The following is a 57,671-nucleotide window of genomic DNA, read 5'->3' as shown; positions in this document are numbered from 1 at the left end:
CTATGAAAATTCTTAAAGAAAATCGTTATGATTTTGTCATAGTATGGGGAAGTTATACAGGACACTTATTTAAAAGTTTTTTAGAAAAACACTATAAAAATAAATTCATTTTAAATATAAGGGACTACTTTTTTGAAAATAATAAACTTATTAAGTATAGAATGAAAAAAATCGTTGATGCTAGCAGGGTGACAACATTATCTTCAGAAGGTTTTCTTAAATTTTTACCTAAATCTGAAAAATATAGAATTATTTATAGTTATAACATGAGTATTATTAGAGAAAGTAATGTAACCGATGGGTTTAAAAAAAGATGGCCAATTAATATAGGTTTTATTGGTAATGTTAGATTTAATGAGATAAATCAAAAATTGATAAAGGAACTGGCAAATGATTCAAGGTTCCATATGCAATATTTTGGAACAGGGTCGGAAAAATTAGAAGTCTTTGCTCGAGAAAATTTTATTAATAATATTACATTTTCTGGCGGCTTTGACTTGAAAGAAACACCGAAATATTTAAATGAAATTGATATACTTAATAATTTGTTTGGTAATCAAAATATTGCTTTAGATACTGCTTTATCCATAAGAATGTATTATGCGTTGTTTTTAAACAAACCTATTATTACAACAGACGATACATTCACCGCTACAGAAGCTAATAAATTCGGACTGGGTTTTAGTATTAATCCAGAAAATTTAAAAGGTATTGGTGATGAATTGATGGATTGGTATAACAATTTGGATGTAATGGACATTAATCATAAAAGAGAAGCTTATAGAAACGATGTAATTGAAAATAATAAACAGTTCTATCAAGAGATAGGCAGGATATTTAATGAATAAGATATATAATGTCACTTCATATGTTATTGCCATTTTAATGTTTCCTTGCCTTATGTTAGGTGATAAACCTTTATTATTTTTAGCACCTATAAGTTATGGAGTAGGAAAGCTCTTTATAAGCTTCTCGAATAATCCGAATTTTAAATTTTCGAAAATTGTATACGATGTTTTAGGTTTTCTTAGATTAGTATTTATACCTGCTATGATAGTGTTTTTCCAGGATTCAACTATAGATAATTTACCATTAGGACAAGCTTATTTTAATCAAGCGGTTATTTATATGAGTGTGGAGTTTATCATAGGCTCGCTATTTATATTGATACTATCTAAATTATTCAAACATGAAGTGGTATCAAGAAATAGCTTTACACTTTCTGGATCATCAATTTATTACATTGTGTTTGGTCTTGTTATTTGTGGGATTTTTGTAGCTTTTCCCGAAGTGCGCAAAAACATATCATTTTTAATTATTAAAACAGATGCAATGGGAAGAGGAACCGAAGCAACAAGTGGTTTAAATGTTCTTTTTGTAATGCTATTTCAACTTACCTTAGCGTTATTATTCTTAATAATCGCATATGCTTCATATAAAAAGTATAAAGAGAATCCTAAAATTATTTATGTGGTATTGCCGCTAGCTATAGGAATTTTAAATATTAGTTTAATTGTTGGTGAAAGAAGAAGTTATCAACTTTATACAATGGTTGCTGTTTTAACAGTGGTGTCAATCTTGTTTTCTAAGCATAAAAGACGTATCAATATCATTATTATATTTGTAGGTATTTTCGTATTAGCATTGATGACACTATATAAAGAATTGTATGTGTTTAATTATAGTTCATATAGCGAGGCGTTAAATAGTACAAGTGTAAGTAATCTTAAAATAGTTGACACGTTGCAGTCATATTTTTATGGACCTAGCAATATTGCAGCTTCTATAGACTATTTGAATTACTATAATGGTTCGTTCAAACAATATTTATTTGATAATACCAGAGCTGTTTTTGGGTTTAATTTCTTTTTAGATAAAAAGCAGTTGATTACTAGCCAACTTTTTAACCAATTGATATATGGTAGTAAACAATTGACTGGTCATCTAATTTCGAGTGCTGGATATGGAATTATTTATTTTGGACCCTTATTCTTCTATTTGAATTTAATTGCAAATATCTTTTTTGCATTTCTGAGTGAGTATATTATTCGGAAGAGTCATTCGTTAGAAGTGATATTTATTGGTACATATATTTATATGAGACTTATTACGAGTATTTTTAGTCACCCGACACCATTAATCACATTGATTTCTATGATTTTAGTTGTATATGTTATAGCTATTATCCCGGGCATTATAATAAAAAAATTTACTAAAAAAGTAGGGATAGAATGATTGTAAAAACATTTATGAAATCGAAAATATTTAGATTAATGAATACACCACTATTATTATTTTATAAGAAAGAATATTTAACTGGATATTATTTTGAAAATAAAGTGGCTGGATGGTTATGGGCGTGGAAAGCTGTTCCGTTCAAGTTGTTAGGAATAAATACAAGTTTGCCATTTCCTGCAGATATAACTGTTAGAATGCATAACCCTAATAACATTGTTTTTGATAAAAATGATATTCATATTTTTCAATCGCCCGGGACGTATTTTAATAATTTTTCAGCAGTTATATATATAGGTAGAGGTGTTTATATAGCGCCTAACGTAGGTATTATTACAGCTAATCATAATATTAAAAATTTGAAGTCACATGCACCAGGTGAAGATGTCAAAATAGGGAATTATAGTTGGATTGGAATGAACTCAGTTATATTACCAGGAGTAGAATTGGGGGAACATACAATTGTAGGGGCTGGGTCGGTTGTAACAAAAAGTTTTCCAGAAGGTAACGTTGTTATAGGTGGCAATCCAGCGAAAATCATCAAGAAAATCTGAGGTTAATTATGAGATTAAATAAATTTATTGGCGATTCGTTTTTAATGATTTTAAGCAGTGGCATCGCTCAAGTCATATTAATCATCACTACCCCAATTATTACAAGACTATATTCACCTACAGAGTTTGGTGAGTTTACAATTTTTTCAAATATCGCAATGATTTTAATACCAATAATAAATGCAAGATACGATTTGTTGATTGTGAATACCAAAAATGACCGTAGTGCTAATATACTTTCACAAATCAGTTTTTTGATATCATTGCTTATTTTATTAATACTGATACCAATATTTGCGATTAGTGCATGTTTATACCCAAACTTTATATTAGATTTTATTTTCATTATTATTATGTTGTTTTTGGTAAGTTTAACAAACATTTTTACAAATTATCTAAATAAGGAAAGAAAGTATAAAGTGTTAAGTTTGATTAATGTGTTTAGAGCTGGATCAATGGCTTTACTTCAAATCATTTTCGGACTTTTAGCATTAGGAAGTTTAGGATTAATTATTGGTTTTTCATTATCCTATATCGCAGGCATTACACTAGGGTATAAAACGTTTAAAAAGCACTTTAATATTGTGAGAGATAAAGAAGAAACTAAAGCATTATTTTTAGAAAATAAAAATCAGTTAGTTTATTCAACACCATCAATATTATTAAATAGTTTGTCTTTCTCGGTTGTTGTGTTCTTTATAGGTATTTTGTATACCAATACAGAAGTGGGTATTTATGGTATGGCCATAAGAGTACTAGGCATACCAGTGACAATTATTTCATTAGGGTTATCAAAAATATTTATGCAACAAGCCAATGACTATTATATTGAACATGGTAACTTCCGAAATTTATTACTTAAATTTAGTTCCATACTGGTTATAGTTTCTATAATTCTTTATGTGCCACTTTATTTGTTCAGTGAAGAATTAGTCAATATATTATTAGGACATAGCTGGGTTGACGCAATTACAGTTATAAAAATTGTTATCCCATTATTTGTTATAAGGCTGATTGTATCAACGGTATCACTTTCTGTGATTGTATTACAAAAACAACAGTTAGAATTAATACTACAAGCGTTATTTTTAATAGGTACTACTGCAACATTTGTTATATCAAAAATGCTTAATTTAACTTTTTTAAACTTTGTATCTATTAATACAATTGTTTTAATCGTATCGTACATGATATTTTTCATAGCACTCTATTATTTTGCTAAAAATAAACAGTTCAAAAATTCTTAGTCTAAATTCATTAATAAAAAGGACGTCGATTAGATGAGTGAAAAAAAGATTTTGATTTTATGTCAGTATTTTTATCCGGAATATGTATCTTCTGCGACGTTACCAACTCAATTGGCGGAAGATTTAATTGCGAATCACATTAATGTCGATGTCATGTGTGGATGGCCATATGAATATAGTAATCATAAACAGGTTTCTAAAACCGAGATGCATCGTGGTATTCGCATTCGACGTCTCAAGTATTCGAGGTTTAATAACAAAAGTAAGGTTGGAAGGATCATCAATTTCTTTAGTTTATTTTCAAAATTCGTGATTAATATACCTAAAATGTTGAAATATGATCAGATTCTTGTTTACTCTAATCCACCAATCTTGCCATTAATACCAGACGTTTTACACAGACTGCTTAAGAAAAAATATTCTTTTGTGGTGTATGATATAGCACCTGATAATGCGATTAAGACAGGTGCAACTCGTCCAGGTAGCATGATTGATAAGCTGATGCGTTACATTAATAGACATGTCTACAAGAATGCTGAAAATGTCATTGTCCTTGGTACGGAAATGAAAAACTACTTACTAAATCATCAAATTTCTAAAAATGCTGACAATATCCATGTGATTCCTAACTGGTATGACATGCGTCAATTACAAGACAATCGTATCTATAATGACACATTTAAAGCTTACCGTGAGCAATACGACAAAATTTTATTGTATAGCGGTAATATGGGGCAGTTACAGGATATGGAGACACTTATCTCATTTTTAAAATTAAATAAGGATCAGCCTCAAACGTTAACAATACTTTGTGGTCATGGTAAGAAATTTGCAGATGTCAAAACGGCAATAGAAGACCATCGTATTGAAAATGTTAAAATGTTTGAGTTTTTAACAGGTACAGACTATGCTGACGTATTAAAAATTGCGGATGTATGTATTGCATCGCTGATTAAAGAAGGCGTCGGTTTAGGCGTGCCGAGCAAGAATTATGGCTATCTTGCAGCTAAGAAAGCGTTGGTACTCATCATGGATAAGCAATCTGATATCGTTCAACATGTTGAACAATATGATGCGGGTATCCAAATTGATAATGGCGATGCACATGCCATTTATAACTTCATCAACACTCACTCGAGTAAGGAATTGCACGAGATGGGTGAGCGCGCACATCAACTGTTTAAAGATAAATATACGAGAGAAATTAATACTATGAAGTATTACAGTCTGTTGAAGTGAGGAGATAATTATGAAGCGATTATTCGATGTAGTGAGTTCAATATATGGTTTAGTAGTTTTAAGTCCGATTCTGTTAATTACAGCATTACTAATTAAAATGGAATCACCTGGACCAGCCATTTTCAAACAAAAAAGACCGACGATTAATAATGAATTGTTTAATATTTATAAGTTTAGATCAATGAAAATAGACACACCTAATGTTGCAACTGATTTAATGGATTCAACATCGTATATAACAAAGACAGGGAAGGTCATTCGTAAGACCTCTATTGATGAATTGCCACAATTATTGAATGTTTTAAAAGGAGAAATGTCAATTGTAGGTCCTAGACCAGCGCTTTATAATCAATACGAATTAATCGAAAAACGTACAAAAGCGAACGTGCATACGATTAGACCAGGTGTGACAGGACTAGCTCAAGTGATGGGGAGAGATGATATTACTGATGATCAAAAAGTAGCGTATGATCATTATTACTTAACACATCAATCTATGATGCTTGATATGTATATCATATATAAAACAATTAAAAATATCGTTACTTCAGAAGGTGTGCATCACTAATGAGAAAAAATATTTTAATTACAGGCGTACATGGATATATCGGTAATGCTTTAAAAGATAAGCTTATTGAACAAGGACATCAAGTAGATCAAATTAATGTTAGGAATCAATTATGGAAGTCGACCTCGTTCAAAGATTATGATGTTTTAATTCATACAGCAGCTTTGGTTCACAACAATTCACCTCAAGCAAGGCTATCTGATTATATGCAAGTGAATATGTTGCTGACGAAACAATTGGCACAAAAGGCTAAAGCTGAAGACGTTAAACAATTTATTTTTATGAGTACTATGGCAGTTTATGGAAAAGAAGGTCAGGTTGGTAAATCAGATCAAATTGATACACAAACACCAATGAACCCTACGACCAACTATGGTATTTCCAAAAAGTTCGCTGAACAAGCCTTACAAGAGTTGATTAGTGATTCGTTTAAAGTAGCAATTGTGAGACCACCAATGATTTATGGTGCACATTGCCCAGGAAATTTCCAACGGTTAATGCAATTGTCAAAGCGACTGCCAATCATTCCCAATATTAACAATCAGCGCAGTGCATTATATATTAAACATCTGACAGCATTTATTGATCAATTAATATCATTAGAAGTGACAGGCGTGTATCATCCTCAAGATAGTTTTTACTTTGATACATCGTCAGTAATGTATGAAATACGTCGCCAATCACATCGTAAAACGGTATTGATCAACATGCCTTCAGTGTTAAATAAGTATTTTAATAAGTTGTCGGTCTTTAGAAAATTATTCGGCAATTTAATATACAGCAATACGTTATATGAAAATAATAATGCACTTGAAGTTATTCCTGGAAAAATGTCACTTGTTATTGCGGACATCATGGATGAAACGACAACCAAAGATAAGGCATAAGTCATCTATTAAATAAAATCAACATACAAATCGTTTTATTTGGAGGTTATAGTATGAAGTTAACAGTAGTTGGCTTAGGTTATATTGGTTTACCAACATCAATTATGTTTGCAAAACATGGCGTCGATGTGCTTGGTGTTGATATTAATCAGCAAACGATTGATAAGTTACAAAGTGGTCAAATTAGTATTGAAGAACCTGGATTACAAGAGGTTTATGAAGAGGTACTGTCATCGGGAAAATTGAAGGTATCTACAACGCCAGATGCATCTGATGTTTTTATCATTGCCGTTCCGACGCCGAATAATGATGATCAGTACCGGTCATGTGACATTTCGCTAGTTATGCGTGCATTAGATAGTATTTTATCATTTTTAGAAAAAGGAAATACCATTATTGTAGAGTCGACAATTGCGCCTAAAACGATGGATGATTTTGTAAAACCAGTCATTGAAAATTTAGGGTTTACAATAGGTGAAGATATTTATTTAGTGCATTGTCCAGAACGTGTACTGCCAGGAAAAATTTTAGAAGAATTAGTTCATAACAATCGTATCATTGGCGGTGTGACTGAAGCTTGTATTGAAGCGGGTAAACGTGTCTATCGCACATTCGTTCAGGGAGAAATGATTGAAACAGATGCACGTACTGCTGAAATGAGTAAGCTAATGGAAAACACATATAGAGACGTGAACATTGCTTTAGCTAATGAATTAACAAAAATTTGCAATAACTTAAATATTAATGTATTAGATGTGATTGAAATGGCAAACAAACATCCGCGTGTTAACATCCATCAGCCTGGTCCAGGTGTAGGCGGTCATTGTTTAGCTGTTGATCCGTACTTTATTATTGCTAAAGACCCTGAAAATGCAAAGTTAATTCAAACTGGACGTGAAATTAATAATTCAATGCCGGCCTATGTTGTTGATACAACGAAGCAAATCATCAAAGTGTTGAGCGGGAATAAAGTCACAGTATTTGGTTTAACTTATAAAGGTGATGTTGATGATATAAGAGAATCACCAGCATTTGATATTTATGAGCTATTAAATCAAGAACCAGACATAGAAGTATGTGCTTATGATCCACATGTTGAATTAGATTTTGTGGAACATGATATGTCACATGCTGTCAAAGACGCATCGCTAGTATTGATTTTAAGTGACCACTCAGAATTTAAAAATTTATCGGACAGTCATTTTGATAAAATGAAGCATAAAGTGATTTTTGATACAAAAAATGTTGTGAAATCATCATTTGAAGATGTATCGTATTATAATTATGGCAATATATTTAATTTTATCGACAAATAAAATGTGTCAAACTAGGGCATACATGATTAAGGAAAGATAAGCTGTCATGTGTTTGAACTTCAGAGAGGATAATGTTATGAAAAAAATTATGGTTATTTTCGGTACGAGACCCGAAGCAATAAAAATGGCACCATTAGTAAAAGAAATTGATCATAATGGGAACTTTGAAGCGAACATTGTGATTACAGCACAACATAGAGACATGTTAGATAGTGTGTTAAGTATATTTGATATTCAAGCTGATCATGATTTAAATATTATGCAAGATCAACAAACGTTAGCGGGCCTTACGGCTAATGCGCTTGCTAAACTTGATAGCATCATTAATGAGGAACAGCCGGATATGATTTTAGTACATGGTGATACTACAACGACTTTTGTAGGAAGTTTGGCAGCATTTTATCATCAAATTCCGGTCGGACATGTAGAAGCTGGACTTCGAACACATCAGAAATACTCACCATTTCCTGAAGAGTTAAATCGAGTCATGGTAAGTAATATTGCTGAATTGAATTTTGCGCCAACAGTAATTGCAGCTAAAAATTTACTTTTTGAAAACAAAGACAAAGAGCGTATCTTTATTACTGGAAATACAGTTATTGACGCATTGTCAACAACAGTTCAAAATGATTTTGTTTCAACGATTATTAATAAACATAAAGGCAAGAAAGTTATTTTACTAACAGCGCATCGTCGTGAAAATATTGGGGAACCGATGCATCAGATTTTTAAAGCAGTAAGAGATTTGGCAGATGAATATAAAGATGTTGTCTTCATTTATCCAATGCATCGTAATCCAAAGGTAAGAGCGATTGCCGAAAAATATTTATCTGGGAGAAATCGGATTGAATTAATTGAGCCATTAGATGCGATTGAGTTCCATAATTTTACAAATCAATCGTACCTCGTGCTGACAGATTCTGGTGGTATTCAAGAGGAGGCTCCTACATTTGGAAAACCTGTGTTGGTATTAAGGAATCATACAGAGCGTCCCGAAGGCGTTGAGGCGGGAACATCGAGAGTAATTGGCACAGATTATGACAATATTGTTCGAAATGTGAAACAATTGATTGAGGATGATGAAGCGTATCAACGTATGAGTCAAGCGAATAATCCATATGGTGATGGACAAGCATCACGACGTATTTGTGAAGCAATAGAATATTATTTTGGATTGCGCACAGACAAGCCGGATGAATTCGTACCTTTACGTCACAAATAATAAAAAACCCCTAATCATGAAGTTGGTTTAGACAACCAGCGGTGACTAGGGGTTTTTAATATATTTATTTTTGATAGTGGTAGCCAATATCATATTTGAATACTTTATTTGATAATATTGGACTTTGCTGTCCATCGTCATCACTTTTTAAACGTACATTTTTATGAGCTTCTTTAAATACATCGGAATTCAACCAATTATTAAAGCTATCTTCAGATTCCCAAATAGTTAAGATTTTAACTTCGTCTGTATCCTCGGTATTTAATGTTTTAGTGACAAACATTTGTTGGAAGCCTTCAATAGTTTCAATACCTTGTCTATTGTAAAAACGTTCAATCGTTTCTTCCGCACTGCCTTTTTGTAATTGTAATCTATTTTCTGCCATAAACATGGGCAATCACTCCTCTATTTTATTATTTGATTTGGGTAATGTTTTTACAAATGTAAAGAGTACAGCGGTTTGTATGATAACCATTATGATTAATCCTACACGGACTGCAAGAACATCCACCATATAAATTGAAAAACCTATTACAATGTATAAGCTAATTAAAATTTTAATTTTCTGTTGTAGCGTGTAGCCTCGATGTAAATAAAAGTTTTCTACATATTCTTTATAAATTTTTTGATTAATAAGCCAATTGTAAAAGCGATCTGAACTTCGAGCAAAACAAAAAACTGCTACGAGTAAAAAAGGGGTCGTTGGCAGTAAAGGTAATACGGCACCTGCAATACCAAGCGCTGTAAATATTAAGCCAATGACGATTAAAATAAGTCGCATTGAAAAAACTCCATTCTAGTACTAATGCGCATGTAATATTGTTTTAGTAATATAACTCATGCTAAATATAATGTGTATGATAAGTGCAATGACTCAGTAAAATGAAACGTTGTTGAATTATTCTTGTCCCATTAACGCATTTTAAGCGCGACTTTCATAACAACCAAACTATTTAATGAGAATTATTCTCAAGTATTATAGTTATATTATGTGTTTTATTTTTGAAAAGTGCAATATGTTTTCGAAAATAAGATTATTTTTATGTGCAAAAACGACGCAAAAGTTTTAAAAATGAGACTTCTGTGAGCTGATTATTTTATAAAATGTAAACGCTTACTATATAATGTGAATCATATCGTTTAAAAGCATTATTAAATATGATGCTAAGAGATTTATATTATAGCCAATAAACAAAGGAGAGATAATATGGCAGTAAACGTTCGAGATTATATTGCAGAGAATTATGGTTTATTTATCAATGGGGAATTTGTTAAAGGTAGCAGTGACGAAACAATCGAAGTGACTAATCCAGCAACTGGAGAAACACTATCACATATTACAAGAGCAAAAGATAAAGATGTCGATCATGCAGTCAAAGTGGCGCAAGAGGCATTTGAATCATGGTCATTAACTTCTAAATCAGAACGTGCACAAATGTTGCGTGATATTGGTGATAAATTAATGGCACAAAAAGATAAAATTGCAATGATTGAAACATTAAATAATGGTAAACCGATTCGTGAGACAACAGCAATTGATATTCCATTTGCTGCAAGACATTTCCATTATTTCGCAAGTGTTATTGAAACAGAAGAAGGTACAGTGAATGATATCGATAAAGACACAATGAGTATCGTACGACATGAGCCGATTGGCGTCGTAGGTGCTGTTGTTGCTTGGAACTTCCCAATGCTATTAGCTGCATGGAAGATTGCGCCAGCCATTGCTGCAGGTAATACAATTGTGATTCAACCTTCGTCTTCAACACCATTAAGTTTATTGGAAGTTGCTAAAATTTTCCAAGAGGTATTACCTAAAGGTGTTGTCAATATACTAACGGGTAAAGGTTCAGAATCAGGTAATGCAATTTTCAATCATGATGGTGTAGATAAATTATCATTTACGGGCTCAACTGATGTAGGTTATCAAGTTGCCGAAGCTGCAGCAAAACATCTAGTACCCGCTACATTAGAGCTTGGTGGTAAAAGCGCCAATATCATATTAGATGATGCTAATTTAGACCTTGCAGTTGAAGGTATTCAGTTAGGTATTTTATTCAACCAAGGTGAAGTATGTAGTGCAGGTTCTCGATTATTAGTTCATGAAAAAATTTATGATCAATTGGTGCCACGTTTACAAGAGGCATTTTCAAATATTAAAGTTGGAGACCCACAAGATGAAGCTACACAAATGGGTAGTCAAACTGGTAAGGATCAATTAGATAAAATTCAATCATATATTGATGCAGCAAAAGAATCAGATGCACAAATTTTAGCAGGCGGTCATCGCTTAACTGAAAATGGATTAGATAAAGGGTTCTTCTTTGAGCCGACATTAATTGCTGTGCCAGACAATCATCACAAATTAGCACAAGAAGAAATATTTGGACCAGTGTTAACAGTGATTAAAGTGAAGGACGATCAAGAAGCAATTGATATAGCTAATGATTCTGAGTATGGTTTAGCAGGCGGTGTATTTTCTCAAAATATCACACGTGCATTAAATATTGCTAAAGCTGTTCGTACAGGACGTATTTGGATTAACACTTACAACCAAGTACCAGAAGGCGCACCATTTGGTGGTTATAAAAAATCAGGAATCGGTCGAGAAACTTATAAAGGTGCGTTAAGTAACTATCAACAAGTTAAAAATATTTATATTGATACAAGCAATGCTTTAAAAGGTTTGTACTAGAATAAATATCGTTTCTGAAGCGTGTTTGTAGGCAGTCTAGCGGTAAGTCTTAGCATGTTTACGGCGTTGTTTAGATTTTAAGCGAAACAAAATATTTAGGAACATGCATCATGATATTAGGATATAATGACTAAAATAATAGCAGTAGGGTGGTTTTTAATTGCAAATCATCTTACTGCTTTTTTTAATTATGCTAATTTGCGATGCGGCTATTATAAGGACAGAGTTGTTTATTAATTATGGTGATTTAGAAATATGAAGTTCAATATGCAAAGTCATCGTTTGTTTTAATATGTGGAACAATCATTAAAGTTATTGTGATTTTTTGAACTTAATGAAACTAAACAATAAATTTGAGATACTTTTTTGTCATTTTTATGTAACTAACACAATAATCTCGTACATTATTAAAATTTTCTATATGATAGGGATAAAGTAAAGAGCGAGTGTGCTGTAAAAGTTTTTCCAAGGTGATATTACATAAAGGTATAAAGGGTAAAGATTAATGAGTTGTCATGTGAAGAACGATGGTGTATAAATTATGGTTAATTACGGAAGCATTAATATTAATCTGAGAAGCTATAAAGAATTATTTTTAAAAGCGACAATATTAAATACGACGCATTTATTTAGGAGTGGCAAACGTATGAATGGGAAAAAGGCGAATACGATAAACAGATACAAATATTTTCATCATGTCAATCATCAAAAAATTCAACAAAGTTCTAAAAAGACGCTGTGGGCATCACTAATCATCACATTGTTATTTACAGTGATTGAATTTGTCGGAGGTTTAGTATCTAATTCATTGGCATTACTGTCAGATTCATTTCATATGCTTAGTGATGTATTAGCACTTGGTTTATCTATGTTGGCCATTTATTTTGCAAGTAAAAAGCCGACTGCACGATACACATTTGGATATTTAAGATTTGAGATATTAGCTGCATTTTTAAATGGTTTAGCATTAATTGTAATTTCAATCTGGATTTTATATGAAGCTATTGTACGTATTATTTATCCGCAACCAATTGAAAGTGGCATTATGTTTATGATTGCTAGTATTGGTTTACTCGTTAATATTATTTTGACAATTATCCTTGTAAGGTCTTTAAAACAAGAAGACAATATCAATATTCAAAGTGCATTATGGCATTTCATGGGAGACTTATTGAACTCTATTGGTGTCATCGTTGCAGTTGTATTGATTTACTTTACAGGATGGCGCATCATCGACCCAATCATTAGTATTGTAATTTCACTCATCATTTTACGTGGTGGTTATAAAATTACGCGTAATGCGTGGTTAATTTTAATGGAAAGTGTGCCTCAACATTTGGATACTGATCAAATTATGGCAGATATTAAAAACATAGATGGCATATTAGATGTACATGAATTTCATTTGTGGAGTATTACAACAGAGCATTATTCATTAAGTGCCCATGTTGTGTTAGATAAAAAATATGAGGGTGATGATTATCAAGCGATTGATCAAGTATCATCATTGTTGAAAGAAAAATATGGCATTGCACATTCAACGTTGCAAATTGAAAACTTGCAATTGAATCCATTAGATGAGCCATACTTCGACAAATTAACATAAATAAAACATTGTACAGGCTGGGACATAAATCAATGTTCTATGCTCTACGAAGTTATATTGGCAGTAGTTGACTGAACGAAAATGCGCTTGTAACAAGCTTTTTTCAATTCTAGTCAGGGGCCCCAACACAGAGAATTTCGAAAAGAAATTCTACAGGCAATGCAAGTTGGGGATGGGCCCCAACAAAGAGGAATTGGATTCCCAATTTCTACAGACAATGCAAGTTGGCGGGGCCCCAACATAGAAGCTGGCGGAAAGTCAGCTTACAATAATGTGCAAGTTGGGGTGGGACAACGAAATAAATTTTGCGAAAATATCATTTCTGTCCCACTCCCACGTTTGTTTTGGATTATGTTGCATCATTTAAATGATTTTCGTCAATTTCTTTGATGCTATCTACATCTAACACGACATCTTTAGGTTTCAAAATATGAATATGTTTTTCATCATTTGTATGTAAAATGCGTTCTATGATGTACCTTTGACCGGCCATTGTTTCTACAGCAATCTTTTTGTTTCTAGCTAAACTTGCTACGACAGATTCTTTATCCATAATGATAGCCCCCTATATATATGTTTATTTACTTATACCCTAACATGATTTTTATACTCTTTGAAAATATATTTTACAGAATTTTATCTAAATATTTAAAAAAAACGCTCAATATCCTTGTAATCCGATAAGAATTATAGTAATATTTTTTCAACCATTGTTATAGGAGGTCTTATTAATGACATTATTTTTATTAGAAGCTAACAATCTTGATTTTGCATCAACGAAAGAAGAACTAGAAGCAAAGGCAGCATCACTATCTACGAAGACAATTCCAACATTAATTGAAGTACAAGCTACTGAAAATTTAACTCATGGTTATTTTATTGTGGAAGCAAATGACGAAGCAGAAGCTAAACAATTTTTAACAGAAGCAGATATTAGTATTCAATTAGTCAAAGAAGTACGCTTAGTTGGTAAAGATTTAGATGAAGTTAAAAATGGTGATGCACATGTTGATTACCTTGTAACTTGGAACATTCCGGAAGGCATTACGATGGATCAATATTTAGCACGTAAAAAGAAAAATTCTGTTCATTATGAAGAAGTGCCAGAAGTTGAATTTAAACGCACATATGTATGTGAAGATATGTCTAAATGTATTTGTTTATACAACGCACCTGATGAAGAAGCGGTACGTCGCGCGCGCAAAGCAGTTGATACACCGATTGATGGCATCGAAAAACTTTAATAAGACAACAAGTTGATGAGATATATGTATATAGGTTTGGCGTGGATTTCGATTGCAGTTAATTAGAATAGCTCAATGCTATAAATGTAAGTAGTTGATATGAAGAAACTAATGAACTAAATGCAAGTATTGTCTAAAACAATCATTTTATTGAAATTTAGTAGAGCTGAAATTAATATAACGTCGTTAATTGAATAACGCTTATGTTATAAGAGCACTCATACCAAACCATAATCATCTATAGATATAACAATTCACGATATAAGGGCTGTGTTTGGCATAGCCCTTTAGATATACACTTAATTCCTATTAAAATAGTAGGGATTAAAAGGGGGCTTGTCATGATTAAAATTCAACAATTACAACATCACTTTGGATCACATAAAGTAATTCATAACTTTAATTTGGACATTAGTAAGGGAGAAATAGTCACTTTCATAGGGAAAAGTGGTTGCGGGAAGTCTACTTTACTCAATATCATCGGTGGATTTATTCATCCATCATCTGGTCGTGTCATTATTGATAACGAAATTAAACAACAGCCGTCTCCAGATTGTTTAATGCTATTTCAACATCATAATCTGCTGCCATGGAAAACGATTAATGACAACATTAGGATTGGATTCCAACAGAAAATTAGTGATGAAGAGATTAACGCACAGCTTAAATTAGTTGATTTAGAAGGCAGGGGAAAGCATTTTCCCGAGCAACTGTCCGGGGGTATGAAACAACGTGTGGCACTATGTCGAGCGCATGTGCATAAGCCTAACGTTATATTGATGGATGAGCCATTAGGTGCATTAGATGCATTTACACGTTATAAACTTCAGGATCAACTAGTGCAACTAAAACATAAAACGCAATCAACTATTATTTTAGTGACGCATGACATTGATGAAGCTATTTATCTTTCCGACCGCATTGTTCTGTTAGGTGAAGGGTGCAATATTATTTCTCAATATGAAATTACAGCATCACATCCACGCAGTCGTAATGATAGCCACCTACTTAAGATTCGTAATGAAATTATGGAAACATTTGCATTGAATCATCATCAAGTTGAACCTGAATATTATTTATAAGGAGTGAGTGACGATGAAAAGGTTAAGCATAATCGTCATCATTGGAATCTTTATAATTACAGGATGTGATTGGCAAAGGACGTCTAAAGAACCGTCTAAAAATGCCCAAAATCAGCAAGTGATTAAAATTGGATATTTGCCGATTACACATTCAGCTAATTTGATGATGACTAAAAAATTATTATCACAATACAATCATCCGAAATATAAACTAGAATTAGTTAAATTCAATAATTGGCCAGATTTAATGGACGCATTAAACAGTGGTCGTATTGATGGTGCATCAACTTTAATAGAGCTGGCGATGAAATCAAAACAGAAGGGCTCAAATATAAAGGCTGTGGCATTGGGCCATCATGAAGGCAATGTCATTATGGGACAAAAAGGTATGCACTTAAATGAATTTAATAATAATGGCGATGATTACCATTTTGGTATACCACATCGTTATTCAACACATTATCTTTTACTTGAGGAATTACGTAAACAATTAAAGATTAAACCGGGGCATTTTAGCTATCATGAAATGTCGCCAGCAGAAATGCCAGCCGCATTGAGTGAACACAGAATTACAGGGTATTCTGTAGCCGAACCATTCGGTGCACTGGGTGAAAAGTTAGGCAAAGGTAAGACTTTGAAACATGGTGATGACGTTATATCTGATGCGTATTGCTGTGTGCTAGTACTGAGAGGGGAATTGCTTGATCAACACAAGGATGTAGCGCAAGCATTTGTACAAGATTATAAAAAGTCTGGCTTTAAAATGAATGATCGCAAGCAAAGTGTAGACATTATGACGCATCATTTTAAACAAAGTCGTGACGTTTTAACACAGTCAGCGGCATGGACATCCTATGGTGATTTAACAATTAAGCCATCCGGCTATCAAGAAATTACGACATTGGTAAAACAACATCATTTGTTTAATCCACCTGCATATGATGACTTTGTTGAACCGTCATTGTATAAGGAGGCATCGCGTTCATGACACGTCCCACAAATAACAAATTTATATTACCTATTATCACATTTATTATTTTCTTAGGCATTTGGGAAATGGTCATTATTATTGGGCATTACCAACCTGTATTGTTACCTGGTCCTGCTCTTGTAGGAAAAAGTATATGGACTTTCATTGTTACTGGAGAAATTTTCCAACATTTAGCAATTAGTTTATGGAGATTTGTAGCGGGCTTTGTTGTCGCATTGTTGGTTGCTATTCCATTGGGCTTCTTGCTTGGAAGGAATCGTTGGCTATACAACGCTATCGAACCGCTATTTCAATTGATTAGGCCGATATCTCCGATAGCATGGGCACCATTTGTTGTTCTATGGTTTGGTATTGGTAGTTTGCCAGCGATTGCGATTATTTTTATCGCCGCTTTTTTCCCAATTGTATTCAATACTATTAAAGGCGTTAGAGACATTGAACCTCAATATTTAAAAATAGCGACAAATTTAAATTTAACTGGGTGGTCATTGTATCGCAATATATTATTTCCCGGGGCATTTAAACAAATCATGGCTGGGATACATATGGCGGTAGGAACAAGTTGGATATTTTTAGTTTCTGGTGAAATGATTGGTGCACAATCGGGATTAGGTTTTTTAATCGTTGATGCACGAAATATGTTGAACTTAGAAGATGTTTTAGCAGCAATATTCTTTATCGGATTATTTGGTTTTATTATTGATCGATTCATTAGTTATATTGAGCAGTTTATACTTAGAAGATTTGGTGAATAAGGAGAGATGATGATGACTTTAGAAACGCTTATCAAAGAACAATTAGATCCTCATTTAGTAGAAGTTGATGAAGGGACGTATTATCCGAGAACATTTATTCAACAATTATTTGTAGATGGTTATTTCGGTGAGGCGGCATTGAGAAAAAATGCTGAAGTAATCGAAGCTGTATCGCAGTCTTGTTTGACAACAGGATTTTGTTTATGGTGCCAATTAGCTTTTTCAACGTATTTAGAAAATGCCACGCAGCCACATTTAAATAATGACTTACAACAGCAATTGTTATCTGGAGAAATATTAGGTGCTACCGGATTGTCTAATCCGATGAAGTCATTTAATGATTTAGAAAAGTTGAACCTTGAACACACTTATGTTGATGGACAATTGGTTGTCAGTGGACGTATGCCAGCTGTAAGTAATATTCAAGAAGACCATTATTTTGGTGCGATTTCGAAACATGAATCATCAGATGAATTTGTCATGTTCATTCTACGTGCCAATCAAGATGGTATCACTCTCGTTGAAAAAACAAACTTTTTAGGAGTAAATGGCTCGGCTACGTATCAAATTACTTTGAATCAAGTCGTAGTGCCACAATCACAAATTATCACGCATGATGCAAAGCAGTTTGCGGCAACTATTCGCCCACAATTTATTGCTTATCAAATTCCAATAGGATTAGGCTCAATTAAAAGTTCTTTAGAGTTAATTGATGCATTTTCAAATGCGCAAAACGGAATAAATCAATATTTAGAGTATGATGTTGAAGCTTTTAAAAAACGTTATCGTCAACTTAGAGAGGAATATTATGCAATATTAGATGACGGTAACTTAACTTCACATTTAAGTGAATTAATATCATTGAAGAAGGACATTGGCTATTTATTGTTAGATGTAAATCAAGCTTCTGTTGTCAATGGTGGTTCAAGAGCGTACACACCATATTCGCCACAAGTTCGCAAGTTAAAAGAAGGATTCTTCTTCGCAGCATTGACACCAACATTAAGACATTTAGGTAAACTTGAGGCAGAGTTGAAGGGGTAAGTATGATATGCTAATTTGTTGTTTAGATGCGTTTGTTGAAACATTTTTTAAAATAATATAAATCTTAGTTTATAAACATTTTCTGTTTATTTGTTATATCCTTTTAACTAGGAAAATATACATTTCGTAATAATAATAATCGTTATCATTGAAAAAGTGTTAATAAGGTGTATAATGAAAATGTGAACAATTAATGAACTTCTTATTTTAAAGAAGGTGAATACTATAGATACGCATACTAAAGAACAACAATTCTCGAATCTAGTAAGATCTTATCGTAAAGAATACGTGGGTAAAGGACCCAATAGTATTCGAGTGTCGTTTAAAGATAATTGGGCGATTGCACATATGACAGGTGTTTTGAGTAAAGTTGAGAGTTTTTACCTAAACGACAAACGCAATGAATCGATGCTCCATTATACACGCACAGAGAAGATTAAACAGATGTATAAAGAAATAGATGTAAATGAGATGGAAAGTCTTGTAGGCGCTAAGTTCGTAAAATTATTTACAGATATTGATTTGAATGATGATGAAGTCATTTCAATATTTGTTTTCGATAAGTCAATAGAATAAGTGTTGCTGGTGTAAGGTACACGGTGCTGTTTGCTAACTTCGCTTTGAATTTAACAATAATTCAAGGGGGTGGTATGTCAAACGGTGCCGTTTTTTTGTCATATTTTTAAAACAAGCAACATGCAACACGTACTTTAAGGAAGTCAAAATTTATCATTTAGGAGAGATGGATATGAAAATCGTAGCGTTATTTCCAGAAGCAGTAGAAGGTCAAGAAAATCAATTACTTAATACTAAAAAAGCATTAGGATTAAAAACATTTTTAGAGGAAAGAGGACATGAGTTCATTATATTAGCAGATAATGGTGAAGACTTAGATAAACATTTACCAGATATGGATGTGATTATTAGTGCGCCATTTTATCCTGCATATATGACTCGTGAACGTATTGAAAAAGCATCGAACTTGAAATTAGCAATTACAGCAGGTGTAGGATCTGACCATGTAGATTTAGCGGCAGCAAGTGAACACAATATTGGTGTCGTTGAAGTTACAGGAAGTAATACAGTTAGTGTGGCAGAACATGCGGTTATGGATTTATTAATACTTCTTAGAAACTATGAAGAAGGTCATCGTCAATCAGTAGAAGGTGAATGGAACTTGTCTCAAGTAGGTAATCATGCGCATGAATTACAACACAAAACAATTGGTATTTTTGGATTTGGTCGAATTGGACAACTTGTTGCTGAAAGATTAGCGCCATTTAATGTAACATTACAACACTATGATCCAATCAATCAACAAGACCATAAATTGTCTAAATTTGTAAGCTTTGATGAACTTGTTTCAACAAGTGATGCGATTACAATTCATGCACCATTAACACCAGAAACTGATAACTTATTTGATAAAGATGTTTTAAGTCGTATGAAAAAACACAGTTATTTAGTGAATACTGCACGTGGTAAAATTGTAAATCGCGATGCGTTAGTTGAAGCGTTAGCATCCGAGCATTTACAAGGATATGCTGGTGATGTTTGGTATCCACAACCTGCACCTGCTGATCATCCATGGAGAACAATGCCTAGAAATGCTATGACGGTTCACTATTCAGGTATGACTTTAGAAGCACAAAAACGTATTGAAGATGGAGTTAAAGATATTTTAGAGCGTTTCTTCAATCATGAACCTTTCCAAGATAAAGATATTATTGTTGCAAGTGGTCGTATTGCTAGTAAAAGTTATACAGCTAAATAGAATAAGGATGCTGGGCTAGCGATTAACGCTTTCAATTTTATATAAATGAATCATATAAGCACTACTGCTGTTGTAAAGATGGCAGTAGTTTTTTTATGATTACATCTAAGTATAGTCACGGCTATGTTAGGACAATGATTTAACATTTACGCACATATGTGTTCACTTACGCAATTATTGATAAATTTCATTCATTTGGAATAATATATAGTCATATAGTGCTAATTTTTTTGAGGCATTATATGCAAGATGCATTGTAAAATCGATGCATTTGTTTGTTAAATAACTTTGTATAACTAAAAATTCTTTGTTTCAACGTATAATCTAATAATAGATTTTATATAAATGGTAGTGTGTATATATGTGGATAGGGGTGTAGTTATTAATGAAACGCTTAAGTACGACTTTGAAAGTACGATTGATTAGCAATTTTTTACAGCTAATTATTACGACAGCATTTATACCGTTTATAGCACTATATTTAACAGATATGTTAAGTCAATCAATTGTCGGTATATATCTTGTTGGTTTAGTGGTTCTAAAATTTCCATTGTCCATTATATCTGGTTACCTTATTGAGATTTTTCCGAAAAAGTTGCTAGTACTTATTTATCAAGCGACGATGGTGATAATGCTTGTGTTCATGGGCGTATTTGGGTCACATCAATTGTGGCAAATTATTGGTTTTTGTGTTGCATATGCCATATTTACAATCGTTTGGGGATTACAATTTCCAGTTATGGACACATTAATTATGGATGCAATTACCGAAGACGTGGAACATTATATTTACAAGATTAGCTATTGGATGACGAACTTATCGGTAGCTATTGGGGCATTGTTAGGTGGCTTGATGTATGGCTACAGTATGTTACTACTTTTCTTAATAGCAGCTTGTATATTTTTAATTGTACTCTTTATTTTATATATTTGGTTACCTCAAGACCGAAATCAAGTAAAGCAAAGTGATGACAAGAGGCATGCAAGTCGTTATCAAAAATTACAAATAATGAATATATTTCGCAGTTATAAATTAGTTTTGAAAGACCGTAATTATATGTTATTGATTTCGGGGTTCAGTATCATCATGATGGGTGAATTTTCAATCTCCTCATATATTGCTATTAGACTAAAGGATCAGTTTGAAACAATAAGTATAGGTTCATATGATATTACAGGTGCTAAGATGTTAGCAATCTTGCTAATGATTAATACGGTCGTCGTCATTTTACTCACGTATTCAATCTCGAAAGTTGTATTGAAAATAGATTTTAAAAAAGCTTTAATCACTGGTTTGCTGATTTATATTGTTGGCTATAGTGGTCTAACCTATCTTAATCAGTTTGGCTTATTAGTTGTTTTTATGATAATTGCGACTGTAGGTGAGATTATTTATTCGCCTATAGTTTCAGAACAACGCTTTAAAATTATTCCTAAAGCTAAAAGAGGAACATATAGTGCAGTTAATGCATTAGGTATTCATTTTTCAGAAACACTAGCTAGGTTAGGGATTGTGTTGGGTGTTTTCTTAACGTCATTACAAATGGGACTGTATATGTTTATCGTTTTAACAATTGGTGCTAGCATGCTTGTTGCTGGTGTATTCGGGGGACAAAAACAAGTGAATACAAATTGAATTTATTTAAATATTTATTTTATGCATCTTTTTATATTGAAAACCTATTAATTTGGTCGTAATTAAAATAGAGATAAATTTATTAAGAATTTGTTAAAATTTAAGGATAACAATTGTTTTATGCGAGTTGTTTGTTTAATATAAACTTGCTTCATGGATATTTTGTAACAACAATATTGAATTTGCAATGAGATATGAACAACAGAAAGTGATTAACGAGTTGTAGTGTGCTATTTATCGAAGATGTATGTAATTTACATTGAAAAATATACCAATTGTAACGATGATACAAGATGTATTTTAGGGTAGAATATATCGCTCATATGTTGCGAATGGTGTTTTATATTAATCATTACATAACGAGTTAATTAACATTTCGTCGGTTATCATATCATCATGCAATTTCAGTAAGTAATGAGTATTATGATATGAAAGAAGGACTTTTTATGATTATGGGTAATTTGAGATTTCAACAGGAATATTTTCGTATATACAAAAATAATACAGAATCAACGACACACCGTAATGCGTATTGGGTTAAACTCGCTAAAAATGTTGAAGCTACTAAAATGATGTATGCATTATCGACAATTGTGCAACAACATGCATCTATAAGACATTTTTTTGATGTTACTACCGATGACAATTTAACAATGATACTTCATGAATTTCTGCCTTTTATTGAGATAAAACAAGTTCCAACTTCTTCCGCAAACTATGATTTAGAAGCTTTTTTTAAGCAAGAATTAAGTACTTACCATTTTAATGATTCACCTTTATTCAAATTTAAATTGTTTCAGTTCGCTGATGCTGCATATATACTATTAGATTTTCATGTGTCCATTTTCGATGATAGTCAAATTGATATTTTTCTTGATGATTTATGCAATGCATATCGTGGCAATACTGTTATTAACAATACTCGACAGCATGCACATTTAAATAGAAATGATGATAAAGACAATCAAGATGCATCGCATATAGCATTAGACTCAAACTATTTTCGGTTAGAGAATAACTCTGACATCCATATTGATAGTTATTTACCAATTAAGCATCCATTTGAGCAAGCTTTATATCAAACGTATTTGATTGATGATATGACATCAATAGATATGGCATCGTTGGCTGTTAGTGTGTATTTAGCTAATCATATAATGAGTCAACAACATGATGTCACATTAGGTATACATGTACCATCACATTTACCAAATGATTTACACGGAAATATTGTGCCGTTAACGTTAACAATCGATGCAAAAGATGTATGTCAACGTTTTACAACAGATTTTAATAAATGTGTGTTGCAAAATATGTCGCAATTACAGTGCGCGAAGTCTTCGCTTTCACTAGAGACTATTTTTCATTGTTATCATCATATGATGTCTTGTTGTAATGATGTTATTGAGGATGTACATCAAATACATGATGCACATACATCTTTAGCGGATATTGAAATTTTTCCACATCAACACGGGTTCAAAATTATATATAACAGTGCAGCATATGATTTGCTCTCAATCGAGACGCTGAGTGACTTAGTTCGAAATATTTATTTGCAAATTACTGAAGAAAATGGAAATAAACGAACAACTGTAGATGAACTTAATTTGATGACAGAACGTGATATTCAATTATATGACGATATCAATTTAAGTTTGCCTGAGATAGATGATGCGCAAACAGTTGTTACCTTATTTGAGCAACAAGTTGAAGCAACGCCGAATCATGTCGCTGTGCAATTTGACGGAGTGTTTATAACATATCAAACATTGAATGCACGCGCGAATGATTTAGCACACCGTTTGAGAAACCAGTATGGTGTTGAACCTAATGATCGTGTCGCTGTCATAGCTGAAAAAAGTATTGAGATGATAATAGCGATGATAGGTGTGTTGAAAGCTGGTGGGGCTTACGTGCCAATTGATCCGAACTATCCAAGTGATCGTCAGGAGTACATTTTAAAAGATGCAACGCCTAAAGTTGTAATAACGTACCAAGCTTTATATGAAAATGGTAAACAAAATATTAATCACATTGATTTGAATAAGATAGCGTGGAAAAATATTGATAATCTTTCTAAATGTAACACGTTAGAAGATCATGCTTATGTTATTTACACGTCGGGGACAACTGGTAACCCTAAAGGGACACTAATTCCGCACCGAGGTATTGTTCGCTTGGTCCATCAAAATCATTATGTACCATTAAATGAAGAGACGACGATTTTGTTATCAGGAACTATAGCCTTTGATGCTGCAACATTTGAAATATATGGTGCATTGCTCAATGGTGGAAAGCTGATTGTTGCTAAAAAAGAACAATTATTAAATCCAATAGCGGTAGAACAATTAATCAATGAAAATGACGTTAATACTATGTGGTTAACCTCCTCATTATTTAATCAGATTGCTAGTGAACGAATAGAAGTATTGGCACCGTTAAAGTATTTATTAATTGGTGGAGAAGTATTGAATGCTAAGTGGGTGGATTTGCTTAATCAAAAACCGAAGCATCCTCAAATTATTAATGGTTATGGACCAACTGAAAATACAACATTTACAACGACGTATAATATACCTAACAAAGTTCCAAATCGTATTCCTATTGGTAAACCGATTCTTGGTACTCATGTTTATATCATGCAAGGCGAGCGTCGATGTGGCGTTGGTATTCCTGGAGAATTATGTACAAGTGGCTTTGGGTTAGCTGCAGGTTATTTAAATCAGCCAGAATTGACAGCAGATAAATTTATCAAAGATTCAAATATAAATCAGCTGATGTATAGAAGTGGTGATATCGTTCGTTTGTTACCCGATGGCAACATAGATTATTTATATCGAAAGGACAAACAAGTTAAGATTCGAGGGTTTAGGATTGAGTTGTCAGAGGTTGAGCATGCGCTCGAGCGTATACAAGGTATTAATAAAGCAGTTGTTATTGTTCAAAATCATGATCAAGATCAGTATATCGTTGCTTATTATGAAGCGATGCATACATTATCACATAATAAGATTAAATCACAATTACGTATGACCTTACCGGAGTACATGATACCAGTTAATTTCATGCATATTGAGCAAATTCCTATTACTATTAATGGGAAATTAGATAAGAAGGCATTGCCTATCATGGACTATGTCGATACGGATGCCTATGTAGCACCGAGTACAGATACCGAACACTTGCTATGCCAAATTTTTGCAGATATTTTACATGTGAATCAAGTAGGTATTCATGATAATTTCTTTGAATTAGGTGGCCATTCATTAAAAGCAACGTTAGTGGTGAATCGGATAGAGGCATCTACTGGGAAACGATTACAAATTGGTGATTTATTACAAAAGCCAACTGTATTTGAACTAGCACAAGCGATTGCTAAGGTTCAAGAACAAAACTATGAAGTGATTCCAGAAGCTATAGTTAAAGATGATTATGTGCTGAGCTCTGCACAAAAGCGTATGTATTTATTATGGAAATCAAACCATAAAGATACGGTGTATAACGTACCTTTTTTATGGCGGTTATCATCAGGACTTAATGTAGCTCAATTGCAACAAGCAGTTCAGCATTTGATAGCGCGACATGAGATTCTACGAACACAATATATTGTTGTAGATGATGAGGTTCGACAACGTATTGTGGCAGATGTTGTAGCTGACTTTGAAGAAGTTAACACGCATTTTACGGATGAACAAGAAATTATGCGCCAATTTGTGGCACCTTTTAATTTGGAAAAGCCAAGTCAAATTAGAGTGAGATACATTAGAAGTCCCTTACATGCATACCTGTTTATAGATACACATCATATCATTAATGACGGTATGAGTAATATACAATTAATGAATGATCTTAACGCACTTTATCAACATAAATTATTGTTACCACTTAAATTGCAATATAAAGACTATAGTGAGTGGATGTCGCATCGTGATATGACGAAACATAGACAATATTGGTTATCTCAATTCAAAGATGAAGTACCTATTTTAAGCTTACCGACAGACTATGTTAGACCAAATATTAAAACGACAAATGGAGCAATGATGTCATTTACAATGAATCAACAAATGAGACAGCTACTTCAAAAGTATGTAGAAAAGCATCAAATTACTGATTTTATGTTCTTTATGAGTGTGGTTATGACGTTGTTAAGCAGATATGCTCGAAAAGATGATGTTGTTGTCGGTAGTGTGATGAGTGCACGTATGCATAAAGGCACGGAGCAAATGCTAGGCATGTTTGCTAATACGTTGGTATATAGAGGGCAACCGTCACCTGATAAAATGTGGACACAGTTTTTACAAGAGGTTAAGGAAATGAGTTTGGAGGCATACGAGCATCAAGAATACCCATTCGAATGTTTAGTAAATGACTTAGATCAATCACATGATGCCTCACGGAATCCATTATTTGATGTCATGTTAGTACTACAAAACAATGAAACGAATCATGCTCATTTTGGGCATAGTAAATTAACACACATTCAACCCAAATCAGTGACGGCGAAATTTGATTTATCTTTCATCATTGAAGAAGATCGCGATGACTATATAATCAATATCGAGTATAATACCGATTTATATCACTCAGAAACAGTTCGTCACATGGGTAATCAATGTATGATTATGATTGATTATATTTTGAAGCATCAAGATACACTACAAATTTGTGATATACCAAACGGCACGGAGGAACTTCTAAATTGGGTCAATACGCATGTTAACGATCGAATGCTTAATGTCCCGGGAAATAAATCTATCATAAGTTACTTTAATGAAGTTGTCTCACGACAAGGTAATCATGTTGCGCTAGTCATGAATGATTTGACAATGACGTATGAAACATTACGCAACTATGTGGATGCCATTGCGCACATGCTCCTATCAAATGGTGTGGGCAATGGTCAACGGGTTGCCTTGTTTACAGAACGTAGTTTTGAAATGATTGCGGCGATGTTGGCGACAGTTAAAGTAGGTGCATCTTATATACCTATCGATATTGATTTTCCGAATAAACGACAAGCTGCAATTTTGGAGGATGCTAAAGTAACTGCAGTCATGTCTTACGGCGTTGAAATTGAAACGACATTACCAGTCATTCAATTGGAAAATGCTAAAGGCTTTGTTGAATCAAAGGAAAATGAACAATATGATGATTTACATGGCAATCAACTTGAAAACACAGCGATGTTAGATAATGAGATGTATGCTATTTACACATCTGGTACGACCGGGATGCCTAAAGGGGTTGCCATACGACAACGAAATTTGTTGAATTTAGTGCATGCATGGTCAACTGAATTGCAATTAGGCGACAATGAAGTATTTTTGCAACATGCAAATATTGTTTTTGATGCATCAGTTATGGAGATTTATTGTTGTTTGTTAAATGGTCATACGCTTGTGATTCCAGATAGAGAGGAACGTGTTAATCCAGAACAGTTACAACAACTCATTAATAAGCATCGTGTGACGGTTGCGTCGATTCCGTTACAGATGTGTAGTGTTATGGAAGACTTTTATATTGAAAAGTTGATTACAGGCGGGGCAACTAGTACGGCATCCTTTGTTAAATATATTGAGAAGCATTGTGGCACGTATTTCAATGCCTATGGACCATCTGAGTCAACAGTCATCACATCGTATTGGTCACATCATTGTGGTGATTTGATACCTGAGACGATTCCAATTGGCAAACCCTTATCTAACATCCAAGTGTATATTATGTCAGATGGTTTGTTATGCGGTATTGGTATGCCAGGCGAGTTGTGTATTGCAGGTGATAGTTTAGCGATAGGATATATTAACCGTCCAGAATTAATGGCTGATAAATGGCAAAATAATCCATTTGGTAAAGGAAAGTTGTATCATAGTGGTGATTTAGCACGTTATACATCTGATGGTCAAATTGAATTTTTAGGAAGAATAGATAAACAAGTGAAAGTTAACGGGTACCGTATTGAACTTGATGAAATTGAAAATGCAATATTAGCTATTCGTGGTATATCTGATTGTGTTGTAACAGTAAGTCACTTTGATACGCATGATATATTGAATGCTTATTATGTCGGAGAGCAACAAATGGAACAGGATTTGAAGCAATATTTAAATGATCATCTGCCTAAGTATATGATTCCTAAGACTATAACGCATATCGATTGTATGCCATTAACCACGAATGACAAGGTGGATACTACGCGTTTGCCAAATCCATCACCTATACAACAGTCTAATAAAGTGTATAGCGAACCATCTAATGAAATTGAGCAGACATTTGTTGATGTATTCGGAGAGGTATTGAAACAAAATGATGTCGGTGTTGACGATGATTTCTTTGAACTTGGTGGTAACTCATTAGAGGCGATGTTAGTTGTCTCGCATTTAAAACGATTTGGCCATCATATTTCAATGCAGACATTATACCAATATAAAACCGTGCGACAGATTGTTAATTATATGCACCAAAATCAACAATCATTAGTTGCATTACCGGATAATCTTTCGGAATTACAAAAGATTGTTATGTCTCGTTATAATTTGGGTGTTTTAGAGGATAGTCTAAGTCATCGACCTCTAGGAAATACACTATTGACTGGCGCTACAGGGTTTTTAGGTGCTTATCTGATTGAAGCACTACAAGGATACAGTCATCGCATTTATTGTTTCATACGTGCTGATAATGAGGAAATAGCATGGTATAAGTTGATGACGAATTTAAATGATTATTTTTCAGAAGAGACGGTTGAAATGATGTTATCAAACATTGAAGTCATTGTTGGTGATTTTGAGTGTATGGATGATGTTGTTTTACCAGAAAACATGGATACGATTATTCATGCAGGTGCTCGTACAGATCACTTTGGTGATGATGATGAATTTGAAAAAGTAAATGTTCAAGGTACTGTTGATGTCATACGTTTGGCACAACAACATCATGCAAGGTTAATATATGTGTCTACGATAAGTGTGGGAACTTATTTTGATATAGACACAGAAGATGTGACATTTTCAGAAGCGGATGTCTATAAAGGGCAACTACTAACATCACCATATACACGGAGCAAATTTTATAGTGAATTAAAAGTATTAGAAGCTGTAAATAATGGCTTAGATGGTCGGATTGTACGTGTTGGTAATTTGACGAGTCCTTACAATGGAAGATGGCATATGAGAAATATAAAGACTAACCGTTTTTCAATGGTAATGAATGATTTGTTACAACTGGATTGTATCGGGGTTAGCATGGCTGAAATGCCTGTAGATTTTTCTTTTGTGGATACGACTGCAAGACAAATTGTCGCATTAGCACAAGTCAACACACCACAAATCATTTACCATGTGCTATCACCTAATAAAATGCCGGTGAAATCTTTGTTAGAATGCGTTAAGCGCAAAGAAATTGAACTCGTCAGCGATGAATCATTTAATGAAATTTTACAGAAACAAGACATGTACGAAACGATTGGATTAACTAGTGTTGACCGTGAACAACAACTAGCAATGATAGATACAACATTAACATTAAAAATAATGAATCACATCAGTGAAAAATGGCCAACGATAACTAACAATTGGCTGTATCATTGGGCACAATATATCAAAACAATATTCAATAAGTAAGTAGGGAAAGTTATGACAGTATTTGTAATGCAATTACAGAGTAACTTGAAAAGTATTGAAGAATTAATATCACAAAGTCGTTGGTCATATAAAAAACCGCGTACAGTCAACTATAGATACAATCAAGATAAACTCATGCACAGATTGGGAGATATTTTAGTGCAATATGGAATTCAACATGACACAGGTTTATTACCACATGAATGGCATTATCACATTTCGCCACGAGGTAAGGCAGATATTGTTCAACACAATCGTGATGGACAGCCCATCTATGTGAGCTTATCATATAGTTATCCTTATATCGTGTGTGTTGTCGATAAAGAACCAGTTGGTATAGATATCGAAAAGATATCACAACGTTTAGACTGGCGTACGTTAGTGACGTGTTTCTCTACAAACGAAGCACATCAAATATGTAGTTTAAATGATTTTTATCAAATATGGACACAAAAAGAAAGTTTTACAAAATTGATTGGTGAAGGTTTAATCAAAGGATTGGACATTTATGATATGACACAATCACACTTTTATCAATCACGTGAAGTGAAGTTCAAACAATTTATTTTTGATCAGTTTATGGTACAGGTATGTTTCTTAGGACAGGCACCCTGGGGTTATAAAAAAGTGTCTGTATTTCAGTTATTGAGTAGTTAATATGACGTCTGACAGTATCATTGCGCAGTGATTTTAAACTATACTGCCTAAATGTTTACTGTTAGATGTTTTTTTATTGGAAAAATGAAAGGTGAATACACGATGGCATCATTCAAAATCATGACGAGATTAAAGTAAGTGATAAGGTGAAAATATACTGAGCAATATTGAAATTACCGAAAATAATAGTTTGTTACGACGCATTTGAGACTTTAATGCTCACGTAAGTTGGCTGGAATCATATCATGTCAGTTAATAAAATAACGTGAGCATCAATCATCATACTCAAACGATGATTTAAAACTCACGTTAATGTTAGTCAGTGTATTAATTTAATTTATAGCGATAGACAAAATGTTGTCGCACTAATTCAATTGTCATCATCCAGACGATATGGCCAAAGAATTCTGACAGATGCTCTTGGAATGGTTGATCCCACACAGCAGGTACAGTATGCATGATTGGCATAATGATAAGGTGGAATAATACCCAAATAGCAATACCAAAAACAGCACCTTGTCCCATTGCTAAGTAAGCGTATTTTTTAACTAATATGCAGTAAATAATTGCAATGACGATAGAAAAACTAAAGTGAACAATGAACCTTACCCAAGGTAATTCCATATTTGAAAATGTATACGTCTGATGTGTAAATTCACTACTAAATCCTAATTGTTGCAATAACTCTTGAGGTGGGTTCGTTGCATTACGTTCTGGTGTGCGAGGTGGAAACATGACTTCCCAACCTAATTTTACAATTCCAGATAACAAGCCACCGATAATTCCAGCATAAATGAATATACCCATTTGTCGTTTCGTCAACTTAAGGACTCCTCTCTATTTACTATCCTCATTATAGTATTTTGTGAAAATAATCACAATAAAAAGCTTTGCAAAACTTAAAATATTTTGATAAACAAATTTGTAAAAGGTTATTAGTTTTTTACATCTCATATTGTATCGTACTGTATTCAAAATTGTTAACGAGATGAACGGTAAATAAATGTTTTAGCGCAATGGATAATCGAACTGGAATCATCGCGTGTCAAAACTTGTTAGGCCTTAATTTCATAGTTATGAATTAAGGATTGTTGTGCCAACAAAATCATTATTGTAAATAGATTCAATGATATTTGGCTTGTTTCCTGATGCAATGATAACTTTAGGACAGCCATTTTCAATCGCATTTTTGGCATCTAGCACTTTGGGAATCATACCTCCATAAATATCACCATGTTCAATATATTGATGAATATCGACTAATGGCAATTGAGGTATAACCACATCATTGATGAGTACACCTGCAATATTACTTAATACATAAATAGGCGCTTTTAATGATGATGCAATAAAATAGGCAAGCGTGTCAGCATTAATATTGTAAAATTCTCCATCATGGTTATTGAAACCAATCGAATTGATGATAGGTACAAATTTAGTACATATATACTGTAAAGCATCCTTATTTAAAGCGGTCGGGACACCGACATATCCATATTGTTGATCAAAACGTTTAATTTCAAATAATTGAGCATCCAAACCACATAAGCCTATCGCAGAACATTGGTGCTGGTTAAATTGAGCTACTAATGCAGTGTTAACGTCTGCAATGAGCGTGTGTTTAGTAATGGTCATGGTTGCTTTATCAGTCACTCTTAGGCCATTAACAAAGTGTGGCTCGATTTGCTGGTTTGATAATGCATCATTAATAAATGGGCCACCGCCATGAACGATAATAGGGTAGATGTTGTTTAATCGTAAATGCTTAATATTGTTAATAATTGATGGATGCATGTCACTAAGTGTACTGCCACCAATTTTAATGACAATAAATTTCATCTAACCAACACCACCTTATGTTCGATATGATGCGTTGATACGCACATAATCATAGGATAAATCACAACCGTATGCAGTCGCTGCAGCGTTACCTAAACCAAGCTGAACGTCAATTGTGACATTTTCATGAGTTAATGTATTCGACATAGCTTGCTCATCAAATAGTACAGCCATACCTTTATCAACGACAGGTATTTGGTTCAGTTGAACATATGTGCAGTTAGGATCAATTTCACATCCGCTGTAGCCAATAGCTGTAATGATTCGACCAAAATTGGCATCTTCGCCAAAAATAGCTGATTTTACTAGATTTGAACTTACGATAGTTTTACCGATTTTTCTTGCATCTGATATTGATTTAGCGCCTGACACATTGACGCTGATTAACTTTGTTGCGCCTTCGCCATCTCTGGCTATAGCTTTAGCTAAAAATGTACAGACAAAATTGAATGCATCAACAAATGTTTCCCATTGTGGATGGTCTTGACTAAGTATTTGGTGTTCAACTTGGTGATTTGCCATGACTAATACCATGTCATTTGTACTTGTATCGCCATCAACAGTAATCATATTAAATGTATGGTCAGTCGAAGATTTTAATAATTGATGAAGTGTATTCGATTCAATCGATGCATCGGTTGTTATAAAAGCAAGCATGGTAGCCATATTTGGGTGAATCATACCTGAACCTTTGGCGCTACCACCAATTGTAACGGTTTTACCATCGATTTTTAGTGATACAGCGATATGTTTTGTACAGGTATCAGTTGTTAAAATTGCCTCGTTAAACGCACCTGGCGTTGCAAAATTAGCATCCTTAATATGTTCGGTCCCAGTCTTAATTTTATCCATAGGCAAATATTCACCAATGACCCCAGTTGAAGCAACAGCAACATGCTCAGATGGTATTTGAAGTTGTTGAGCAACCCATGTTTGTGTTTGTCGTGCATCATCTATGCCTTGTTGACCGGTACAAGAATTTGCATTAGCTGAATTAACAACAAGTGCTTGTAATTTTCCTTTAGACTTTTGTAAAGTGTCTTCAGTGACAATAAGTGGTGCAGCTTTAAACTGATTTAAAGTATATACGGCAGCTGCACTTGCCAAAGACGATGAGTAAATCCACCCAAAGTCTTTTTTGTTAGCGCGTAAACCGATGTGCATACCACCAGCCGTGAAGCCTTGAGGTGTACTGATATCGCCATGTTTAATAATTGAAAAGTTATATTGTTGTGATGTCGTTTCTTGATGTTTCATTCTAACACCCCTTATGGATAAACTGGTGATTGATTTAGGCCAGTCGTCACTTCAAAATCATATAATATATTTAAATTTTGAATGGCTTGCCCACTTGCGCCTTTGACAAGGTTATCAATCACTGATACTAAAATTGCTGTTTGCGTTGTTTCATCTACATAGATGCCGATATCGCAGTAGTTACTACCGAGTACTTCTTTTGTGGTTGGAAAAGTCCCAATATCTCTAATTCTGACAAATGGCTGATTAGCATAATAAGAGGTCATTAATTTATGTAATGATTCAGTCGTATATTCAGATGATAATTTGACATATATTGTTGATAAAATACCTCGTGTCATTGGTACGAGATGTGGTGTAAATATGACTGATACATCTTGACCCGCAATGATAGATAAATATTGCTCGATTTCCGGTTTGTGTTTATGGTTTCCGATTGCATAAGCGCTTAGATTTTCATTCATTTCTGAAAAATGAACACGTTGTGATAATGAACGACCAGCACCTGACACGCCGGTCTTAGCATCAATAATAATAGATGACAAATCTACTATTTTTTCGCTAATAAGTGGATGTAATGCTAATAATGTTGCTGTAGGGAAACAGCCAGGATTAGAAATGAGCTTCGTTCCATTGTTATCAAACGATTGCCATTCTGAAATGCTGTAAATAGCATGATTCAAATCATCTTGTGCTGCAGCAGTTTCTTTGTAATATGCTTCATATATTTCACGATTCTTAATTCTAAATGCGCCAGATAAATCGATAACATGAATACCTTTTTCTACTAAGGGAGGGATACATGTTTTACTTACGGGTGCTGGTGTCGCAAAGAAAATTACATCACAGTCATTATTGTCCACTGTAAGTGCTTCGAAATGTTGTATAATATGTTGTAAATGTGGAAATGTTAATTTCAACGGTTCATCTACTTTTGAATGTGAGTAGATGTGTGCAATCGTTACATGAGGATGTGTTTGTAACAATCGAATTAATTCAATTGCGCCATAACCGCTACCGCCAACGATACCTACTTTAATCATCATGAATCCCTCCTATGTCATATATAAATGATTAATTGTTAATTTTTAAAAACGTCTTGAAAAGCTGCAACAATTTGATGGATTTCCTCTTTATCAATGACTAGAGGTGGAGACAATCGAATGATAGTACGATGCGTGTCTTTGCATAAGATTCCACGTTGAATCAGTTGATCCACAAAAGGTGCAGCATCTGTGTTAAGCTCTATGCCTATAAATAAACCACGACCTCTAATTTCTTTAATACTAGGATGTTTAAGTTGTAGCAACGCTTTTAATAAAAATGAACCTAAGCGTTCTGATCGTTCAACCAGTTGTTCATCTTTAAGTACATCAAGCGCTGCCGTCGATATTGCAATGGCTAAAGGGTTACCACCAAATGTCGAACCATGTGTACCTGGTGTTAGAACACGCATGACATCATTATTTGCAAGTACAGCAGATACAGGGTATAAGCCGCCACCCAATGCCTTACCTAAAATATAAATGTCTGGAACAACTTGCTCCCATTCCATAGCAAACCATTTCCCAGTTCTACCAAGACCAACTTGAATTTCATCTGCAATCAATAATATTTGATGTTTATCACATAGTTGACGCACAGCTTGAATATATCCTTTCGGTGGTATATTAACGCCACCTTCACCTTGAATTGGTTCCAAAATAATTGCTGCTGTATTCGGTGAAATAGCTTGTGTTAATTGTTCAATGTCTCCAAAATCTACTGTTGTAGTGCCTTGAAGTAGGGGGTGAAATCCTGCTTTATATGCGTCGTGGTTAGATAGTGATAATGAGCCAAGTGTACGACCGTGAAAATTGTTATTCATAGCGATGATTTCAACTTGTCCGTCAGTAATGCCTTTAACTTCAGAGCCCCATTTTCTAGCAATTTTAATGGCTGCTTCAACAGCTTCAGTACCAGAGTTAAGGGGGAGTACTTTGTCTTTCTTAGCAAGATGACAAATTTTTTCTTCCCATTTCCCGAGATTGTCACTATAAAGGACACGTGAAATGATAGACAACTTTGAAGCTTGTTCTGTCATCGCTTTAACAATTGTTGGATGACAATGGCCTTGGTTTGCAACTGAAAAACCCGAAATGCAATCTATATATTGTTTGCCATCAGTATCCCAAACTTTGACACCTTTACCTTTAGAAATGACAAGCTTAAGTGGTGCATAATTATTAGAGCTATAATAATCAGTTAATTCAATGATTGAATTCATCGGTCTCCCTCCTTTATATTTATACAATTTAAAGAATTAATATTAATATATTACAGTTGTTCAATATAAGTGTCAAATGTAAATTTAATAATATAAAGATAAGGTTGTGTTTGTATTAATGTGATTTGTAAAATGAAAGTACTAATATTTTTTGTGGATAATCATTGATATGTATGTATACGATTGCAGTTTAATGTAGTATGAATAAAAAATGCCACAAGCATATGTTTAACATATGACTGTGGCATAGTATTATGCTTGTGGAATTTTACGATGCTTAATTTTAAAAATAATGAAGCCGATAATGAAACCAATCAAACTGAGAACAACCCAGCCCATACCAATGTCTGATAATGGTAAATATTTTTGGCTGAAATTAATCAAAGTTTGTGAGAATGATGTGCTTGAAATGAACTCTGGACTAGCTTTTAATCCATCTACTAATGCAGCAATCATTGTAAAGAAAATGGTACATTGATAAATAATTTTTGAATGATGGAATTTGCTACTAAATAATGTTAGTACAATCAAGGCAATTGCTAATGGATATAAGAACATTAACACTGGGACTGAGTACATAATAATCTTAGTTAAACCAACATTCGCGAATAAGAACGAAATAAAGCTTACAACTGTTGCAATCGCTAGGTAATTCATTTTAGGGAAAAGGTGTTCGAATGTTTCTGAAAATGCCGTAATCAAACCGATGGCTGTTTTTAAACAAGCAACCATAACGATAAGTGACAACAGGACGATACCGTAGTTACCTAAGTAGTATTGCGTAATTTGCGCTAAGGCAATACCACCATTTTCACTAAGTTTGAAATGACCAATACTTAATGTACCCATGATTGCTAGTAGGGTATAAATGATCCCCATCATAATGATACTGATAGTACCAGACTTAATTGTTTCTTTAGCGATATCAGTTGGATTTTCGATACCTAACTTTTTAATCGTTGCAACAATGATGATACCAAATGCCAATGACGCTAGCGCATCTAAGGTATTGTATCCATCTAAAAAGCCGTTAAATAAGGCATGTGATTGATATTGTTTACTAATAGGTGCATCAGATATGCCACCTAATGGATGGATAAAAGCAAATAATAAAATAATTGCTAATAATACTAAGAATACCGGATTTAAAAATTTACCGATATATTCTAAAATTCTTGATGGCTTTCTCGCAAAAAACCATGCAATCACAAAGAAGACGAAGCTAAAAATAAATAAATATAAAGTGATTTGCTTTGGTGATAAAAATGGCGAAAATGCAATTTCAAATGATGTCGTTGCCAGTCTAGGTAAGGCGAAAAATGGTCCGATAACTAGATATAAGGCAATCGTGAAAATGTAAGCATATGTTTTATTAACACGCGATGCAATTTCAAATAAACCAGATGTCTTTGAAATGCCAATAGCAATGATACCTAGAAATGGTAAGCCAATTGCTGTAATTAAAAATCCTAAGTTAGCGATAAAAACGTTAGAACCAGCAGCTTGACCCAAGTGTATTGGGAAGATAAGATTGCCGGCACCAAAGAATAAACCAAATAACATAGAACCTATAAACATGTTTTCTTTAAATGTTAGTTTCTTCTTCATATATGTATTTGTTCTCCTTTTTAGAACTTATAAAAATCTACTTAATTAAGATAATATCAAAAATTAAACATAAAGTGATACATAATTTTGCAATAAATACTAAATTTTTTGAAAATTCCGGAATAAATACTGTTTTTTATGTAGTAGGGGCGTAAGTTAAGAACGATTTAACAGATATAGAATATGTTAAATATAGAAGGTTAGACAACCCGACGTATTAATACTTTGTGAAATAAAGATCCCCCTCAACATGATTGAAGGGGGGAAGTATATGTTTAGTTCAATACATTTAGAAAGTCGTTTGTAGTTATTGTTTGTCCCATCAATGGGAATACATTATCTATTGGAAATTGATGTAGCGTTTCGTTTTGTGCACTCATCATATCTGTAACAAAAAACTGATTGTAGTTTAATTGATAGGCATCTCGCGCTGTCGTATCTACGCCAATATGCGTTGCGACACCACCAAGAACAATCGTATCAATTCCTCGACGTCGCAATTGTAAGTCCAAATCTGTTCCTACAAATGCACTAAAATGTCGTTTGTCTATGACAAAATCGTCATCTCTCTTGTCTAATAAATGATGGAAACGACTGTAGTCGTCGCCTTCTTTTGGTGGTAATGAGATCATTGCATTTGGTTGCAATACATCTTTACCATCATAGAAATTCACGCGAACAAAAGCGATAAAGCCATTGTTTTTTCTAAAAACATTTATTAATTTATTAGCGTTTTGAACGACATTTTCAGCTGTATGTGGCGCATAATCCATCTTAAGTATACCTTCTTGCAGGTCGATTAACACTAAAGCGGTTTTATTAAAATTAATCATCTTATATCAGAGTCCTTTTCGTTTAATAAAGTATTCGCTTAAACTTATACCCTGTATACGATGAAATTATTTATTTTGTTGTGAAAAAGCTTTAGCGATATCGATCAGTTTCTTCGGTGCGTCTTCGACAGACATTTTGACTTCGACAAAATGCATCACATCGGGATGACCATTAATTGCATTAAACGTGTCTTGTAAATCTTTTGATGATTCAACGTCATGAATTTCAACATTTTTACCACCAAATACAGCTGGTAAAGCTTTATAATCCCACATGTGAATTTCATTATAAGGTTCATACATGCCGTGAATAAGTCGTTCTACCGTATAGCCGTCATTATTAATCACAAATAATACCGGTTTAATATGCTGTCTAATCATAGTTGAAATAGCTTGAACAGTTAGTTGCAATGAGCCATCACCAATTAATAATAAGTTACGACGATCTTTGTCTGCTAATTGTGAACCTAATGTTGCAGGTAATGTATAGCCGATAGAACCCCATAACGGTTGCCCTATAAAAGTATTGTTTTTGTATAATGCTAAATCATAAGCACCAAAGAATGATGTACCTTGATCAGCAATGATGACATCGTTTGGTTTTAAGAAATTTTGCATCATTTTAAAATAAGTTTGTTGTGTTAATGGTGCTGTGCCAACAGTATAATCGGGTGATGTTGGACGATGATAAGCAGGGAACGATGCGTTATTCGTATATGAAATATTGGATAACTGTTTTAACAACGATGGTAGAGATATTTCGTCATTTGTAACATCGTCAATTTTGATATTATGATGATTTAACATAACGACATCATCGATATTGAATTGGTATGAAAATCCTGCTGTTGCTGAATCTGTTAATTTGGCTCCAATATTTAAAATTAAATCGCTGTTGTCCACATAATCTCGTATTTTATCTTCGGCAATTTTCCCATCGTAAATACCCATATAATATGGATTTTCCTCATTAAAAGCACCTTTTCCTAATGAAAGTTGTGCTACTGGTATCTGTGTTTGATTTACAAAATCTTCTAATTCTTGATGGAGGTGAAAACTGTTAATTTCATGTCCAGTAATGATGATAGGCTGCTTCGCTTGATGCAATTTAGATGCTAATAACTCTATATATGTTGATGCATCCGTATCTTTAGTTGCCGTCACTTCAAATGGTGTCGGTATCTCAATTTCAGAGATTGCGACATCGATTGGTAAATGTAAATGAACTGGGCGTCTTTCGGCGATTGCTGTATTAATTAAACGTGGTATTTCGGTTGTTGCATTTTCAGGTGTGATATAACCTTGTGCAACGGTTATATGTGCAAACATTTTTCGGTAGTCGTCAAATGTACCTTCACCAAGTGAGTGATGTACATATTTACCGCCTTGTTCAACAGCACGTGTCGGCGCACCTGTAATCGCAATGACAGGTATGCGTTCAGCATATGAACCTGCGATACCGTTGACGGCACTTAATTCGCCAACACCAAATGTAGTAACTAATGCAGCGAGTCCATTAAGACGGGCATAACCGTCCGCTGCGTAACTTGCGTTTAATTCATTTGTATTTCCTACCCAATCTACATTGGGATTGCTGATAATATCGTCTAGAAAAGCGAGATTAAAATCACCAGGAACACCAAAAATTTTATCGACGCCTGCTCGATGAATAGCGTCAATTAAGTAAGCTCCAATGCGTTGTTTCATAAAAAAACCACCTTTTCTCTATATTTACACTTAAAATGATAGCCTCGAATATAGTGTAAGGTCAAGGAAGTTGACTTTGTTGTGAAAACGCTAACAATAGTGAACAATTAATATTTTTTAGGAAATGAGTATGAAGGGGGGCTTTAATTGATGATCTTAAAATTCAAAATTTAAGGGGAGAGCGAACTATCAATGATGCTGCAAAATACAATAGCAAAGAAAAAACAGGCGCGTCACCTTATGAAGGTATACGCACCTGTTTATAGTAAGCATTATTTAGCTTCAAATAATTGATCGCCAAATGAAATGTTGCCATGTTCACCTTGTTTAAAATCAAGGTTTGTAATGTTTCCTTGTGTCACGATAATAGGCGTAATATCACTCTTTGCATGATTGCGGATGTAGTCTAAATCAAAGTTGATTAATAAATCACCTTGTTTAACTTCTTGACCTTCCTCAACATGTAAAGTAAAGCCTTCTCCGTTTAATTTAACAGTGTCTAAACCGATGTGGATTAATAGTTCTAAACCACTATCTGATACAAGACCAATTGCATGTTTTGTTGGGAAAATCATTTGTACTTTACCGTTGAATGGTGCACGAACTTCACCTTGTGAAGGTTTGATAGCGATACCGTCACCCATCATTTTTTCGCTGAACACTTGATCAGGCACTTCTGATAATGGTGTTACTTCACCAGTTAATGGTGCATGCACGATATGGCTCAATTCGCTTGTTGCAGATTTATCTTCTGCAACAACAACAGTTTCGTCTTTATCGTCTTCCATAGTAGTAGGATTTTCTACTACTTGACCATTCATAATCTGTTGCATTTCATGTTTGATTTGGTCAGATTTAGGACCAAAAATTGCTTGCATATTATTGCCGACTTCTAATACACCAGATGCGCCTAAATCTTTCAAACCAGGAACATCAACTTTAGATTTGTCGTTAACTTCAACGCGTAGACGTGTGATACAAGCGTCTAAATGTTTAATGTTTGCTTTGCCACCCATAGCTTCTAATACTGCATATGGTAATTCAGTTGCTGAAGCAGTAGCCGCTTGTGATTGTTTATCTTCACGACCTGGTGTTTTGTATTTTAATTTTACAATTAAGAATCGGAATACGAAGTAGTAAATAACTGCGTATACAAGACCTACAGGAATAACTAACCACCATTGTGTCTTATTAGGTAGTATACCGAGTAAGAAGTAGTCGATGAAACCACCTGAGAATGTATAACCTAGATGAAGATCTAATAAGTACAATGTTAAGAATGATAAACCATCAAGTACTGCGTGAATAAAGAATAATAATGGTGCTACAAATAAGAATGAGAATTCTAATGGTTCTGTAATACCAGTTAAGAATGATGTTAAAGCAGCAGAACCCATTAAACCTGCTACTACTTTCTTATTTTCAGGTTTAGCTGTGTGATAAATTGCTAAAGCTGCTGCAGGTAAACCGAACATCATAACAGGGAATTCACCTTGCATGAATTTACCAGCTGTCAAATGTGCGCCTTCACGAATTTGTTCGATAAAGATACGTTGGTCACCGTGAATAATTTCACCAGCTGCATTTTTCCATGAACCAAACTCGAACCAGAACGGTGCGTGGAAAATGTGATGTAGACCGAATGGAATTAATAAACGCTTGATGAAACCAAATAAGAATACGGCAACACCAGTATTTGAATCTAATAATCCTGTACTGAATGCATTTAATCCTGATTGAATCGTTGGCCAAATTAATGCCATTGGGAATGCTAAAATAAATGATGTTGTAGCCATCATAATAGGTACGAAACGCTTACCAGCGAAGAAACCTAAATAAGATGGTAAGTTAATGTTATAGAACTTGTTATAACACCAAGCTGCCAGGGCCCCGATTATAATACCGCCGAACACACCTGTTTGTAATGTTGGGATACCTAAAATGCTAGCGTAACCACTCGCTGGATCACCAATATTCTTAGGTGTAACTTGTAAAAAGTCGCCCATTGTTTTGTTCATGATTATGTAACCGACGAATGCTGCGATAGCTGCTACGCCATCACCGCCAGCTAATCCGATTGCGACACCTAATGCGAAAATCATAGGCAAGTTATCAAAAATGATACCACCAGCACCTGTCATTAATTTAGCGACAGTTTGTACGCCACCATTTTGTATAAACGGCAAGTAGTGTTGTAATGATTCACCTTGCATAGCTGTACCGATAGCTAATAACAGACCAGCTGCTGGTAAAATCGCAACAGGTAACATTAGCGCTTTACCAATACGTTGCAATTGACCGAAAAGTTTCTTCCTCACTTGTCCAACCTCCAAAGTTGTATGTAATATTTAAGATTCAATAAAAAAGACACGAGCAAATAGACTGTGTTGGTAACCATCACAGCTTAATTTAACTCATGCCTAATCTTACTTAGTAACACGTTGGTGTATGTAATTAATGTAAAAGAAGCAATTGACTAAGTAGTATATAAAACTGATACGTTAGTTTATCTAGCTTACCATCACATCTTATTGAATCTTATTTGTTTGCGACTCCTATTTTAGCATGGTGAAGTATGCGTTTTCAATACAATTATTAAATTCAATTTCAAATCTCTTAAATGTTCACAGATTATTATTAAAACATAATATAAGATAATCCTGAATAAAATGTATAAAAGTTGTTGTAATAATCCAGCAGTAGCAGCTATTATCAGCACTTAAAAGAAAGGATAATCTTTGATGGTGTAATAATTAACTTGTGACAGAAATATGTAAGATTATTACAATGAACAGGCTTTAACTGATTAATATTGTAATGTGTTTTCTCTTATAGTAAAATGTAAGCGATTACACAACTCAACTATATTTTCCTAATAATTATATTGTTAAGGAGGGCTACTTTGACAGGCTTTTCAGTGTATTTAGGACAACCTTTAGATGAAGCGTATATTAAGCGAATGATTAAACAAGGTTACCAAATGATTTTTACATCTGTACAAATACCAGAAGAAGATGACGAGACAAAATATCATTATTTCACAAAACTACTCAATTTATTGAAACATGAACAAGTGACTTACCTCATAGATGCTAATCCATCTATTTTAACACCATCTTTTTATGAGCATCTTCGACAATATGATGCACAATTTATGATTCGTATCGATCATAGTACATCAATTGAGGCAATCGAAGCGATAATGGCACAGGGTTTAAAGTGCTGTTTGAATGCAAGTATTATTTCCCGGGAATTGTTAACAAGCTTACATCAACAATTGAATGATTTTACATTACTTTCATTTTGTCATAACTATTATCCAAGACCAGATACGGGATTATCTGTTGACTTGGTCAATAAGAAAAATGAACTCATTTATCAATTTAATCCAAAGGCACAAATATATGGTTTTATTGTAGGGAGTGGTTTGCGAGGTCCTTTGCATAAAGGCTTGCCAACAATTGAAGCAACGAGACATAGTCATCCTGTCGTTGCAGCTAAATTATTACAAGAAACTGGTGTATCTGAAGTGTTAGTTGGAGACTCATTGATTGAAATGAGGCAGGCAAAACAACTTATAGATTTTTGCAAGCATAGGCATTTCACGTTATGTATTGAAGAAGTGTTTGATACGACAGTGACTTACCTTTTCGATATGTGTCATAAAGTACGCCCGGATAATCCGGAAAATGTCATTCGTTCGGAAACGTCAAGACAAATATGTCCACATTCGATTCAACCACAGTTTACGACGCAACGACGCATTGGTTCAGTAACCGTTGATAATTTGAATAACGGACGTTATCAAGGCGAAATGCAAATTGTGAGACAAACGCTTAGTGCACATGACAATGTGAATGTTGTTGCACAAATTATTAAAGAAGACTTACCACTGTTAAGTTGTATCGAGCCGAATGATACATTTGATTTTCAAAAAACTAGGGAGTGTAAGAAGTGATGGAAAATAGTACGACCGAAGCGCGTAATGAAGCGACGATGCATCTTGATGAAATGACTGTGGAAGAGGCTTTAATTACGATGAATAAAGAAGATCAGCAAGTCCCGTTAGCAGTTCGAAAGGCAATACCACAATTGACAAAAGTAATTAAAAAAACAATTGCACAGTATAAAAAGGGTGGACGATTGATCTATATCGGTGCAGGTACAAGTGGAAGATTGGGTGTCTTAGATGCAGCGGAGTGTGTACCTACATTCAATACTGACCCTCATGAAATTATAGGTATTATTGCTGGTGGACAACATGCTATGACGATGGCTGTAGAAGGTGCGGAAGATCACAAAAAATTAGCGGAAGAAGATTTGAAAAATATAGATTTAACATCAAAAGATGTCGTTATAGGAATTGCCGCGAGTGGCAAAACGCCATATGTTATAGGCGGTTTAACATTTGCTAACACAATCGGTGCTACAACAGTATCTATTTCATGCAATGAACATGCAGTTATAAGTGAAATTGCGCAGTATCCAGTAGAAGTTAAAGTTGGTCCAGAAGTATTAACTGGTTCAACGCGTTTAAAGTCTGGTACAGCACAAAAGTTAATTTTAAATATGATTTCAACCATCACAATGGTTGGTGTCGGAAAAGTTTACGATAACCTCATGATTGATGTTAAAGCAACCAATCAAAAACTGATCGACCGTTCAGTGCGTATTATTCAAGAAATATGTGCTATCACATATGATGAAGCAATGGCGTTATATCAGGTATCTGAGCATGATGTGAAAGTTGCGACAGTTATGGGTATGTGTGGCATTTCTAAGGAAGAAGCAACAAGACGGTTATTAAACAATGGTGACATTGTTAAACGAGCAATCAGAGATAGACAACCTTAGGAGGGATTTAAATGACCAAAGAACAACAACTTGCAGAACGAATTATTGCTGCAGTAGGTGGTATGGATAATATAGATAGTGTCATGAACTGTATGACACGTGTGCGTATTAAAGTATTAGATGAGAATAAAGTAGATGACCAAGAACTAAGGCATATTGATGGTGTCATGGGTGTTATACACGATGAACGCATTCAAGTTGTGGTTGGACCTGGTACAGTCAATAAAGTGGCTAATCATATGGCGGAATTAAGTGGTGTTAAACTAGGTGACCCAATACCACACCATCACAATGATAGTGAAAAAATGGACTATAAATCATATGCAGCTGATAAAGCAAAGGCGAATAAGGAAGCGCATAAAGCAAAACAAAAGAATGGTAAGTTGAATAAAGTATTGAAATCAATTGCCAATATCTTTATACCGTTGATTCCTGCATTTATTGGAGCTGGATTAATTGGTGGTATTGCAGCAGTACTGAGTAACTTAATGGTGGCAGGCTATATTTCAGGTGCTTGGATTACGCAACTTATAACAGTATTCAATGTCATTAAAGACGGTATGTTAGCATACTTAGCTATTTTCACTGGTATTAATGCGGCTAAAGAATTTGGTGCGACACCAGGACTTGGTGGCGTGATTGGTGGTACAACGTTATTAACGGGTATTGCTGGTAAAAATATTTTAATGAATGTCTTCACTGGAGAACCATTGCAACCTGGACAAGGTGGGATTATTGGCGTTATTTTTGCCGTTTGGATTTTAAGTATTGTCGAAAAGAGATTACATAAAATTGTGCCAAATGCGATTGATATTATTGTAACGCCGACTATTGCATTGTTGATTGTAGGACTATTAACTATCTTTATCTTTATGCCATTAGCAGGTTTTGTTTCAGACAGTTTAGTTTCAGTAGTTAACGGAATTATTAGTATTGGTGGCGTATTTAGTGGATTTATCATTGGTGCAAGCTTCCTACCGTTAGTTATGTTAGGGCTTCATCATATTTTTACGCCAATTCATATAGAAATGATTAACCAATCAGGTGCTACTTACTTATTGCCAATTGCAGCGATGGCTGGTGCTGGACAAGTAGGTGCCGCATTAGCACTTTGGGTAAGATGTAAACGCAACACAACATTACGTAATACTTTAAAAGGTGCATTGCCAGTTGGTTTCCTAGGTATCGGAGAACCATTAATCTATGGTGTGACTTTGCCATTAGGTCGACCTTTCTTAACTGCTTGTATTGGTGGTGGTATTGGTGGCGCTGTAATAGGTGGAATTGGACATATTGGTGCCAAAGCAATAGGCCCAAGTGGTGTGTCACTATTACCATTAATCTCAGATAATATGTATTTAGGTTATATTGCAGGATTACTTGCTGCGTATGCTGGTGGATTCGTTTGTACATATTTATTTGGAACGACAAAGGCGATGCGACAGACAGATTTGTTGGGTGATTAATGATGACAAATATTTTATATCGCATTGATAAGCAGTTGAGTGATTTTACGAAGACAGAAAAGATAATCGCTGATTACATTTTAAAGAATCCACATAAAATCATTGATATGACTGTGAATGATTTGGCAGATGTTACGAATGTTAGTACAGCATCAATTGTTAGATTTAGTCGGAAAATGACACATCAAGGTTTTCAAGAGCTAAAGATTGCGATATCTCGATACTTACCCGAAGATATTGCAACCAATCCACATTTAGAATTGATTGAAAATGAATCTGTAGAAACTTTGAAAAATAAAATGATTGCTAGAGCAACGAATACGATGCGATTTGTAGCTACTAATATTATGGATGCGCAAATTGATGCAATTTGTGATGTGTTGAAAAATGCCAGGACAATATTTTTATTTGGATTTGGCGCATCGAGTTTGACTATTGGTGATCTTTTTCAAAAGTTATCTCGTATTGGCTTAAATGTCAGGTTATTACATGAAACGCATTTACTTGTGTCAACATTTGCGACGCATGATGATAGAGATTGCATGATTTTTGTGACGAATCAAGGTAGTCATAGTGAATTGCAGTCAATTGCACAGGTGGCCACACATTACAGTATTCCCATCATAACTATATCTAGTACAGCTAATAATCCAGTGGCTCAAATTGCAGACTATGCATTGATTTATGGCAGAACTGATGAAAATGAAATGCGTATGGCGGCTACAACGTCACTATTTGCACAGTTATTCACGGTAGATATATTGTACTATCGATTTGTAGCATTAAATTATCATGCGATTCTAGATTGTATAACCCAATCGAAAATGGCACTTGATAATTACAGGAAACATCTTGCGACGATAGATTTTAAACATTAGATTAATATAAAGTTAGTTGCAACGTAAACAATTGAAGTTTTTGATGTGATTCAGTTGCTTGATGAAAAATTGTTGCTACAAGTTTGTAAAACTGGCATAGAGGCTATTTTGAAAATGATAAAGGCGTGACAAATTAAAGCAAAGTTCAGATTTGAGCTTTGCTTTTTTCATAGATGGAAATTAAATGCTGTTATTAATGGGGGAATTAATTTGGAACTTAACGAGATGATTAATTTTGTAAAAGAAAACAATAAGATAATTGTTACTTTATCGCTAACAATTTTCACGTCTGTAATATTTCCTGAGTTAAAAAGTTGGTATTCAAAAATCATTAATACTGAAAACAAATATAGAATATTCGATAGGGCAATTATTATGATTGGCACAGTGTTACCAATGTATTTTCTTTTAGGATTCTTGAATTATAAAATATATATTAAACTGCTAGAGAGACCTCATAGTGAATTTATTAATACAATATGGTTTTTATTAATAGTCATAAGTTATGGATTAATCTTATTTATAGCTATTTCAACTTACCGAAATTATTTAGCGATTGTTAATAGATTTCAATTATATAAAATGTGTGGAAATTGTGATTACATACATCCCTATAGGTTTGTTGTAAATAAAGAAAGTACATTAATTAAAGATTGTTTTAAAGTTGGCAATAATGACCTTTACGAACCTGGATCAAACTACAAAATAATTGACCTAAATCAAACCATATATGGACACTATGAAAAAGTTGAAAGTTTTTATCAAAATAAAAACGACAAAATATTCCATATCATTACGCTAAATAGAAAAAACTTAATAAGAAGTTGGCTTTTTATAAATAATTGGTCTATTATTTTATGTCGTTTTACAATGCCGATAGTGTTCATTTTATTTATTTTTTCTTTATCCTATTTTGATAATGACATGTATAATGCTTTTATTCCAATTGTTATGTACATTTTCACTTTTGTTTTTCAATCAATCATATTCAATAAAATATATACAGAGAACAAACAATTGAGGACACAATATATTCAAAAGTTGAACTCTGGCATAGAAGTATAAAAATATAAAGGATAGTGTGTGTTGGTGTTTTTAGTATACGACTTATCTCAAAGACAAATATTAAAAGATAAGACAATAAAATTAGAATAAATTTACGTTTGAAGATAAAAAACAAACATTTTTCATTAAAGTTTATGATATATTTAGAGCAATAGAAAGTGTATGGAAGGGGATATGAATGGCATACCAAAGTGAATACGCATTAGAAAATGAAATGATGAATCAACTTGAACAATTGGGTTACGAAAGAGTAACGATACGTGATAATAAGCAATTGCTTGATAATTTTAGAACGATTTTAAATGAGCGTCATGCGGACAAATTAGAAGGCAATCCCTTAACAGATAAAGAATTTCAACGTCTGTTAACGATGATTGATGGGAAAAGTATTTTCGAGAGTGCCCGTATTTTACGTGATAAATTACCACTTAGACGTGATGATGAGTCTGAGATTTATTTGTCGTTTTTAGATACGAAAAGTTGGTGTAAAAATAAGTTTCAAGTGACGAATCAAGTATCTGTCGAGGATACATATAAAGCACGTTATGATGTAACGATATTAATCAACGGACTACCCCTTGTCCAAGTTGAATTGAAACGTCGAGGTATTGATATTAATGAGGCGTTTAACCAAGTAAAACGTTACCGTAAACAAAATTACACAGGCTTATTCCGCTACATACAAATGTTTATCATTAGTAATGGTGTTGAAACACGATACTTTTCTAATAATGATAGCGAACTATTGAAGAGTCACATGTTTTATTGGAGTGATAAACAGAATAACCGTATCAATACATTGCAATCGTTTGCTGAGTCATTTATGAGACCTTGTCAATTAGCTAAGATGATATCGCGCTATATGATTATTAATGAAACAGATAGAATACTGATGGCAATGCGTCCGTATCAAGTGTATGCGGTAGAAGCACTTATTCAACAAGCGACTGAGACAGGGAATAATGGATATGTATGGCATACAACTGGAAGTGGTAAGACGTTGACTTCTTTTAAAGCGAGTCAGATTTTATCACAGCAAGATGACATTAAGAAAGTTATCTTTTTGGTTGACCGTAAAGACTTGGATAGCCAAACAGAAGAGGAATTTAATAAATTTGCTAAGGGTGCTGTAGACAAAACTTTTAATACCTCGCAACTGGTACGCCAACTAAATGATAAAAGTTTGCCACTTATTGTAACGACGATTCAAAAAATGGCTAAAGCGATTCAAGGTAATGCCCATTTATTAGAACAGTATAAAACGAATAAAGTTGTATTTATTATTGATGAGTGTCATCGCAGTCAATTTGGTGACATGCATCGTCTAGTTAAACAACATTTCAAAAATGCCCAATACTTTGGGTTCACTGGCACGCCACGTTTCCCAGAAAATAGTAGTCAAGATGGTAGAACAACTGCAGATATTTTCGGTAGATGCTTACATACGTATTTAATTAGAGATGCCATTCATGATGGTAATGTACTTGGTTTCTCAGTTGACTATATTAATACTTTTAAAAATAAAGCTTTAAAAGCAGAAGATAACAGCATGGTTGAAGCAATTGATACGGAAGAAGTATGGTTAGCGGATAAACGTGTGGAATTAGTAACACGACATATCATCAATAATCATGATAAATATACACGTAATCGTCAATATTCAAGTATATTTACAGTCCAAAGTATTCACGCGCTTATTAAATATTATGAGACATTTAAGCGACTTAACAAAAAGTTGGAACAACCATTAACGGTAGCTGGTATATTTACGTTTAAACCTAATGAAGATGATCGTGATGGTGAAGTGCCATATCATTCACGTGAAAAATTAGAGATAATGATTAGCGATTATAATAAAAAGTTCGAGACGAATTTTTCAACAGACACAACTAATGAGTATTTTAATCATATTTCAAAAAACGTTAAAAAGGGCGTTAAAGATAGTAAAATTGATATCTTAATCGTTGTTAATATGTTCTTAACTGGTTTTGATAGTAAAGTACTGAACACTTTATATGTTGACAAGAATTTAATGTATCATGATTTAATTCAAGCGTATTCACGTACAAATAGGGTTGAAAAAGAATCAAAGCCATTTGGTAAAATTGTAAACTATCGTGACTTGAAAAAAGAGACAGACGATGCACTGAGAGTATTCTCACAAACAAATGATACGGATACAATTTTAATGCGTAGTTATGAAGAGTATAAAAAAGAATTTATGGACGCTTATCGTGAGCTTAAAATGATTGTGCCGACACCACACATGGTTGATGACATTCAAGATGAAGAAGAGCTAAAGCGCTTTGTTGAAGCTTATCGTTTATTAGCTAAAATAATATTACGTTTAAAAGCATTTGACGAGTTTGAGTTTACAATTGATGAAATTGGAATGGATGAACAAGAGAATGAAGACTATAAAAGTAAATATTTAGCTGTGTACGATCAAGTAAAAAGAGCGACGGCTGAGAAAAATAAAGTATCCATTTTAAATGATATTGATTTCGAAATAGAAATGATGCGTAATGATACGATTAATGTGAATTATATTATGAATATATTGAGACAAATTGATCTTGAAGACAAGGCGGAACAACGTCGTAACCAAGAACAAATTAGACGTATTTTAGATCATGCAGATGATCCGACATTGAGGTTAAAACGAGATCTAATTAGAGAATTCATAGACAATGTTGTACCCTCTTTAAATAAGGATGATGATATCGATCAAGAATATGTCAATTTCGAAAGTATTAAAAAAGAAGCGGAGTTCAAAGGATTTGCTGGAGAGAGATCTATCGATGAACAAGCCCTAAAAACAATTTCAAATGACTACCAGTATAGTGGTGTTGTAAACCCACATCACCTTAAAAAAATGATTGGTGATTTGCCATTGAAAGAAAAACGTAAAGCAAGAAAAGCCATTGAATCTTTCGTGGCAGAAACAACTGAAAAATACGGTGTGTAATGATTCAGCCCCCTCGCTAGATTAGTGTAGGGGGCATTATTATTTTCTATCTTTTGTAAGTTATCATGTATTTGGCAATCATCACTTGGTTTCAATACAATTTTATCATCGTATGCGTATAGAAATAATGTCTATAGGCATTTAAAATAGTTTATAATATTAACAGGATAAGTATTAAATGTATGTTGAAGGAGGTGCGTAGCTATGGATAATAGAAATATGATTAATCGTGTTTTTAGTCAAAAGATATTACATCAAATTGCAATCAAAAATAAAAGTGATGTTGTTGATGAGGCATATGATTTTTATATACAGGGACCTAAAAATATCAATGTAATACAGAAGATGAAATCTTTATATAATTATCTTAAAAAGTCTTATCGTAACGAATATTTTTACAAAAACACAATACTTAATAAACTCCTTCTAGGACGACATTCTATTAATACAACTACTGCACTTTCTGAGATGCCCATAGGGAAAAGTATTGCTGATTTTATATTGTTAAACGGCAAAGGCGTTGTCTATGAGATTAAAACAGAATTAGATAAGCTGGATACGTAGCATTTTCAGACTATTCTGTTATAGGTGGAGAATATGTAGACGGTGGCTTTTCGCCATTAGCTATTGCGATACATATTGTCTATTTTGATGAGGCTAATGAGTTAAGAGTTAAACATTTTGTCTCTGATTCTAATAACGATAGATTAAATCCAGCTAAAAAGTTTTTTGAGGCTGTAGATAAATTAGTAACTTGGTCTAAAAACTTAGATAATAAAAATAGATCTTATGCAATCGGACAATTTGAAGAATTAAATGAAAATAATAAGTATCCAGGATTAGGTTTAATTAAAAGGTTATCTATCATGCATCATCTAGAAATTATGAATAGATACTTGGAGTCTCAAAATGAAAATATGTGAAAAATGTTTTAATAATACTGAAATCGTAGAAATCATTGTAAATGATAATAGCAAATTTGACAATTGTGATATTGATAACGATCATCTTGGTGTTAAAATATTTGATACGACTCGACACATAGATAAATTAGAGCAGATTAGAGATTATTTAAGACCAGCGTTAGAATTATATGATATTAGTATAAATTTACCAGATACTTTTAGCCAAAAAGAAGGTAAAAAAATTGAAACAGCATTAAAAGATGATTGGAGTATATTTAATGTTGAAGAAGATAAAATAAGTTGTATTTTAAATGAACTTTTTAAAGATGATGAAAATATAGATAGACGGGTGTTGGAAGGTTTAGTAAGCGCTAAAATCATTAAAGATAAAAAATATACAAATGAAAATCTAATTGTAGCAAATAATGACTGGGATGGATTTTGTGAGAGCTTGAAGTATAAAAATAGATTTCATAATAATATGATCAATTTAGAGAATTTAGCGTTCTTTCTCGATATCACTACTAATTACTATAGTATTGAGGAATTTAGAGAAAGATTTGAACCATTATATAGATCTAGAATAGTTAAGTTCATTACAGAGAAAAGTGAACTAATGTCACCACCAAAGGGATTTGCAACGGCAGGAAGATTGAATTCTAAATGGATAAGCGTATTATACCTTAGTACAAAAGAACAGGTCAGTATAGAAGAAGTTAAACCTAAGCATAATGACATTATTTATATAGGTAAGGTTAAGTTACAAAAAAACGTTACAAAAGAGAAATTGAAAATTGCGAATTTAACTAATTTAACTAGTAATGCAATCAAAGCTGGCGATGATGGATTTAGAAAGTATTTTGTAAATCACCAAACATTAAAAAAGATTCATAAAGGAATAACAAATCCAAGCGATGAACAAGGAATAGATTATTTGCCATTTCAATATTTAGCTGATTATATTCGAAGCCTTAAATATGACGGGATAATGTATGAGAGCATATTGCAAGATGGTACTTTTAACTTTGTGTTTTTTGATCAAAATTTATTTGAATGTGTTAATTATGAAAGAAAAAGAGTAATTGATGTTAAATATACATTGACTAAGCTAAGTTGACACACTCGAAAATCTGAATATTCTAATAAAATATAAATAATCCCCCGCACTTCACATAGTGGCGGGGGATTTATTCTGGCGTCAAAATGCCCAGAGTATGGGTGTGACCCTTAAATCATGGCAAGGCACTTAAAACTTGATATGGTGCCGAGCCCTAACTTAGCACAATATAGTTAGTATGACAAAGTCATCTAACATAACACATCAGAGGTTGCCCGATTTATTCCAGACCATACAGTGATAAAGTTACACAACGCATGACTTTTATTTAGCAATAACTGCTACTTCTGAAATAAGTTGCTTTGCATAGTCTGATTGCGGATGTTTGATAATATCTTCTGTGTTATTCAGTTCAACGATTTCGCCATTTTTCATAACTGCAACGCGATCACATATTTCATTGATAACACCCATGTCATGTGTGATGAATAAATAAGTGATGCCGAAGTCTAACTGTAATTGTTTTAATAACTCGATGATATCTTTTTGAATTGAAACGTCTAAAGCGGACACTGCCTCGTCGCAAACAATCACTTTAGGTTCTACAGCAAGTGCTCTCGCGATACTTACACGCTGACGTTGCCCACCAGATAATTCGTGTGGATAGCGATATAAGAAACTTTGATCTAGGCCAACCTTTTCTAACAACGATACGACAGTTTTAATAATGTCATCATTATCTTTGACTTTCCCATGAATGATTAGTGGTCGTTTAATCACATCAATGACTTTAAATCTTGGATTAATAGATGCGAATGGATCTTGAAAAATCATTTGTATCTCTTGTCGTAAAGATTTCAATTCATCATCTTTAAATAAACTTAATGGTAATTCGTTATACCAAATAAAGCCTTCTGACACTTCCTTTAGACCGACGACCGTCTTAGCTAATGTCGATTTCCCTGACCCTGATTCACCGACAATGCCTAATGTTTCGCCTTTTCTAATAGCCAAGTTAATATCATTAACTGCTCGGTATAGGCTGCCACTCGGTGATGTGTAATCCACGCTCACGCGATCGAATTTTAATAAAATATCATTGTTTAACGGTCTTGGCGGACGGGTTTGATGAATATCAGGAATTGCATCTATTAAGCGTTTCGTATAGGTATGTTGTGGCGATTTAAAAATACTTTCAACCGTGCCACTTTCAACGACACTTCCATCTTTCATTACAATCACATCGTCGCAAAATTGATACACAGCGCCTAAATCGTGAGTGATAAAAATAATAGACGTTTCGGTGTACTCATAAAGGGACTTCATTAACTGCAGTAATTGATTTTGTGTACTGGCATCTAATGCCGTTGTTGGTTCATCTGCGATTAAAATTTGTGGCTTTAAAATCAATGCCATTGCTATCATGACACGTTGACGCATACCACCAGAAAGTTCATGTGGATAAGCATCAAATTGTCGAGTTGCATGTTTTATACCTACTTTTTCTAAAATGTCTATTGTCATCGACTTTGCTTCAGATTTAGATACACGTTTATGTTGAAATAGTACTTCTGTAATTTGTTTGCCGATCGTTAATCTTGGATTTAACGAAGAGAGTGGATCTTGAAAAATCATTGAAATATCCTTACCTCGAATTTGTTGTAACGCTGAAGTTGATAAATTAGTTAACGATTGCCCATTAAAAATAATTTCTCCTGTTAATGTGTGATCTGGATAATCTGGTAGTAGCCCTAAAATAGATTTAGCAGTAATACTTTTTCCTGATCCTGATTCACCAACAATACCTAGGATATGTTTTTTTCGTAATTCGAAAGAGACGTTTTTTACCGCTTGAACTGTAGTTTCATCATAATTGAATTGTACATTCAGACTGTTGACTTCTAATAAATTTGACATGATGTTGTGCCTCCCTATTCACAAATGTGTAAATTTATTCTATACTTTTGTATATCATAGTAATCTACTCAAGATTATTTTACAAGGAGTGATTATCATAATTACTTATTTAGAATCTTTTAAGTCGTTGTATCACAAGGCATTTTACAAGTTTGTATTATCGGTATTAAGCTTGCCAATATTTTTATATGCAGTGATAAAGTTTTTCTTTTCTGCTAAGAGAAAAAATTTTTACGCTAATAATTCTGAAATTTCAGAAATTGAACGAGCGTTACATCAAAAATATAAATATTTATCGCAGCAAAAGTCATCCACACAAATACATAAAGAAGCATTAAAAATATTCAAGGCACAAAGTTCTAATACGAGTTCAAAGAATATTGAACAAGCACATTTTTCAACATACTTTGAAAATTTATTATTTCATAAGTTCATCATGATCAAAGTAATATTGGCCTTGCCGATGTTCATCTTATTGACTATTTATTTACAGCCATTAGTTAGATATATTTTTGAGCGAATTGTCATGGCTGTGATTGTCATCATTGGTGTTATTGTCAGTGTGTTTACCATTCTGTATTTTTCACCGCTTGATGCGGCTTATAGCATACTGGGACAAAATGCAACAAAGGCACAGATACATCAATTCAATGTATTACATCATCTTAACGAACCTTATTTTATTCAATTGTGGGATACCATCAAGGGTGTTTTTACCTTTGACTTAGGTACGACTTACAAAGGGAATGAGGTTGTGACTAAAGCAGTTGGCGAAAGAATTCCAATTACAATAATTGTCGCAGTATTAGCGCTAATTGTGGCATTAATTATTGCAATACCAATTGGTATTATCAGTGCGATGAAGCGAAATAGTTGGCTTGATATCACGTTAATGATAATTGCATTAATTGGTTTATCTATTCCAAGTTTCTGGCAAGGGCTATTATTCATTTTAGCGTTCTCATTGAAATTGGATATTTTGCCACCATCTTATATGCCAGAACATCCAATATCGTTGATTTTACCTGTACTTGTCATTGGAACAAGTATTGCTGCTTCTATCACGCGTATGACAAGGTCTTCTGTACTTGAAGTAATGCGCAGCGATTATGTTTTAACTGCTTATGCAAAAGGATTATCGACGACACAAGTTGTTATTAAACATATTTTGAAAAATGCCATTATTCCAATTGTAACGTTAGTTGGTCTTCTAGTGGCAGAGTTACTAGGCGGTTCAGCAGTGACGGAACAAGTATTTAACATTAATGGTATCGGTCGTTATATCGTCCAAAAACAACTAATACCTGATATCCCAGCAGTCATGGGTGGGGTCGTATATATATCAATTGTAATATCTTTAGCAAACTTAATTATTGATATATTTTATGCTTTAATCGATCCAAAATTACGTAGTGAAATTAACGAAAGGAAGTGAGGCATATGGTAAAACTTACAACAAAGATAGCTTCCTTAAAACTATTCGCAAGTTATGCTATAGCAACTTATATTTTAGTTATGTTAACGAGTGCATTAAATCTTTTTAAAGGTTATGTGGCCGATACGTTCTATATTGCTGAAACATTGCTAATCATTTTAACCATCATTTTAATTATCATTTTAACAACGGAACAAACATGGAAGCATCATGACTTATGGCGACGTATCGTCGAAGTGTTGTTATTGTTGATGACATTAACAGGCAACGTATTTACATTATTAATGTTTGTAAGTATTAGACGTTACCAACGTACATCGCAAATACATAGTTATAACGGGTGGGAATCGTTTATACGAAAAACTACTAGACATCGTATTGCGATTATCGGGTTACTTATTTTAGTCTACATGCTGACATTATCAATTGTGTCACAATTTACATTTGATACGACATTGGCTACTAAAAATCAGTTCAATGCACTGTTACATGGACCGAGTCTAGCCTATCCGTTTGGTACTGATGATTTCGGTAGAGACTTATTTACACGCGTAGTTGTAGGAACGAAGCTGACATTTTCAATTTCAATTATTTCAGTAGTTATTGCAGTTATTTTTGGTGTGTTACTAGGCACTATCGCAGGTTATTTTAATCATATTGATAATTTAATAATGCGAATTTTAGATGTAGTGTTTGCAATTCCATCATTATTGTTAGCGGTGGCAATTATTGCATCATTTGGAGCAAGTATTCCAAATTTAATTATTGCTTTAAGTATCGGTAATATACCATCATTTGCACGGACAATGCGTGCCAGTGTTTTAGAAATTAAACGCATGAAATATGTAGATGCAGCACGTATCACTGGTGAAAACACTTGGAATATCATATGGCGTTATATTTTACCGAATGCGATTGCGCCTATGATTGTACGTTTTTCATTAAATATAGGTGTGGTTGTATTAACAACAAGTAGTTTAAGTTTCCTAGGACTTGGTGTTGCACCTGATGTAGCTGAATGGGGCAACATTTTACGTACCGGTAGTAACTACTTGGAAACGCACAGTAATTTAGCTATTGTACCTGGTGTTTGTATTATGTTCGTCGTTTTAGCATTTAATTTTATAGGTGATGCAGTGCGTGATGCACTAGATCCAAGAATTCATTAAAAAGGTAGGGATAGATGTGAAGAAAATCATTAGTATCGCAATTATAGTTTTAGCGTTGGTATTAAGTGGTTGT

The 57,671-nt window shown here is 33.7% G+C and carries 45 protein-coding genes and 2 pseudogenes (1 of these 47 running past the window's edge); 34 read left to right on the top strand and 13 right to left on the bottom strand.

The window, feature by feature from the left end; genetic code table 11:
- The 9 genes from cap8H to cap8P all read left to right on the top strand — a co-directional run.
- Window positions 1-848: the 3' portion of a type 8 capsular polysaccharide synthesis protein Cap8H gene (cap8H, locus tag IDG63_RS04410; protein ID WP_001216935.1), read on the top strand. The gene continues 232 nt to the left of window position 1, outside the view; only the last 848 of its 1,080 coding nucleotides appear in the window; the start codon falls outside the window, past its left edge; its stop codon occupies window positions 846-848.
- Window positions 841-2,235, top strand: coding sequence for a type 8 capsular polysaccharide synthesis protein Cap8I (gene cap8I / locus IDG63_RS04405; RefSeq protein ID WP_001034056.1), 1,395 nt, complete (start codon window positions 841-843; stop codon window positions 2,233-2,235). Before cap8H ends, cap8I begins: the two co-directional genes overlap by 8 nt.
- Window positions 2,232-2,789, top strand: coding sequence for a type 8 capsular polysaccharide synthesis protein Cap8J (cap8J, locus tag IDG63_RS04400; protein ID WP_000636149.1), 558 nt, complete (start codon window positions 2,232-2,234; stop codon window positions 2,787-2,789). The genes cap8I and cap8J overlap by 4 nt, the downstream gene beginning before the upstream one ends.
- An 8-nt stretch (window positions 2,790-2,797) precedes the next feature.
- On the top strand, window positions 2,798-4,036 hold the full coding sequence (gene cap8K / locus IDG63_RS04395) for a type 8 capsular polysaccharide synthesis protein Cap8K (RefSeq protein WP_001238807.1): 1,239 nt from the start codon (window positions 2,798-2,800) through the stop codon (window positions 4,034-4,036).
- Window positions 4,037-4,069: 33 nt separating this feature from the next.
- Window positions 4,070-5,275 (top strand): type 8 capsular polysaccharide synthesis protein Cap8L, encoded by a 1,206-nt coding sequence (cap8L, locus tag IDG63_RS04390; protein WP_001291018.1) that lies wholly within the window; start codon window positions 4,070-4,072, stop codon window positions 5,273-5,275.
- 10 nt (window positions 5,276-5,285) lie between these two features.
- Complete coding sequence (gene cap8M, locus IDG63_RS04385) at window positions 5,286-5,843, top strand: type 8 capsular polysaccharide synthesis protein Cap8M (RefSeq protein WP_000825098.1); 558 nt, start codon at window positions 5,286-5,288, stop codon at window positions 5,841-5,843.
- Window positions 5,843-6,730, top strand: a complete 888-nt coding sequence (gene capN, locus IDG63_RS04380) for a capsular polysaccharide type 5/8 biosynthesis epimerase CapN (RefSeq protein ID WP_001230678.1) — start codon at window positions 5,843-5,845, stop codon at window positions 6,728-6,730. The genes cap8M and capN overlap by 1 nt, the downstream gene beginning before the upstream one ends.
- Before the next feature lie 53 nt (window positions 6,731-6,783).
- Window positions 6,784-8,046, top strand: a complete 1,263-nt coding sequence (gene cap8O / locus IDG63_RS04375) for a type 8 capsular polysaccharide synthesis protein Cap8O (protein WP_000779497.1) — start codon at window positions 6,784-6,786, stop codon at window positions 8,044-8,046.
- 76 nt (window positions 8,047-8,122) lie between these two features.
- On the top strand, window positions 8,123-9,268 hold the full coding sequence (gene cap8P, locus IDG63_RS04370) for a type 8 capsular polysaccharide synthesis protein Cap8P (RefSeq protein WP_000723452.1): 1,146 nt from the start codon (window positions 8,123-8,125) through the stop codon (window positions 9,266-9,268).
- A gap of 64 nt (window positions 9,269-9,332) precedes the next feature.
- On the opposite strand, the gene isdI is transcribed toward cap8P, so the two are convergent.
- Complete coding sequence (gene isdI, locus IDG63_RS04365) at window positions 9,333-9,659, bottom strand: staphylobilin-forming heme oxygenase IsdI (protein ID WP_000480603.1); 327 nt, start codon at window positions 9,657-9,659, stop codon at window positions 9,333-9,335.
- A 6-nt stretch (window positions 9,660-9,665) separates the two neighbouring features.
- The gene (locus IDG63_RS04360; RefSeq protein ID WP_001237005.1) at window positions 9,666-10,049 is read right to left on the bottom strand and encodes a YbaN family protein; all 384 of its coding nucleotides are present in this window, start codon (window positions 10,047-10,049) and stop codon (window positions 9,666-9,668) included.
- A gap of 426 nt (window positions 10,050-10,475) precedes the next feature.
- Here IDG63_RS04360 and IDG63_RS04355 point away from each other — a divergent pair, with 426 nt between their 5' ends.
- From IDG63_RS04355 to IDG63_RS04345, 3 genes are all read left to right on the top strand, one after another.
- The gene (locus IDG63_RS04355) at window positions 10,476-11,963 is read left to right on the top strand and encodes an aldehyde dehydrogenase family protein (RefSeq protein ID WP_000290397.1); all 1,488 of its coding nucleotides are present in this window, start codon (window positions 10,476-10,478) and stop codon (window positions 11,961-11,963) included.
- A gap of 646 nt (window positions 11,964-12,609) precedes the next feature.
- Window positions 12,610-13,569: a cation diffusion facilitator family transporter gene (locus tag IDG63_RS04350; RefSeq protein ID WP_001013481.1), complete on the top strand. Its 960-nt coding sequence runs from the start codon at window positions 12,610-12,612 to the stop codon at window positions 13,567-13,569.
- A gap of 159 nt (window positions 13,570-13,728) precedes the next feature.
- Window positions 13,729-13,959 (top strand): hypothetical protein, encoded by a 231-nt coding sequence (locus IDG63_RS04345; RefSeq protein ID WP_001817591.1) that lies wholly within the window; start codon window positions 13,729-13,731, stop codon window positions 13,957-13,959.
- On the opposite strand, the gene IDG63_RS04340 is transcribed toward IDG63_RS04345, so the two are convergent.
- Complete coding sequence (locus tag IDG63_RS04340) at window positions 13,919-14,122, bottom strand: hypothetical protein (RefSeq protein ID WP_000356963.1); 204 nt, start codon at window positions 14,120-14,122, stop codon at window positions 13,919-13,921. The genes IDG63_RS04345 and IDG63_RS04340 overlap by 41 nt on opposite strands.
- A gap of 178 nt (window positions 14,123-14,300) precedes the next feature.
- Here IDG63_RS04340 and IDG63_RS04335 point away from each other — a divergent pair, with 178 nt between their 5' ends.
- The 10 genes from IDG63_RS04335 to ausB all read left to right on the top strand — a co-directional run bounded on the left by IDG63_RS04335 (window position 14,301) and on the right by ausB (window position 30,374).
- Window positions 14,301-14,813, top strand: a complete 513-nt coding sequence (locus IDG63_RS04335) for a DUF4242 domain-containing protein (protein ID WP_000171919.1) — start codon at window positions 14,301-14,303, stop codon at window positions 14,811-14,813.
- A 341-nt stretch (window positions 14,814-15,154) separates the two neighbouring features.
- Window positions 15,155-15,895 (top strand): ABC transporter ATP-binding protein, encoded by a 741-nt coding sequence (locus tag IDG63_RS04330; RefSeq protein ID WP_000590844.1) that lies wholly within the window; start codon window positions 15,155-15,157, stop codon window positions 15,893-15,895.
- Between the two features lie 13 nt (window positions 15,896-15,908).
- On the top strand, window positions 15,909-16,883 hold the full coding sequence (locus IDG63_RS04325) for an ABC transporter substrate-binding protein (RefSeq protein ID WP_000826672.1): 975 nt from the start codon (window positions 15,909-15,911) through the stop codon (window positions 16,881-16,883).
- The gene (locus IDG63_RS04320) at window positions 16,880-17,641 is read left to right on the top strand and encodes an ABC transporter permease (protein WP_000197962.1); all 762 of its coding nucleotides are present in this window, start codon (window positions 16,880-16,882) and stop codon (window positions 17,639-17,641) included. Before IDG63_RS04325 ends, IDG63_RS04320 begins: the two co-directional genes overlap by 4 nt.
- Before the next feature lie 12 nt (window positions 17,642-17,653).
- A complete protein-coding gene (locus IDG63_RS04315) occupies window positions 17,654-18,685 on the top strand; it encodes an acyl-CoA/acyl-ACP dehydrogenase (protein ID WP_000171645.1) in 1,032 nt (343 codons plus the stop codon).
- A 216-nt stretch (window positions 18,686-18,901) separates the two neighbouring features.
- Entirely contained in the window at window positions 18,902-19,261 is a 360-nt protein-coding gene (locus IDG63_RS04310) for a Na-translocating system protein MpsC family protein (RefSeq protein WP_001092004.1), read from the top strand.
- A 172-nt stretch (window positions 19,262-19,433) separates the two neighbouring features.
- Window positions 19,434-20,459: an NAD-dependent formate dehydrogenase gene (locus IDG63_RS04305; protein ID WP_000706138.1), complete on the top strand. Its 1,026-nt coding sequence runs from the start codon at window positions 19,434-19,436 to the stop codon at window positions 20,457-20,459.
- A 385-nt stretch (window positions 20,460-20,844) separates the two neighbouring features.
- Window positions 20,845-22,095: an MDR family MFS transporter gene (locus tag IDG63_RS04300; protein ID WP_000826862.1), complete on the top strand. Its 1,251-nt coding sequence runs from the start codon at window positions 20,845-20,847 to the stop codon at window positions 22,093-22,095.
- Window positions 22,096-22,541: 446 nt separating this feature from the next.
- Window positions 22,542-29,717 carry an aureusimine non-ribosomal peptide synthetase AusA gene (ausA, locus tag IDG63_RS04295; RefSeq protein WP_001641296.1) on the top strand — a complete coding sequence of 2,392 codons (7,176 nt, stop codon included), beginning with the start codon at window positions 22,542-22,544 and terminating at the stop codon, window positions 29,715-29,717.
- A 12-nt stretch (window positions 29,718-29,729) separates the two neighbouring features.
- Window positions 29,730-30,374, top strand: coding sequence for an aureusimine biosynthesis 4'-phosphopantetheinyl transferase AusB (ausB, locus tag IDG63_RS04290; RefSeq protein ID WP_000215724.1), 645 nt, complete (start codon window positions 29,730-29,732; stop codon window positions 30,372-30,374).
- Window positions 30,375-30,701: 327 nt separating this feature from the next.
- On the opposite strand, the gene IDG63_RS04285 is transcribed toward ausB, so the two are convergent.
- The 8 genes from IDG63_RS04285 to IDG63_RS04250 all read right to left on the bottom strand — a co-directional run bounded on the left by IDG63_RS04285 (window position 30,702) and on the right by IDG63_RS04250 (window position 39,884).
- Window positions 30,702-31,181, bottom strand: coding sequence for a YagU family protein (locus IDG63_RS04285; RefSeq protein ID WP_072414225.1), 480 nt, complete (start codon window positions 31,179-31,181; stop codon window positions 30,702-30,704).
- 267 nt (window positions 31,182-31,448) lie between these two features.
- Window positions 31,449-32,213 (bottom strand): acetylglutamate kinase, encoded by a 765-nt coding sequence (gene argB, locus IDG63_RS04280; protein ID WP_000668881.1) that lies wholly within the window; start codon window positions 32,211-32,213, stop codon window positions 31,449-31,451.
- Between the two features lie 15 nt (window positions 32,214-32,228).
- On the bottom strand, window positions 32,229-33,470 hold the full coding sequence (argJ, locus tag IDG63_RS04275; protein WP_000682608.1) for a bifunctional glutamate N-acetyltransferase/amino-acid acetyltransferase ArgJ: 1,242 nt from the start codon (window positions 33,468-33,470) through the stop codon (window positions 32,229-32,231).
- Between the two features lie 11 nt (window positions 33,471-33,481).
- Entirely contained in the window at window positions 33,482-34,513 is a 1,032-nt protein-coding gene (gene argC, locus IDG63_RS04270; RefSeq protein ID WP_000598479.1) for an N-acetyl-gamma-glutamyl-phosphate reductase, read from the bottom strand.
- 38 nt (window positions 34,514-34,551) lie between these two features.
- Entirely contained in the window at window positions 34,552-35,736 is a 1,185-nt protein-coding gene (gene rocD / locus IDG63_RS04265) for an ornithine--oxo-acid transaminase (RefSeq protein WP_001084436.1), read from the bottom strand.
- Between the two features lie 252 nt (window positions 35,737-35,988).
- Window positions 35,989-37,344: a branched-chain amino acid transport system II carrier protein BrnQ1 gene (gene brnQ1, locus IDG63_RS04260; RefSeq protein ID WP_000728169.1), complete on the bottom strand. Its 1,356-nt coding sequence runs from the start codon at window positions 37,342-37,344 to the stop codon at window positions 35,989-35,991.
- 275 nt (window positions 37,345-37,619) lie between these two features.
- Entirely contained in the window at window positions 37,620-38,177 is a 558-nt protein-coding gene (locus IDG63_RS04255; RefSeq protein WP_001641298.1) for an isochorismatase family protein, read from the bottom strand.
- Between the two features lie 66 nt (window positions 38,178-38,243).
- Window positions 38,244-39,884: an alpha-keto acid decarboxylase family protein gene (locus tag IDG63_RS04250; RefSeq protein ID WP_000813553.1), complete on the bottom strand. Its 1,641-nt coding sequence runs from the start codon at window positions 39,882-39,884 to the stop codon at window positions 38,244-38,246.
- A gap of 192 nt (window positions 39,885-40,076) precedes the next feature.
- On the opposite strand from IDG63_RS04250, the gene IDG63_RS04245 reads away from it, so the two are divergent.
- Entirely contained in the window at window positions 40,077-40,178 is a 102-nt protein-coding gene (locus tag IDG63_RS04245) for a hypothetical protein (RefSeq protein ID WP_000979526.1), read from the top strand.
- Here IDG63_RS04245 and ptsG read toward each other — a convergent pair.
- Window positions 40,157-42,202: a glucose-specific PTS transporter subunit IIBC gene (gene ptsG, locus IDG63_RS04240; protein WP_001227724.1), complete on the bottom strand. Its 2,046-nt coding sequence runs from the start codon at window positions 42,200-42,202 to the stop codon at window positions 40,157-40,159. The genes IDG63_RS04245 and ptsG overlap by 22 nt on opposite strands.
- Window positions 42,203-42,786: 584 nt before the next feature.
- Here ptsG and mupG point away from each other — a divergent pair.
- From mupG to IDG63_RS04195, 9 genes and pseudogenes are all read left to right on the top strand, one after another.
- Complete coding sequence (gene mupG / locus IDG63_RS04235; RefSeq protein ID WP_000145570.1) at window positions 42,787-43,842, top strand: 6-phospho-N-acetylmuramidase; 1,056 nt, start codon at window positions 42,787-42,789, stop codon at window positions 43,840-43,842.
- Window positions 43,842-44,738, top strand: a complete 897-nt coding sequence (gene murQ, locus IDG63_RS04230) for an N-acetylmuramic acid 6-phosphate etherase (protein WP_000432017.1) — start codon at window positions 43,842-43,844, stop codon at window positions 44,736-44,738. Before mupG ends, murQ begins: the two co-directional genes overlap by 1 nt.
- 11 nt (window positions 44,739-44,749) lie before the next feature.
- Entirely contained in the window at window positions 44,750-46,204 is a 1,455-nt protein-coding gene (locus IDG63_RS04225) for a PTS transporter subunit EIIC (protein WP_000159750.1), read from the top strand.
- A 2-nt stretch (window positions 46,205-46,206) separates the two neighbouring features.
- Window positions 46,207-47,082, top strand: coding sequence for a pentose phosphate pathway transcriptional regulator RpiRB (gene rpiRb, locus IDG63_RS04220; RefSeq protein WP_000181832.1), 876 nt, complete (start codon window positions 46,207-46,209; stop codon window positions 47,080-47,082).
- A 210-nt stretch (window positions 47,083-47,292) separates the two neighbouring features.
- Entirely contained in the window at window positions 47,293-48,147 is an 855-nt protein-coding gene (locus IDG63_RS04215) for a hypothetical protein (RefSeq protein WP_000422380.1), read from the top strand.
- 178 nt (window positions 48,148-48,325) lie between these two features.
- Window positions 48,326-51,115, top strand: coding sequence for a type I restriction endonuclease subunit R (locus IDG63_RS04210; RefSeq protein ID WP_000331346.1), 2,790 nt, complete (start codon window positions 48,326-48,328; stop codon window positions 51,113-51,115).
- Window positions 51,116-51,319: 204 nt separating this feature from the next.
- Window positions 51,320-51,673, top strand: a pseudogene (locus tag IDG63_RS04205) (sce7726 family protein); the annotation flags it as partial.
- A pseudogene (locus tag IDG63_RS04200) lies at window positions 51,670-52,038 on the top strand (sce7725 family protein); the annotation flags it as partial. The pseudogenes IDG63_RS04205 and IDG63_RS04200, both read left to right, overlap by 4 nt.
- Window positions 52,025-53,137: an RES family NAD+ phosphorylase gene (locus IDG63_RS04195; RefSeq protein ID WP_000686462.1), complete on the top strand. Its 1,113-nt coding sequence runs from the start codon at window positions 52,025-52,027 to the stop codon at window positions 53,135-53,137. The pseudogene IDG63_RS04200 and the gene IDG63_RS04195, both read left to right, overlap by 14 nt.
- Window positions 53,138-53,401: 264 nt before the next feature.
- Here IDG63_RS04195 and IDG63_RS04190 read toward each other — a convergent pair whose 3' ends face one another.
- The gene (locus IDG63_RS04190) at window positions 53,402-54,994 is read right to left on the bottom strand and encodes an ABC transporter ATP-binding protein (protein ID WP_000067364.1); all 1,593 of its coding nucleotides are present in this window, start codon (window positions 54,992-54,994) and stop codon (window positions 53,402-53,404) included.
- Here IDG63_RS04190 and IDG63_RS04185 point away from each other — a divergent pair.
- A complete protein-coding gene (locus IDG63_RS04185; RefSeq protein ID WP_001796914.1) occupies window positions 54,951-56,429 on the top strand; it encodes an ABC transporter permease in 1,479 nt (492 codons plus the stop codon). The genes IDG63_RS04190 and IDG63_RS04185 overlap by 44 nt on opposite strands.
- Before the next feature lie 5 nt (window positions 56,430-56,434).
- Entirely contained in the window at window positions 56,435-57,598 is a 1,164-nt protein-coding gene (locus IDG63_RS04180) for an ABC transporter permease (RefSeq protein WP_000240116.1), read from the top strand.
- Window positions 57,599-57,671: the final 73 nt, after the last annotated feature.

The sequence above is a fragment of the Staphylococcus sp. EG-SA-14 genome (assembly GCF_017151935.1).
GTDB lineage: Bacteria > Bacillota > Bacilli > Staphylococcales > Staphylococcaceae > Staphylococcus > Staphylococcus aureus.
Note: the sequence above shows the minus strand (reverse complement) of the source record. Positions and strands in the feature narration are given on the sequence as shown.

Excerpts from the sequence above, each read along its gene's own strand:
- IDG63_RS04355 (WP_000290397.1), top strand. The coding sequence starts at position 10,476 with ATGGCAGTAAACGTTCGAGATTATATTGCAGAGAATTATGGTTTATTT.
- IDG63_RS04180 (WP_000240116.1), top strand. The coding sequence starts at position 56,435 with ATGGTAAAACTTACAACAAAGATAGCTTCCTTAAAACTATTCGCAAGT.
- rocD (WP_001084436.1), bottom strand. The coding sequence starts at position 35,736 with ATGAATTCAATCATTGAATTAACTGATTATTATAGCTCTAATAATTAT.
- cap8O (WP_000779497.1), top strand. The coding sequence starts at position 6,784 with ATGAAGTTAACAGTAGTTGGCTTAGGTTATATTGGTTTACCAACATCA.
- IDG63_RS04245 (WP_000979526.1), top strand. The coding sequence starts at position 40,077 with ATGATGCTGCAAAATACAATAGCAAAGAAAAAACAGGCGCGTCACCTT.
- cap8J (WP_000636149.1), top strand. The coding sequence starts at position 2,232 with ATGATTGTAAAAACATTTATGAAATCGAAAATATTTAGATTAATGAAT.
- cap8P (WP_000723452.1), top strand. The coding sequence starts at position 8,123 with ATGAAAAAAATTATGGTTATTTTCGGTACGAGACCCGAAGCAATAAAA.
- IDG63_RS04195 (WP_000686462.1), top strand. The coding sequence starts at position 52,025 with ATGAAAATATGTGAAAAATGTTTTAATAATACTGAAATCGTAGAAATC.
- IDG63_RS04345 (WP_001817591.1), top strand. The coding sequence starts at position 13,729 with ATGCAAGTTGGGGATGGGCCCCAACAAAGAGGAATTGGATTCCCAATT.
- IDG63_RS04320 (WP_000197962.1), top strand. The coding sequence starts at position 16,880 with ATGACACGTCCCACAAATAACAAATTTATATTACCTATTATCACATTT.
- IDG63_RS04340 (WP_000356963.1), bottom strand. The coding sequence starts at position 14,122 with ATGGATAAAGAATCTGTCGTAGCAAGTTTAGCTAGAAACAAAAAGATT.
- IDG63_RS04350 (WP_001013481.1), top strand. The coding sequence starts at position 12,610 with ATGAATGGGAAAAAGGCGAATACGATAAACAGATACAAATATTTTCAT.
- cap8K (WP_001238807.1), top strand. The coding sequence starts at position 2,798 with ATGAGATTAAATAAATTTATTGGCGATTCGTTTTTAATGATTTTAAGC.
- isdI (WP_000480603.1), bottom strand. The coding sequence starts at position 9,659 with ATGTTTATGGCAGAAAATAGATTACAATTACAAAAAGGCAGTGCGGAA.
- cap8L (WP_001291018.1), top strand. The coding sequence starts at position 4,070 with ATGAGTGAAAAAAAGATTTTGATTTTATGTCAGTATTTTTATCCGGAA.
- IDG63_RS04190 (WP_000067364.1), bottom strand. The coding sequence starts at position 54,994 with ATGTCAAATTTATTAGAAGTCAACAGTCTGAATGTACAATTCAATTAT.
- cap8I (WP_001034056.1), top strand. The coding sequence starts at position 841 with ATGAATAAGATATATAATGTCACTTCATATGTTATTGCCATTTTAATG.
- ausA (WP_001641296.1), top strand. The coding sequence starts at position 22,542 with ATGATTATGGGTAATTTGAGATTTCAACAGGAATATTTTCGTATATAC.
- IDG63_RS04210 (WP_000331346.1), top strand. The coding sequence starts at position 48,326 with ATGGCATACCAAAGTGAATACGCATTAGAAAATGAAATGATGAATCAA.
- IDG63_RS04285 (WP_072414225.1), bottom strand. The coding sequence starts at position 31,181 with ATGGGTATATTCATTTATGCTGGAATTATCGGTGGCTTGTTATCTGGA.
- argC (WP_000598479.1), bottom strand. The coding sequence starts at position 34,513 with ATGATTAAAGTAGGTATCGTTGGCGGTAGCGGTTATGGCGCAATTGAA.
- rpiRb (WP_000181832.1), top strand. The coding sequence starts at position 46,207 with ATGACAAATATTTTATATCGCATTGATAAGCAGTTGAGTGATTTTACG.
- argB (WP_000668881.1), bottom strand. The coding sequence starts at position 32,213 with ATGAAATTTATTGTCATTAAAATTGGTGGCAGTACACTTAGTGACATG.
- IDG63_RS04325 (WP_000826672.1), top strand. The coding sequence starts at position 15,909 with ATGAAAAGGTTAAGCATAATCGTCATCATTGGAATCTTTATAATTACA.
- cap8M (WP_000825098.1), top strand. The coding sequence starts at position 5,286 with ATGAAGCGATTATTCGATGTAGTGAGTTCAATATATGGTTTAGTAGTT.
- argJ (WP_000682608.1), bottom strand. The coding sequence starts at position 33,470 with ATGAAACATCAAGAAACGACATCACAACAATATAACTTTTCAATTATT.
- IDG63_RS04330 (WP_000590844.1), top strand. The coding sequence starts at position 15,155 with ATGATTAAAATTCAACAATTACAACATCACTTTGGATCACATAAAGTA.
- murQ (WP_000432017.1), top strand. The coding sequence starts at position 43,842 with ATGGAAAATAGTACGACCGAAGCGCGTAATGAAGCGACGATGCATCTT.
- IDG63_RS04255 (WP_001641298.1), bottom strand. The coding sequence starts at position 38,177 with ATGATTAATTTTAATAAAACCGCTTTAGTGTTAATCGACCTGCAAGAA.
- IDG63_RS04225 (WP_000159750.1), top strand. The coding sequence starts at position 44,750 with ATGACCAAAGAACAACAACTTGCAGAACGAATTATTGCTGCAGTAGGT.
- IDG63_RS04335 (WP_000171919.1), top strand. The coding sequence starts at position 14,301 with ATGACATTATTTTTATTAGAAGCTAACAATCTTGATTTTGCATCAACG.
- ausB (WP_000215724.1), top strand. The coding sequence starts at position 29,730 with ATGACAGTATTTGTAATGCAATTACAGAGTAACTTGAAAAGTATTGAA.
- IDG63_RS04360 (WP_001237005.1), bottom strand. The coding sequence starts at position 10,049 with ATGCGACTTATTTTAATCGTCATTGGCTTAATATTTACAGCGCTTGGT.
- IDG63_RS04250 (WP_000813553.1), bottom strand. The coding sequence starts at position 39,884 with ATGAAACAACGCATTGGAGCTTACTTAATTGACGCTATTCATCGAGCA.
- IDG63_RS04300 (WP_000826862.1), top strand. The coding sequence starts at position 20,845 with ATGAAACGCTTAAGTACGACTTTGAAAGTACGATTGATTAGCAATTTT.
- brnQ1 (WP_000728169.1), bottom strand. The coding sequence starts at position 37,344 with ATGAAGAAGAAACTAACATTTAAAGAAAACATGTTTATAGGTTCTATG.
- IDG63_RS04305 (WP_000706138.1), top strand. The coding sequence starts at position 19,434 with ATGAAAATCGTAGCGTTATTTCCAGAAGCAGTAGAAGGTCAAGAAAAT.
- capN (WP_001230678.1), top strand. The coding sequence starts at position 5,843 with ATGAGAAAAAATATTTTAATTACAGGCGTACATGGATATATCGGTAAT.
- IDG63_RS04315 (WP_000171645.1), top strand. The coding sequence starts at position 17,654 with ATGACTTTAGAAACGCTTATCAAAGAACAATTAGATCCTCATTTAGTA.